This window comes from Sphingomonas sp. GW821-FHT04B01 (genome assembly GCF_059420425.1).
In genome coordinates, this window is sequence record NZ_JBWKTR010000002.1 from 394,900 (window position 1) to 452,570 (window position 57,671).

The 57,671-nt window shown below is 67.4% G+C and carries 48 protein-coding genes and 2 tRNA genes (2 of these 50 only partly in view); 29 read left to right on the top strand and 21 right to left on the bottom strand.

Going from position 1 to position 57,671, the window contains the following annotated elements; all coding sequences use genetic code 11:
* The 4 genes from ligA to AC07UH_RS08085 form a co-directional block, all read left to right on the top strand.
* Positions 1-1,327: the 3' portion of an NAD-dependent DNA ligase LigA gene (gene ligA, locus AC07UH_RS08070; RefSeq protein ID WP_495180202.1), read on the top strand. It extends 824 nt beyond the left edge of the window; 1,327 of the gene's 2,151 nt are visible here — the last part of the coding sequence; its start codon lies off the left edge, out of view; its stop codon occupies positions 1,325-1,327.
* A 169-nt stretch (positions 1,328-1,496) separates the two neighbouring features.
* Positions 1,497-4,796: a TonB-dependent receptor gene (locus AC07UH_RS08075; protein WP_495180201.1), complete on the top strand. Its 3,300-nt coding sequence runs from the start codon at positions 1,497-1,499 to the stop codon at positions 4,794-4,796.
* A gap of 104 nt (positions 4,797-4,900) precedes the next feature.
* Entirely contained in the window at positions 4,901-6,013 is a 1,113-nt protein-coding gene (locus tag AC07UH_RS08080; protein ID WP_038659440.1) for a sensor histidine kinase, read from the top strand.
* Positions 6,010-6,810, top strand: coding sequence for a LytR/AlgR family response regulator transcription factor (locus tag AC07UH_RS08085; RefSeq protein WP_038659443.1), 801 nt, complete (start codon positions 6,010-6,012; stop codon positions 6,808-6,810). Before AC07UH_RS08080 ends, AC07UH_RS08085 begins: the two co-directional genes overlap by 4 nt.
* Positions 6,811-6,854: 44 nt before the next feature.
* Here the strand turns inward: AC07UH_RS08085 and AC07UH_RS08090 are convergent, their stop codons facing one another.
* The 4 genes from AC07UH_RS08090 to AC07UH_RS08105 all read right to left on the bottom strand — a co-directional run bounded on the left by AC07UH_RS08090 (position 6,855) and on the right by AC07UH_RS08105 (position 10,160).
* Positions 6,855-7,001, bottom strand: coding sequence for a lmo0937 family membrane protein (locus AC07UH_RS08090; protein ID WP_137897336.1), 147 nt, complete (start codon positions 6,999-7,001; stop codon positions 6,855-6,857).
* Positions 7,002-7,111: 110 nt separating this feature from the next.
* Positions 7,112-7,900, bottom strand: a complete 789-nt coding sequence (locus AC07UH_RS08095; protein ID WP_495180200.1) for a 3'(2'),5'-bisphosphate nucleotidase CysQ — start codon at positions 7,898-7,900, stop codon at positions 7,112-7,114.
* On the bottom strand, positions 7,893-9,242 hold the full coding sequence (locus AC07UH_RS08100) for a TldD/PmbA family protein (protein WP_495180199.1): 1,350 nt from the start codon (positions 9,240-9,242) through the stop codon (positions 7,893-7,895). Before AC07UH_RS08100 ends, AC07UH_RS08095 begins: the two co-directional genes overlap by 8 nt.
* 198 nt (positions 9,243-9,440) lie before the next feature.
* Positions 9,441-10,160 (bottom strand): FMN-dependent NADH-azoreductase, encoded by a 720-nt coding sequence (locus AC07UH_RS08105; protein WP_495189833.1) that lies wholly within the window; start codon positions 10,158-10,160, stop codon positions 9,441-9,443.
* An 80-nt stretch (positions 10,161-10,240) separates the two neighbouring features.
* On the opposite strand from AC07UH_RS08105, the gene AC07UH_RS08110 reads away from it, so the two are divergent.
* The gene (locus AC07UH_RS08110; protein ID WP_495180197.1) at positions 10,241-11,149 is read left to right on the top strand and encodes a LysR substrate-binding domain-containing protein; all 909 of its coding nucleotides are present in this window, start codon (positions 10,241-10,243) and stop codon (positions 11,147-11,149) included.
* 18 nt (positions 11,150-11,167) lie between these two features.
* Here the strand turns inward: AC07UH_RS08110 and ubiA are convergent, their stop codons facing one another.
* A complete protein-coding gene (ubiA, locus tag AC07UH_RS08115) occupies positions 11,168-12,082 on the bottom strand; it encodes a 4-hydroxybenzoate octaprenyltransferase (protein ID WP_495180196.1) in 915 nt (304 codons plus the stop codon).
* A gap of 92 nt (positions 12,083-12,174) precedes the next feature.
* Between ubiA and AC07UH_RS08120 the strand changes: the two genes are divergently transcribed.
* Genes AC07UH_RS08120 through AC07UH_RS08130 form a run of 3 tightly spaced genes read left to right on the top strand, consistent with a single transcriptional unit; the run spans position 12,175 to position 14,505 of the window.
* Positions 12,175-12,348, top strand: coding sequence for a hypothetical protein (locus AC07UH_RS08120; protein WP_495189832.1), 174 nt, complete (start codon positions 12,175-12,177; stop codon positions 12,346-12,348).
* Positions 12,345-13,094, top strand: a complete 750-nt coding sequence (locus AC07UH_RS08125) for a 16S rRNA (uracil(1498)-N(3))-methyltransferase (RefSeq protein ID WP_495180194.1) — start codon at positions 12,345-12,347, stop codon at positions 13,092-13,094. The genes AC07UH_RS08120 and AC07UH_RS08125 overlap by 4 nt, the downstream gene beginning before the upstream one ends.
* A gap of 37 nt (positions 13,095-13,131) precedes the next feature.
* Entirely contained in the window at positions 13,132-14,505 is a 1,374-nt protein-coding gene (locus AC07UH_RS08130) for a glutamate--cysteine ligase (RefSeq protein ID WP_495180193.1), read from the top strand.
* 3 nt (positions 14,506-14,508) lie between these two features.
* Here the strand turns inward: AC07UH_RS08130 and AC07UH_RS08135 are convergent, their stop codons facing one another.
* From AC07UH_RS08135 to AC07UH_RS08155, 5 genes are all read right to left on the bottom strand, one after another.
* Complete coding sequence (locus AC07UH_RS08135) at positions 14,509-15,291, bottom strand: polyphosphate kinase 2 family protein (RefSeq protein WP_495180192.1); 783 nt, start codon at positions 15,289-15,291, stop codon at positions 14,509-14,511.
* Between the two features lie 73 nt (positions 15,292-15,364).
* A complete protein-coding gene (locus tag AC07UH_RS08140; RefSeq protein ID WP_249340490.1) occupies positions 15,365-16,435 on the bottom strand; it encodes a DUF2332 domain-containing protein in 1,071 nt (356 codons plus the stop codon).
* The gene (locus AC07UH_RS08145) at positions 16,432-18,249 is read right to left on the bottom strand and encodes a HAMP domain-containing methyl-accepting chemotaxis protein (RefSeq protein WP_137897343.1); all 1,818 of its coding nucleotides are present in this window, start codon (positions 18,247-18,249) and stop codon (positions 16,432-16,434) included. The genes AC07UH_RS08140 and AC07UH_RS08145 overlap by 4 nt, the downstream gene beginning before the upstream one ends.
* Positions 18,250-18,482: 233 nt before the next feature.
* Positions 18,483-21,206, bottom strand: a complete 2,724-nt coding sequence (locus tag AC07UH_RS08150) for a TonB-dependent receptor (RefSeq protein ID WP_495180191.1) — start codon at positions 21,204-21,206, stop codon at positions 18,483-18,485.
* Positions 21,207-21,421: 215 nt separating this feature from the next.
* Positions 21,422-21,700 (bottom strand): metal/formaldehyde-sensitive transcriptional repressor, encoded by a 279-nt coding sequence (locus AC07UH_RS08155; protein ID WP_038659480.1) that lies wholly within the window; start codon positions 21,698-21,700, stop codon positions 21,422-21,424.
* A 281-nt stretch (positions 21,701-21,981) separates the two neighbouring features.
* On the opposite strand from AC07UH_RS08155, the gene AC07UH_RS08160 reads away from it, so the two are divergent.
* Genes AC07UH_RS08160 through AC07UH_RS08170 form a run of 3 tightly spaced genes read left to right on the top strand, consistent with a single transcriptional unit; the run spans position 21,982 to position 25,173 of the window.
* Entirely contained in the window at positions 21,982-22,119 is a 138-nt protein-coding gene (locus AC07UH_RS08160; protein ID WP_156143766.1) for a hypothetical protein, read from the top strand.
* 55 nt (positions 22,120-22,174) lie between these two features.
* Positions 22,175-23,812, top strand: a complete 1,638-nt coding sequence (locus AC07UH_RS08165; protein ID WP_495180190.1) for an NRAMP family divalent metal transporter — start codon at positions 22,175-22,177, stop codon at positions 23,810-23,812.
* Between the two features lie 23 nt (positions 23,813-23,835).
* Positions 23,836-25,173: a carbohydrate porin gene (locus AC07UH_RS08170; protein WP_495180189.1), complete on the top strand. Its 1,338-nt coding sequence runs from the start codon at positions 23,836-23,838 to the stop codon at positions 25,171-25,173.
* Between the two features lie 47 nt (positions 25,174-25,220).
* Here AC07UH_RS08170 and aspS read toward each other — a convergent pair whose 3' ends face one another.
* Positions 25,221-27,053 (bottom strand): aspartate--tRNA ligase, encoded by a 1,833-nt coding sequence (gene aspS / locus AC07UH_RS08175; protein ID WP_495180188.1) that lies wholly within the window; start codon positions 27,051-27,053, stop codon positions 25,221-25,223.
* 100 nt (positions 27,054-27,153) lie between these two features.
* On the opposite strand from aspS, the gene rnd reads away from it, so the two are divergent.
* Complete coding sequence (rnd, locus tag AC07UH_RS08180; protein WP_038659490.1) at positions 27,154-28,329, top strand: ribonuclease D; 1,176 nt, start codon at positions 27,154-27,156, stop codon at positions 28,327-28,329.
* Between the two features lie 47 nt (positions 28,330-28,376).
* Positions 28,377-28,610, top strand: a complete 234-nt coding sequence (locus AC07UH_RS08185; RefSeq protein WP_495189831.1) for an I78 family peptidase inhibitor — start codon at positions 28,377-28,379, stop codon at positions 28,608-28,610.
* On the opposite strand, the gene AC07UH_RS08190 is transcribed toward AC07UH_RS08185, so the two are convergent.
* The 4 genes from AC07UH_RS08190 to AC07UH_RS08205 form a co-directional block, all read right to left on the bottom strand.
* On the bottom strand, positions 28,611-30,074 hold the full coding sequence (locus AC07UH_RS08190) for a Ppx/GppA phosphatase family protein (protein ID WP_495180487.1): 1,464 nt from the start codon (positions 30,072-30,074) through the stop codon (positions 28,611-28,613).
* A gap of 133 nt (positions 30,075-30,207) precedes the next feature.
* Positions 30,208-32,373 (bottom strand): RNA degradosome polyphosphate kinase, encoded by a 2,166-nt coding sequence (locus tag AC07UH_RS08195; protein WP_038659499.1) that lies wholly within the window; start codon positions 32,371-32,373, stop codon positions 30,208-30,210.
* Entirely contained in the window at positions 32,370-33,008 is a 639-nt protein-coding gene (locus AC07UH_RS08200) for an HdaA/DnaA family protein (RefSeq protein WP_038659502.1), read from the bottom strand. The genes AC07UH_RS08195 and AC07UH_RS08200 overlap by 4 nt, the downstream gene beginning before the upstream one ends.
* A gap of 3 nt (positions 33,009-33,011) precedes the next feature.
* Positions 33,012-34,250: a heavy-metal-associated domain-containing protein gene (locus tag AC07UH_RS08205; RefSeq protein WP_495180186.1), complete on the bottom strand. Its 1,239-nt coding sequence runs from the start codon at positions 34,248-34,250 to the stop codon at positions 33,012-33,014.
* A gap of 134 nt (positions 34,251-34,384) precedes the next feature.
* Between AC07UH_RS08205 and purM the strand changes: the two genes are divergently transcribed.
* Genes purM through AC07UH_RS08225 form a run of 4 tightly spaced genes read left to right on the top strand, consistent with a single transcriptional unit; the run spans position 34,385 to position 36,918 of the window.
* The gene (gene purM / locus AC07UH_RS08210) at positions 34,385-35,497 is read left to right on the top strand and encodes a phosphoribosylformylglycinamidine cyclo-ligase (protein ID WP_495180185.1); all 1,113 of its coding nucleotides are present in this window, start codon (positions 34,385-34,387) and stop codon (positions 35,495-35,497) included.
* Positions 35,490-36,044 (top strand): phosphoribosylglycinamide formyltransferase, encoded by a 555-nt coding sequence (gene purN / locus AC07UH_RS08215; RefSeq protein ID WP_495180184.1) that lies wholly within the window; start codon positions 35,490-35,492, stop codon positions 36,042-36,044. The genes purM and purN overlap by 8 nt, the downstream gene beginning before the upstream one ends.
* Positions 36,041-36,331, top strand: a complete 291-nt coding sequence (locus AC07UH_RS08220) for an MmcQ/YjbR family DNA-binding protein (RefSeq protein WP_495180183.1) — start codon at positions 36,041-36,043, stop codon at positions 36,329-36,331. The genes purN and AC07UH_RS08220 overlap by 4 nt, the downstream gene beginning before the upstream one ends.
* Positions 36,328-36,918 (top strand): hypothetical protein, encoded by a 591-nt coding sequence (locus AC07UH_RS08225; RefSeq protein ID WP_495180182.1) that lies wholly within the window; start codon positions 36,328-36,330, stop codon positions 36,916-36,918. The genes AC07UH_RS08220 and AC07UH_RS08225 overlap by 4 nt, the downstream gene beginning before the upstream one ends.
* Here AC07UH_RS08225 and AC07UH_RS08230 read toward each other — a convergent pair.
* Positions 36,915-38,186, bottom strand: a complete 1,272-nt coding sequence (locus AC07UH_RS08230) for a methyltransferase family protein (RefSeq protein ID WP_495180181.1) — start codon at positions 38,184-38,186, stop codon at positions 36,915-36,917. The two genes, AC07UH_RS08225 and AC07UH_RS08230, sit on opposite strands and share 4 nt — an antisense overlap.
* Positions 38,187-38,315: 129 nt before the next feature.
* Here AC07UH_RS08230 and AC07UH_RS08235 point away from each other — a divergent pair.
* Positions 38,316-38,389 (top strand) — tRNA-Gly (locus AC07UH_RS08235).
* A gap of 53 nt (positions 38,390-38,442) precedes the next feature.
* On the opposite strand, the gene AC07UH_RS08240 is transcribed toward AC07UH_RS08235, so the two are convergent.
* The 4 genes from AC07UH_RS08240 to AC07UH_RS08255 form a co-directional block, all read right to left on the bottom strand.
* On the bottom strand, positions 38,443-39,228 hold the full coding sequence (locus AC07UH_RS08240; protein ID WP_495180180.1) for an SDR family NAD(P)-dependent oxidoreductase: 786 nt from the start codon (positions 39,226-39,228) through the stop codon (positions 38,443-38,445).
* 28 nt (positions 39,229-39,256) lie between these two features.
* Positions 39,257-40,438, bottom strand: coding sequence for a zinc-dependent alcohol dehydrogenase (locus AC07UH_RS08245; RefSeq protein WP_495180179.1), 1,182 nt, complete (start codon positions 40,436-40,438; stop codon positions 39,257-39,259).
* Positions 40,435-41,010 (bottom strand): SRPBCC family protein, encoded by a 576-nt coding sequence (locus AC07UH_RS08250; protein ID WP_137897357.1) that lies wholly within the window; start codon positions 41,008-41,010, stop codon positions 40,435-40,437. Before AC07UH_RS08250 ends, AC07UH_RS08245 begins: the two co-directional genes overlap by 4 nt.
* A 165-nt stretch (positions 41,011-41,175) precedes the next feature.
* Positions 41,176-41,261, bottom strand: a tRNA-Tyr gene (locus tag AC07UH_RS08255).
* Positions 41,262-41,413: 152 nt separating this feature from the next.
* On the opposite strand from AC07UH_RS08255, the gene AC07UH_RS08260 reads away from it, so the two are divergent.
* Together AC07UH_RS08260 and rlmB are read left to right on the top strand one after the other, a co-directional pair.
* On the top strand, positions 41,414-43,009 hold the full coding sequence (locus AC07UH_RS08260) for a M20/M25/M40 family metallo-hydrolase (protein WP_495180178.1): 1,596 nt from the start codon (positions 41,414-41,416) through the stop codon (positions 43,007-43,009).
* 33 nt (positions 43,010-43,042) lie between these two features.
* Entirely contained in the window at positions 43,043-43,786 is a 744-nt protein-coding gene (gene rlmB / locus AC07UH_RS08265; RefSeq protein ID WP_038659530.1) for a 23S rRNA (guanosine(2251)-2'-O)-methyltransferase RlmB, read from the top strand.
* Positions 43,787-43,932: 146 nt separating this feature from the next.
* Here the strand turns inward: rlmB and AC07UH_RS08270 are convergent, their stop codons facing one another.
* Complete coding sequence (locus AC07UH_RS08270) at positions 43,933-44,250, bottom strand: 2Fe-2S iron-sulfur cluster-binding protein (protein WP_495180177.1); 318 nt, start codon at positions 44,248-44,250, stop codon at positions 43,933-43,935.
* A gap of 57 nt (positions 44,251-44,307) precedes the next feature.
* Between AC07UH_RS08270 and AC07UH_RS08275 the strand changes: the two genes are divergently transcribed.
* The 9 genes from AC07UH_RS08275 to treA form a co-directional block, all read left to right on the top strand.
* The gene (locus AC07UH_RS08275) at positions 44,308-44,943 is read left to right on the top strand and encodes a DNA-3-methyladenine glycosylase family protein (protein WP_495180176.1); all 636 of its coding nucleotides are present in this window, start codon (positions 44,308-44,310) and stop codon (positions 44,941-44,943) included.
* 466 nt (positions 44,944-45,409) lie between these two features.
* On the top strand, positions 45,410-46,717 hold the full coding sequence (locus AC07UH_RS08280; RefSeq protein ID WP_495180175.1) for an Nramp family divalent metal transporter: 1,308 nt from the start codon (positions 45,410-45,412) through the stop codon (positions 46,715-46,717).
* Positions 46,718-46,865: 148 nt separating this feature from the next.
* The gene (locus AC07UH_RS08285; RefSeq protein ID WP_495180486.1) at positions 46,866-49,241 is read left to right on the top strand and encodes a glycogen/starch/alpha-glucan phosphorylase; all 2,376 of its coding nucleotides are present in this window, start codon (positions 46,866-46,868) and stop codon (positions 49,239-49,241) included.
* The gene (gene glgB / locus AC07UH_RS08290) at positions 49,238-51,403 is read left to right on the top strand and encodes a 1,4-alpha-glucan branching protein GlgB (protein WP_495180174.1); all 2,166 of its coding nucleotides are present in this window, start codon (positions 49,238-49,240) and stop codon (positions 51,401-51,403) included. The genes AC07UH_RS08285 and glgB overlap by 4 nt, the downstream gene beginning before the upstream one ends.
* A gap of 44 nt (positions 51,404-51,447) precedes the next feature.
* Positions 51,448-52,710 (top strand): glucose-1-phosphate adenylyltransferase, encoded by a 1,263-nt coding sequence (gene glgC / locus AC07UH_RS08295; RefSeq protein WP_038659547.1) that lies wholly within the window; start codon positions 51,448-51,450, stop codon positions 52,708-52,710.
* The gene (gene glgA, locus AC07UH_RS08300; protein ID WP_495180173.1) at positions 52,707-54,122 is read left to right on the top strand and encodes a glycogen synthase GlgA; all 1,416 of its coding nucleotides are present in this window, start codon (positions 52,707-52,709) and stop codon (positions 54,120-54,122) included. The genes glgC and glgA overlap by 4 nt, the downstream gene beginning before the upstream one ends.
* Positions 54,119-55,738: an alpha-D-glucose phosphate-specific phosphoglucomutase gene (locus tag AC07UH_RS08305; RefSeq protein WP_495180172.1), complete on the top strand. Its 1,620-nt coding sequence runs from the start codon at positions 54,119-54,121 to the stop codon at positions 55,736-55,738. The genes glgA and AC07UH_RS08305 overlap by 4 nt, the downstream gene beginning before the upstream one ends.
* Positions 55,735-57,579 carry a glycogen debranching protein gene (locus AC07UH_RS08310; protein ID WP_495180171.1) on the top strand — a complete coding sequence of 615 codons (1,845 nt, stop codon included), beginning with the start codon at positions 55,735-55,737 and terminating at the stop codon, positions 57,577-57,579. Before AC07UH_RS08305 ends, AC07UH_RS08310 begins: the two co-directional genes overlap by 4 nt.
* Positions 57,576-57,671 carry the start of an alpha,alpha-trehalase TreA gene (gene treA, locus AC07UH_RS08315; protein WP_495180170.1) on the top strand. 1,443 nt of this gene lie beyond the right edge of the window, so 96 of the gene's 1,539 nt are visible here — the first part of the coding sequence; it begins with the start codon at positions 57,576-57,578; its stop codon lies off the right edge, out of view. Before AC07UH_RS08310 ends, treA begins: the two co-directional genes overlap by 4 nt.

Below are 57,671 nucleotides of genomic sequence, written 5' to 3' on the forward strand. Positions count from 1 at the left end.
CCCCAATATCGCCGTCGCAGGCGATGCGGCCGACGTCCTGCGCACCTATGCTGGGATCGAGGCGCAGCGCGCCGATCTGCCGTTCGACATCGACGGCGTCGTCTACAAGCTCGACCGGCTCGACTGGCAGGAGCGGCTCGGCGTCGTCGGCCGCGTCCCGCGCTGGGCGATCGCACACAAATTCCCCGCCGAACAGGCGCAGACGACGCTGGAACGGATCGACATCCAGGTCGGTCGCACCGGTGCGCTGACCCCCGTCGCGCGACTCGCACCGGTCACTGTCGGCGGTGTTGTCGTGACCAACGCCACGCTGCACAATGCCGACGAGATCGAGCGGCTCGGCGTGCGCGAGGGCGATCGCGTCGTCGTCCAGCGCGCCGGCGACGTCATCCCGCAGATCGTCCGCAACCTGACGCCGGAGGCGGACCGCCCCGCCTGGCCCTTCCCGCGCACCTGCCCCGATTGCGGATCGACCGTCGAGCGCGACGAGGGCGAGGTCGTCTATCGCTGCACCGGCGGGCTGATCTGCCCGGCGCAGCGGGTTGAGCGGCTGATCCACTTCGTTTCGCGCCACGCCTTCGACATCACCGGGCTCGGCGCGACGTTGATCGAGGCCTTCTTCACCGACGGCCTGATCCAGTCACCCGCCGACATCTTCCGTCTCACCGAGGACCAGCTCGCCGCGCGCAAGAAGGATGGGCGGACCTGGGCGGCCAATCTGGTCGCGGCGATCGCGGCGCGGCGCGAGATTGCGCTCGACCGTTTCCTGTTCGCGCTCGGCATCCGCCACGTCGGCGAGATCACCGCCCGCGACCTCGCCCGCCGCTATCGCTCGATCCGCGCGCTCGGCGCGATGCTGCGCCACGCGGTCTTCCTCCACCACCGGATCGAGCCGGTGATCGGCGAGACCGAACGCAAGTTCGTCCTGCGCCGCGACCGGTTGCTCGTCGCCGCGATCGAAACGCCGGGGATCGGCCCCGAAGTCGCGGGCGCGCTGATCGGCTTCTGCGCCGAGCGCCACAACCGCGATGTCGTCTTTGACCTGTTGCGCGAAGTGCGCCCGACCGAATTGGTGTGGGAAACGCGCGCGTCGCAGGTGAGCGGCAAGACCGTGGTGTTCACCGGCAAACTCGAGACCCTGTCGCGTGACGAGGCGAAGGCACAGGCCGAGGCGCTGGGCGCGCGCGTCTCGGGATCGGTGTCGGCCAAGACCGATCTGGTCGTCGCGGGCGCGGATGCGGGGTCCAAGCTCAAGAAGGCGAGCGACCTCGGCGTGACGGTGATCAGCGAGGCGCAATGGGCTGAAATCGTGGCCGAACCGGCATGATCTGATCGCCACCGGCGTGGCTTTTTTGCAACGCAAAATATCGAAGCATCGCAGCACCATCGTCAGGCTCGCGAATGTCACGAACTCGCAATATTAGGCACCCAAGGGCCGCGGCAACGGCAAACAGCCGACCGCGATTCCGAGCAGACGCTCAAAGGGGACTTATTCGATGCGAAACAACCTTCTTTTAGGTGTGGCAGCGGTTGCGCTGATCGCTCCCGCCGCCGCATCGGCGCAGGAGACGACAGCGGCGATCCGTGGTACGGTTACCGCCGCGGGCGTGCCGGTTGCTGGAGCGCGGGTGACGATCACCAATGTCCCGACCAATACAAGGACCAGCACACAGACAGGTCCGGATGGCACGTTCAATCAGACCGGGCTCCAGGCGGGCGGCCCTTATTCGGTTGAAGTCGTGAGCCCGCAAGGCAGCAAGACCGTTACCGACGTCTTCACCGTCGTCCAACAAGCGTACACGTTGCCGATCGAGCTGTCGGAAGTAGCGGCGAGCGACACCGGCGAGGACATCGTCGTGACGGCGTCGTCGATCCGCGGCGCGGGCGTGACCTCCGATGGTCCGCAGACCGTCTTGACACAGGCAGCGATCGGCAAGGTCGCGTCCGTGAACCGTGACATTCGCGACATCGAACGCCGCGATCCCTTCGCCACCCTCGACCTGTCAAACAGCGGAGACCGTGGTGGCGCGGTCAGCTTCGCGGGTGTCAATCCGCGTTACAATCGCTTCACGATCAACGGCGTCACCGTCGGTGATACGTTCGGCCTTAACCAGGATGCCAGCCCGACCAACCGCGGCCCCGTGCCGTTCGACGCGATCGGCCAGGTATCCGTCTCGATTGCCCCGTATGACTTCCGCCAGTCTGGCTTCCAGGGCGGCGCAATCGACACCGTGCTATTGTCGGGCACGAACGATTTTCACGGCACCGGCTTCTATTCTCAGAATACGGACGGCTTGACCGGGGATACCATCGGCAGCAACGTGCAGGTAACGCCCAAGTACAAGTCGGAGACATATGGAGCGACTTTGCGGGGGCCGCTGATCGCTGACAAATTGTTCTTCATGGTTTCGGCCGAGCGCAACACGGATCCGCGACCATTTTCGACGCTGCTGGGATCGTACACGAATCCGGCCCTCGTTCAGACTGCAGTCAATAACGTTACCAGTATCGCGCAAACGCGCGGTTTGACGGCAGACCAAATTGGTGGCGTTCTGACGATCAACCCACGTAAAGACGAAAAGATCGTCGGTCGTATTGACTGGAATATCATGGATGGCCAGCGCCTGTCCGTTTCCTACATCAATGCGTATGACTCTCTCGTCAGCCAGAACAACACGTCGCCGAATTCGACGACGTATGGCCTGAGTTCGAACGCTTATGCACTGACCGAATTGCTAAAGGCTGGCATCGTTCAGTTGAACTCGGACTGGACTGATCGGTTCTCCACCGAAGTTCGCGGCATCTACAAGTACAACGAGCGTGGTCAGGAGCCGCTGGCGGGGCGGTCGATTGGCCAGCTTCAGGTATGTAACGATGCGGTATCAACCGGCACCACCACCGGGTGCACCACGAATTCGCCGCAAATTTCGTTTGGGCCGGATATTTCGCGCCAAACCAATCAGCTCTTTTTCGACACTTGGGAAGGCTCGCTGCTTGGTCGCTATTCGGCAGGGCAGCATCAGATCAGCGCGCTGGTTGACGTTACTCAGAATCGTACCTTCAACAATTTCATCCAGAACAGCTTGGGTGCCTATTACTTCGACTCGTTGGCAGATTTCCGCGCGGGCAACGCCAACCAGCTCGTGTATACTGCCGCGCTTCCTGGGGTGAACGCCGCAGCTGATTTCCGCTACACCCAGTTCACCTTTGGCTTGCAGGACGAATGGCAGGTCACTCCGACGTTGGCGATCACCTATGGCGCACGGTATAGCCTTTATGCGATGAGCGAGCGCCCGATCGCAAACGCCTTCTTCAATCAACGTTACGGCTACCCAAACACGAAGACCTATAACGGTCTCGACCAATTCGAGCCGCGCTTTAGCTTCGATTGGAAGCCGGATAACTTCCTCGGAGGATTAAAGCTGCGTGGCGGCGCGGGTATTTTCGGTGGAGGCTCGCCCGATATTTATCTGTCGAACAGCTTCTCGAACACGGTAACCTCTAGCCGCGTGACTATCACGCGCAGTGCACAGGGTGCTAACACCTGCACCAATGGGGTTTCGAATGACATCTGCGCCGCAGCGCTGAATAATGTCACAGGTAACGTCCCCGCATCGATCGCGACGTATGCAGCGAACACGACTAATCCGACAACCCTACAGCGGACCAGCACCGGCGCAATTTCCCCCGACTTCCACCTGCCGCGATCGCTTAAAGCAACGCTTTCGGCAGATTACTCGGTGCTGGGGTTCAACGTCGGAGGTGATTATTACTATTCGAAGAACATTGATGGCGTGATTTTCACTGACGCACGCTCAGTTGTGATCGGCACGCTGCCCGATGGCCGCCCGCGCTATGGGGCAGCCACGGGAGCGTTCGCCGACGCCAATTACGACATCATCACCGGCAACAGCCACAAGGGACACAGCCACATTCTCGTAGCTCGCGCCGACAAGAGCTTTGACTGGGGTCTGACGATCGGCGGTAGCTATACGCGCCAGTGGGTGAAGGACGTCGGCAACGCGACATCGTCGACGATCAACTCGAATTATCAGAATCAATTCTACGCCGACCCCAACAACCCTGCGTATGGAACGTCGTCGGATCAGATCAAGTGGCAGTTCAAATATTCCGTCGGCTACGATCACGCGTTTTTTGGAGATTATCGTACGGCAATTCAGCTGTTCGGTGAAACCCGCGCTGGACGTCCTTTCAGCTATACGATGTCCGACAACCTTTCGACTCGTTCGCCGACCTTCGGTACCGTGCTGACCAGCTCGACCAGCACGCGCACCAATTTGCTATATGTGCCATCAAGCACTACCGACGCACTGGTGAGCTACGATACTACTTCAACCCGCGACAATCTGGATGCGTATATCAACGCACATCCCGATTTGGCGAAGTATCGCGGCCAGATCATCGCGAAAAACACCGCACGTAGTCGCGCCTTCACACGCATTGATCTCCATCTTGAGCAGGAAATCCCGACCTTCATCGGCAAATCACGGATCACGCTGTTCGCTGACATCAACAACGTACCGAATCTCCTCAATAAGAATTGGGGCGGCCTGCGTCAGTTTGGCTTCCCTTATGGTCTTGGCTTGGTCACGGTGCAGTGCCTGACCACCGCAGGCAATGGGATCAACGGAGGTCAGGTGGCGACGAGCACGTCGCAGGCATGTGCGCAGTATCGCTATTCCTCATTCAATACTCAGGCCGACGTTCAACAAAAGTCACTGAGCTTCACCCAGTCGCTGTATCAGATCCGCGTCGGCGCCCGCTTCTCCTTCTAAAGGACAGCGCCAGCCGCACGGCTCATCAGGCCGCCGCTCCCCTTCGGGAGCGGCGGCCCTTCTTTTTTGCACCGGCGGGATCACCCGTGTAGAGACGCCCCGACATGGCGACCCTTCCCGCCCCATCCCGCCCGGCGCTCAACGTGCGTCCGTTCTTCGAGAACAAAAGCCGCGCCTTCTGGACGTTGCAGGCGGTCGGCTGGACCGGCTACCTGCTGCTCCGCGGCGCCTCGACGCTGACCAATCTGTCGCTCGACGCGATCATCCCGGTGATCGTCGAGGCGATCGTCGGCTATTGCGTGACGCTGCTGCTCTCGACCTTCTACGGCTATTTCCGTGGACTGGCGCGCGCGCCGGGGCTGTTGCTGACCGTCCTCGCCTTCGCCGCGGCAACCTTGTTCTTCGCCTTTCTCGACGCTTTCACCTGGTCGCTGATCCAGAACGGCCAGCCCGGCGTGACGCTGCCGCGGCTGCTCGTCTCCTTCTACGTCGCCTTCACGGTGATGGCGGGATGGTCGGCGCTGTATTTCGGGATCAATTTCTACCTGATCGTCGAACAGCAGATCGACGAGATGCAGCATCTCGAAAATCAGGCGTCGTCGGCGCAGCTCGCGATGCTGCGCTACCAGCTCAACCCGCATTTCCTGTTCAACACGCTCAACTCGATCTCGACACTGGTGCTGCTCAAACAGACCGAGCGGGCGAATGCGATGCTGAGCCGGCTGTCGTCGTTCCTGCGCTATACGCTCGCCAACGAACCGACCGCGCACGTCACCGTCGCGCAGGAGGTGGAGACGCTGAAACTCTATCTCGAGATCGAGAAGATGCGGTTCGAGGAGCGGCTGCGGCCGGTGTTCGAGATCGATCAGGCCGCCGAACGCGCGCGGCTGCCGTCGCTGCTGCTCCAGCCGCTGGTCGAGAATGCGATCAAATATGCGGTCAGCACGCAGGAGGAAGGCGCCGAAATCTGCGTTCGCGTGCGGCTCGCCGGGGATCGCGTGCAGATCGGCGTATCCGACACCGGACCGGGTTTGCTCGACGGCCGTGTGATGCCAAGCCTTTCAACCGGCGTGGGTCTCCCCAATATTAGGGAGCGGCTGATCCAGGCCTATGGCCCGGACCACCGCTTCGAGACGCGTACCGCGCCGGCTGGAGGCTTTTCGGTGGAGATCGAAATTCCCTTCCAGCTCGACGATCTGAGTAGAGAGGCCGCATGACGATCAGAACCATCCTGGTGGACGACGAACCGCTCGCGATCCAGGGATTGGAGCTCCGGCTCCAGGCGCATGATGATATCGAGATCATCGAGAAATGCTCCAACGGCCGCGAGGCGATCCGCGCGATCAAGACGCACAAGCCCGACCTCGTCTTCCTCGATATCCAGATGCCGGGTTTCGACGGGTTTTCGGTGGTGCAGGGACTGATGGAGGTCGAGCCGCCGCTGTTCGTCTTCGTCACCGCTTATTCGGACCATGCGCTGCGCGCGTTCGAGGCGCAGGCGGTCGACTATCTGATGAAGCCGGTCGAGGAGGCGCGGCTCGCCGATACGATCGAGCGGGTGCGGCAGCGATTGTCCGAGAAGCGCGGCGTCGAGGAGGTCGAGAAACTCAAGGAGGTGCTCGCCGAGCATGCCCCCGAGGCGGCGGCCGATATGGTCGAGGGCGGCGATGCGGTCAGCGCCAATCGCTTCGAAAAGCTGATTAACATCAAGGATCGCGGTCAGATCTTCCGCGTCGACGTCGATACGATCGAGCGGATCGACGCGGCGGGCGACTACATGTGCATCTACACCGGCGACAACACGCTGATCCTACGCGAAACGATGAAGGATCTGGAGAAGCGGCTCGATCCGCGGCGCTTCCAGCGGGTGCACCGGTCGACGATCGTCAATCTCGATCTCGTCAAGCAGGTCAAGCCGCACACGAATGGCGAATGCTTCTTGGTGCTCAACTCGGGCGCCAGCGTGAAGGTCAGCCGCAGCTACCGCGACGTGGTCGCGCGCTTCGTGCATTGATACGGACGGCGACGGCCTCCACCCGGGAAGCCGTCGCCGGCGGGTCAGAGTGCCTTGCGGCCGGTGAAGAGCTGGATCAGGCCGACGATGATCGCGACGACCAGCAGGATGTGGATGAGACCACCGGCGATGTGGAGCGAGAAGCCCAGCAGCCAGAGGATCAGCAGGATTACGGCAATCGTCCACAACATCGTACGGCTTCCCTTCCAAGGCGAGCGGCCAACGGGCCGTCGTGCGGAATAAAACGTTACGCAGGCGTTGCATGTTCCGTTGGCCGATCAACCAATTGGAACGGCACGGCTCAGTGGCCGAATGCGGCGTGGGCGCGATCCGCCAGCCAGGCCAGGGCCTCGGCATGGATGCCCGGCGCGGCGACCATCACGCCGAATGCGGTGGGATCGGGCTTGTTGTAGCGGAGCGGCGCGCCCAGAGCGTCGCTGACCGTCGCGCCCGCCTCCGCGGCGATCAGCGCGGCGGCGGCGATGTCCCATTCGTTGCCCCAGCGCAGCGTGGTCAGCAGATCGGCCTCGTCGGCGGCGACCATCGCCATCCGCAGGGCGATCGAATTGGGCTTGTGGACCGCGGTGAGATGCCGGTCGATCTTGGGGAGCGCATCGGTCGGCACGCGTGCCCCCGCCAGCACGTTGCGGTCGCCGGCGTGGAGCGCCACGTCGTTGCGCCACGCCCCCTGCCCCCGCGTCGCATGCCAGCGCTCGTCGCGCGCCGGGGCGTCGAGCACGCCGAGCACCACCTCGCCGTCATCGACCAGCGCCACTGACACCGCCCAGCCCGGCCGGCCGCGGATATAGTCGCGGGTGCCGTCGATCGGATCGACCACCCAGACGCGCGACCGCCGGAGCCGGTCGGGACTGTCGACCGTCTCTTCCGACAGCCAGCCGGCATCGGGCAGCAGCCCGGCGAGCCGGGCGCGCAGCATCCGGTCGACATCGAGATCGACCTCGCACACCGGGCTGCCCGGCGTCTTCTCCCAGCGCGCGAAGTCGGTCTGCCAGCGGGCGAACGCCATCGCCGCCGCCTCGCGCGTCACTGCGACCGCCGCGGCGGTCAGGTCGGCGATCGCCTCAGCCACTCGCGACCGTCATGCCGTCGACCCGCACCGTCGGCACGTTGATGCCGTGACGGAATTCGAGATCGTTCGCGGGGGTGAGCGCAAGGAACATGTCCTTGAGATTGCCGGCGACGGTAAATTCCGCGACCGGGCCGGCGATCTGCCCGCCGACGATGCGGAAGCCCGCTGCGCCGCGGCTGTAATCGCCGGTGACGCCGTTGATGCCCTGCCCGATCAGCTCGGTGACGTAGACGCCATCGACGATGTCGGCGATCAGCGTCGCGACGGGCACGATGCCGGCGGCCATATAGAGGTTGCTCGGCGACACGCCGGGACCGCCGCCGACGCCGCGCGCGGCATGGCCGGTCGGCTCCAGCCCCAATTGCCGCGCCGAGCCGCTGTCGAGCAGCCAGGTCTCGAGCATGCCGGTCTCGACGATCGCGACCGGCGACACCGGCAGCCCCTCGCCGTCGAACGGCCGCGAGCGCAGCCCGTGCGGGCGATGGGGATCGTCGCAGATCGACACGCCGCTGGCGAACACCTGCGTGCCGAGCGCGTCGAGCAGGAAGCTGGTCTTGCGCGCGATCGCCTGTCCAGAGATCGCGCCGGTGAGATGGCTGAGCAGCGACGAGCCGACGCGCGGGTCGAACACCACCGGCATCGGCCCGCTCGCGACGCGGCCCGGGTTGCGGCGCGCGACGGCGCGTTCGCCGGCGCGGCGGCCGATCGCGTCGGGGCTGTCGAGATGCGCGCGCTTGCGGGCGGCGTGGTGCGCATAATCGCGTTCCATGCCGGTCGCGGCATCGCCGGCCAGGACGCTCGCGGACAGGCTGTAGGCGGTCGCGGCATAGGCGCCGGCGAAGCCGTGGCTGGTCGCCAATGCCCAGATCGAGCGCGACGCGCTCGCACCGCCGCCCTCGCTGTTGGTGACGCCGGGCACCGCGCGGGCGGCATCCTCCGCCGCCAGCGCCCATTCGCGCAATTCGGCCGGGGTCGGCTCGTCGCCGTCGGCAAGGTCGAGCAGCGGTGGCGCACCGTGCATCAGCCGGTCCTGCGGCGCGAGCCCGGCCCAGCGATCCTCGGGCGCCTCGCGTGCCATCGCGACGACGCGGTCGACCAGCGCATTGGTCGCGTCGGTCGACAGATCGGAGGTGGAGACGCTCGCCGACCGCTGGCCGACGAAGACGCGCAGGCCGAGTTCCTCGCTTTCCGAGCGGCCGACATCCTCCAGCGCGCCGAGGCGGACGGAGAGGTCGAGCGAGGCGTCGGCGGCGAAGACGGCATCGGCGGCGTCGGCTCCGGCACGGACGGCACGGGCGACGATATCGGCGGCGCGATCGCGCGCCTGATCGGGGGTCAGCATCGTTCCGACTTAGGGGGCCAGCCGGCGGGATGCTAGGCCCCGTAATTGTGGCGAATTAAGGCAACGTGGACAAGATGGACACCTTAACGGAAACGATCCGGCCCCATCGTTTCCGTTTTTGCAATGATGGGAAAGGAGCGGGTGCGACATGGCCGGCAGTATACGGTGACATCGCCCTGTAGGACATAGCGGGAACGATCAGTCGTCAGGGAGGGCCCAGCCTTCGGTCGCGCCGAGCGCATCGACCAGGTCGTCGACCGCCGTTTCCGCTGCGGCGATCGAGGCGGCGAGGCGTTCGTCTCCGAATTCGTCATATTCGATCGCGATGGTCCGGCTGTCGGTGAGGCCGATATAGCCGAGGGGTACGGTCAGCCCGGCCTCTACGAGATTCATGCCGGCGAGCCGTTCGCCGGGCCGATAGCCGTGATCGCCGCGCGCGGTGAGGATGATGAGCCGCTTGCCGGTGGGCAGCATCGGCCAATAGGGTTCGCCGTCGCGCGAGCGATCGAAGCCGAAGGTAAGGCCGACCCGCACGATGTTGTCGATCCACGCCTTCAGCTGCGACGGCACCCCGAAATTGTACATGGGGACGCCGACGACCAGCAGATCGGCACCGAGAAGCTCCTCAGTCAGCGCGTCACTTTCGCGCAGACGCGCGGCCTGTTCGATAGAGCGGCGCTCCACCGGCGTGAAGCTCGCGTCGATCCAGGCGGCGTCGACAGGTGTCGGCGGATGGGCAGCGATGTCGCGGCGGAGGACGATATCTGCAGGTCGCCGTGCCTGCCACCTTGTGACGAAGCGATGCGACAATCGTCGACTGTGTGAGCCGTGGGGTTGATCGTCCGAACGGCCGAACCGGGCGCTCGCATCGATGTGGAGCAGGCGGCGGGGCTTATCGGCATCGCTGTACATCGTCATATTGTCCTCATCCATGATGCCGCTAATTTATCGCTCCGCTTCGTCAGCGACGAACGCGAATTGCTCAGGGGGTAGCTGAGGTGCCTTCATCCATCGTCAGCCGCCGCGACCTCCCGCCACTGGCGACGCTGCGCGCGTTCGAAGCTGCCGCGCGACATCTCAGTTTCCGCATGGCGGCGGCGGAGCTCGGCGTGACGCCGACCGCGGTCAGTCATCAGGTGCGCCTGCTCGAAGAGACGCTGGGTCAGGCGATGTTCGTCCGCCATGTGCGGCGGGTATCGCTGACCCCGGCCGGGGCAATGCTCTATCCCGTCTTGCGCGACGGCTTCGACGCGTTCGCCCGCGGCGTGACGCAGCTCCGCCGCGCCCGTGCGCGGACGGCAGTGGTCGTGTCGGCAACCCGGCTGTTCACGGCGCGGCTGCTCGTCCCAGCGGTCGGCGGCTTCGCGGCGGCGCATCCGGCGATCGACCTGCATCTGCATGCCAGCGACCTATTGGTCGATCTTACCAGCGGAGGCGCGGACATCGCGATACGCTATGGCGATGGCCCGTTCGGCGACCTCGTCGCGACGCCGTTGCTGTCCGAGCGCGTCGGCGTGCTGTGCAGCCCGACGCTGGCCGTCGCAACGCCCGACGATCTGCGGCACGTGCCGCTGCTCCATTCGGAATGGACGAGCCCAATCGCCGGGCCGGATTGGGCGAGTTGGGCGCGGCTCGCCGGGATCGAAGGGCTGCCGGTCACCACCGGGCCGCGTTTCACCGACGACGGCCATGCGCTACAGGCGGCGATCGCCGGTCATGGCGCGGTCCTCAGCAGCCTGACGCTGGCGGCGCCCGATCTGGCGGCGGAGCTGCTGGTCCATCCTTTCGGCCCGGTGATCGACGGCGGTTCCTATCATGTCCTGACCACGCGCGCTGCGGCGGTGCGGCCGGAGATCGCTGCGGTCCGGGGATGGCTGGATGCCGTGACGCGGGTCGGCGCGGGATAGACAGCGGCAATCGCCCCCTCATCCCGCCGCCGATGTCCCTACGACGACGCAGGCGAGGAACATCAGCAGGCCGGCGAAGCGGTTGCTGCGGAAGCGGGCGAGCGCATTGCCGCCGTCGTCGGGGCGGAGCGTCGCGACCTGCCAGAGGAGATGCGCGGCGACCGGGAGCAGCGCGAGCAAGGCGACCGGGTCCGGCCGGACGCGCCAGATCGCCGCCGCCCAGCAGGCGAGCGCCAGCACGTAGAACAGTGCGGTGCCGCCCCTGACGTGCGCGCCCATGCGCAGCGCCGACGAGCGGACGCCGATCAGCGCGTCGTCCTCGCGGTCCTGCAGTGCGTAGATCGTGTCGTAGCCGATCGTCCAGGCGATGCAGCCGGCGTAGAGCAGCCACATCGGCAGCGACAGGTCGCCCGCGACCTCGCTCCAGCCAACCAGCGCCGCCCAGGAGAAGACGAGGCCGAGCCACGCCTGCGGCCACCAGGTGATCCGCTTCATGAAGGGATAAGCGGCGACCGGCGCGAGGCTGGCCAGCGCGACGCCGGCGGCGAGCGGGCGGAGCTGGACCAAGACGACGAGACCGATCAGGCAAAGGGCGAGCAGCCACGCCCAGGCGAGCTTGAGCGAGACGAGGCCGCTCGGGATGGGCCGCGCACGCGTGCGCGCGACCTGCGCGTCGAGGTCGCGGTCGACGATGTCGTTGTAGACGCACCCCGCCCCGCGCATCGCGATGCTGCCGGCGAGGATCCACAGGATCAGCGGCCAGCGCGTCAGCGTGCCGCCGGCGAGCGCCACCGCCCATGCCCCCGGCCAGAACAGCAGCCACCAGCCGATCGGCCGGTCGAGCCGGGCGAGCAGCGCGAGGCCGCGTGCGGTCGGCGGAAGGCGGCCGACGAGGCCGCGGTGTTCGCTGTCGGGGACGATCTCGGCTGACATGGCCCGCCTTTGCCGCGCAATCGCCGCCGCGGGCAAGGGCATGGGCGTGCTTTTGCCTCGCTATCGCGGCGGACTTGCGGCAATCGCGATGGATGATCGGGTTGTCGGTAGCGGTGGGACGGTTCGTGGAGGCGCTCTTCTGGGCGATCCTGCGCGTCGCCGGCGTGATTACCGTCGCGGTCGTCGCGGCGGCGGCGGCGGCGTTGCTGACCTGGATCGTCGCACGCAAATTATGGGCGCGGCAACGCCGCAAAAGAGGATCATGACCGCCACCCCTGCCTGGCCGCCGCAATCGACGCCGCGGCTGTTCGTCGAGACTGAGCTGGCGCCGGGGCCGCTGCGTATCGACGGGCCGGCGGCGCATTATCTCGTCGCGGTGATGCGGATGGCGCCGGGCGATCCGGTGAAAGTGTTCGACGATATCACCGGAGAATGGCTCGCCACCGCCGCGAGCATCGGCAAGCGAGAGCTGATTGTCGACGTGTCGACACGGCTGCGGCCGCGTGAGCCGGTGCCCGATCTGTGGCTGTGCGCGGCGCCGCTCAAGAAGGGGCGGATCGATTGGCTGGTCGAGAAAGCGTGCGAACTGGGCGTCGACCGGCTGGTGCCGGTGGTGACGCAGCGGACGATCGTCGACCGGCCCAAGCTCGACCGGCTGCGCAGCCACATGATCGAGGCGGCGGAGCAATGCGCGCGGACCGCTTTGCCCGTGCTCGCCGAGTCGGTGAAGCTGGCGGCGCTGCTGCGCGACTGGCCGGCGGAGCGGACGCTGTTCTTCGCCGACGAGACCGGCGGGCTGCCCGCCTTCGCGGCGATGCGGGCGCGGCGCGGGCCGGCGGCGATCCTGATCGGGCCGGAGGGCGGCTTCACCGAGGAGGAACGGGCCGCGATCCGTGCGTTGCCGCAGGCGGTGGCGATCGGCCTCGGCCCGCGCATCCTGCGTGCGGATACCGCGGCGGCGGCGGCGGTTTCGCTGTGGATGGCGGCTTGCGGGGACTGGCAGGAAGACTGACTGGCGCCGCCGTTCATCCCCGCGTAAGGGCGCGATCATGACGACCAAGACCGAGAGCGCCACGACCTCGCCCATCATCGAGTCGCGCGACCAGCTGATCGCGCATTTCGCGCGTGGCGAGAAGCCCGCCGACCGCTGGCGGATCGGCACCGAACATGAGAAATTCGTCTATCGCCAGAGCGATCATGCCGCGCCGAGCTGGGACGAGCCGGGCGGCATCCGCGACCTGCTCAACGAGCTCCAGCAATATGGCTGGCAGCCGGTCGAGGAAGGCGGCAAGATCATTGCGCTGAACGGCGCCGACGGCAGCGTCAGCCTCGAGCCGGCGGGGCAGTTCGAACTGTCGGGCGCGCCGCTCGACAACCTGCACCAGACCTGCGCCGAGACGGGGCGGCATCTTGAGCAGGTGAAGGCCGCGGGCGAGAAGCTCGGCATCGGCTTCCTCGGGCTCGGCATGTGGCCGGACAAGCGCCGCGACGAGCTGCCGATCATGCCCAAGGGCCGCTATGCGATCATGCTGCGCCATATGCCGCGGGTCGGCAGCATGGGGCTCGACATGATGCTGCGCACCTGCACGATCCAGGTCAACCTCGACTATGCGTCCGAGGCCGACATGGTGAAGAAGTTCCGCGTCGGGCTGGCGTTGCAGCCGATGGCGACCGCGCTGTTCGCCAATTCGCCGTTCACCGAGGGCAAGCCCAACGGCTTCCTGTCGTATCGCAGCCATATCTGGTCGGACACCGATCCGGCGCGCACCGGCATGCTGCCGTTCGTGTTCGAGGACGGCTTCGGCTACGAACGCTACGCCGACTATATGCTCGATGTGCCGATGTACTTCGTCTATCGCGACGGGCGCTATATCGACGCCGCCGGTTTGTCGTTCCGCGACTTTCTCAAGGGCGAACTCAGCGTCCTGCCCGGCGAGAAGCCGAGCATCGATGACTGGAACGATCACCTGTCGACCGCTTTCCCCGAGGTGCGGCTAAAGACCTTCCTCGAGATGCGCGGCGCCGATGGCGGGCCGTGGAACAAGATTTGCGCCCTCCCCGCCTTCTGGGTCGGATTGCTCTACGACCAGGGCGCGCTCGACGCGGCGTGGGACCTCGTCAAGGACTGGTCGATGGAGGATCGCGAGGCGCTGCGTTCGGCGGTGCCGAAGCTGGCACTCGACGCGCCGCTGCCGGGTGGCGGGCGGCTCGGCGATATCGCCGGGCAGGTGCTCGACATCGCCCACGCCGGTCTTGCCGCGCGGGGCCGTGGCAACGGCATGGGCGACAACGAGACCGGCTTCCTCGACCCGCTGCGCGAGGTGGTGCGATCGGGCAAGGTGCCCGCCCAGGTGCTGCTCGACCGCTATCACGGCGAATGGGCGGGCGACCTGTCGCGCGTCTATGACGAGGCGAGCTTCTAACCGTCAGTCGAGGCCCAGTGCCGCCCGTGCGACGCGCTCCACCTCCGGGTCGAGCGCCGGCGGGGTCATGTCGACGTTCGCCTCGAGATGGTCGGCGATCGCGGTGAGCGCGTGGATGCGCGCGGCCTTCTTGTCGTTGCCGTTGATCACCGTCCACGGCGCGCCGCCGGTGTCGGTGCGCGCGAACATGTCGTGCATCGCCGCCAGATAATCGGCGCGGCGGGCGCGGTTGCGATAGTCGTCGAGGCCGGTCTTCCAGCGCTTCCACGGGTCGTCGAGCCGGTCCTCGAGCCGGCGGTCCTGCTCGGCCTGAGAGACGTGGACGAACAGCTTGATCAGCGTGGTGCCGCCGGCGATCAGATCGGCCTCGAAGGCGTTGATCTCCTCATAGGCGCGATGCCACTCCGCCTCGCTGGCATAGCCCTCGACGCGCTCGACGAGGACGCGGCCGTACCAGCTGCGGTCGAAGATCGCGATGTCGCCGGGCGCGGGCAGCGCGCGGCCGAAACGCCACAGGAAGTCGTGCGCCTTTTCCTCGTCGGTCGGTGCGGCGATCGGGTGGACGGCGAAGTGACGCGGATCCCAGTCGGCGGTGAGACGCTGGATGATGCCGCCCTTCCCCGCCGCGTCCCAGCCCTCGAACATCACGACGGCGCGGCGGTCGTGGACGATATGCGCGACGAGAATGCGCTCCAGCCGGTCCTGCAACGCGGCGAGATCGCGCTTGTAATGGCCCTTATAGGCCTTGGTCTTTTCGAAATTGGCAAGATCGATCACGCGCGGCATCCTCCTTGGCATTGCTGCGTCGAACGCACCAGTCGCGCGTGCGGCACAGCGATGCGTCGAGAAATAGCGACGGTCAGTCGGTCGGGCCGTGCCAGTCGATCCAGGCGCCATAAGCGTGGCAGGTGGCGAGATGATGCGTGCCCCCGTCCGGCCAGACGGTCAGCGACAAATGGACGGCATCGCGCGGCGTGGTCCATTCGAAGCCAATGCGGGCGAGCGGGCGCGCCGCGGTGGCGCGCGCGCCCGCGTCGCGAAACGCCGCCTCGACGGTCTGGCGGCGGACCGGATCGAGATATTGCAGCGCCATCGAATGGACGATGATCCGGCAGCGCCCCTCCGGCTGCGGCCGGGCGAGCTGATCGGGCAGCCAGAGCGCGATGTCGCCCGCATCGACCTGCGGCGGCCGTTCGCGGGCGATCGCCAGCGCCGCGGCGAGCCGCGCGGCGCGATCGTGCTGGTCCGCCCAGATATAGGCCATCAACCGCGCGCGGGCGGCGGCGTCGCCGACGTCGACCGGGCGCAGGTCGACGCCGCGCGCAGAGACGATCTCGACCGGGCGGACCGGCGGCGGCGCGCCGCGCCACGCCGGCGCGACGCGCACCGGCGATCCCGCCAGGCCGACGGTGCGGCCGCCGAGGTCGTAGACATAGCGATCGAGATTGAGGTTGAGCCCGGCGCTGGCGCCGAGTTCGCGCAGGTCGCAGGGCATGTCGTGATGCGCGCGCGCGACCATCAGCGCCGCCATGATCGCCGCGGTGCGGCCGACCTCGTTGGTCTGCGGCGGGTCGCGCATCCATTCGACGATGACGTCGTCGGCCACCGCCAGCGCCTCGCCGATGACGCGATCAAAATCGCCCGTCTGATCGCGATACAGCGCGGCGAGCGCGGGCAGCGTTTCGCCGCGCGCGACCGCATGGAGCGCGGCGTTGAAGCGCATCGCCAGCGCATCGGCGGCGACGTCGCGCGGCCAGGCGGCGATCAGTGCGGCGGTGCGCGGCGCCTGATGCAATTGGCGCTCCGCCGCCTCCAGCACGGTGGCGACGAAGCTCGATCCCATCTCGCGCACCGCGGCGGCCTGCCGTCGCAGCGGCCCGCGGTCGGCGGCGTCGTCAGGCGTGGCGATCATCCCGGTCAGGACGGTCAAAACGTATCCCAATCGCCATTGGCGACGAGGCGCGGACGCGATGGCGCCTTGGTCAGGCGACCGACCTTGGGCTTCGACGGGGTTAGAACCCGCACCGGCGGCGGCGGCGGTGCCGCGAGCGCCGGTTCATGATCGATGACGAAGGCGCCGACCGACTGGTTGAGATGGTCCGCCTCCTCCGCCAGCCGCCGCGCCGCCGCCGAGGTCTCCTCGACCATCGCGGCATTCTCCTGCGTCATCGTGTCCATCTCGCTGATCGCGACGTTGATCTGGCCGAGGCTCTTGGCCTGCTGATCGGAGGAGGTCGCGATCGCGTCGATCGCGACGCTGACCGTGCCGACGCGCTCGATGATGCGCGCCAGCGCCTGGCCGGTCTGATCGACCAGATCGACGCCGGTGCGGATATGGACGGAGGCGGAGGTCACCTTGTTCTTCACCTCGGTGGCGGCATTGGCCGAGCGCTGGGCGAGCGCGCGCACCTCCTGCGCGACGACGGCGAAGCCGCGGCCCGCATCGCCCGCGCGCGCCGCCTCGACGCCTGCGTTGAGGGCGAGGAGATTGGTCTGGAAGGCGATGCCGTCGATCAGGCTGATGATCTCGGCGATCTCCTTGCTCGCCTTCTCGATGCCCTGCATCGCGCCGATCGCCTCCTTGACGACCGCGCCGCCGCGCTCCGCCTCGCCGCGCGTCTCGGTCATCGAGCCGCTCGCGCCGATCGCCGCGCCGGCGCCCTCGCGGATCGACTTGGTCACCTCGTCGAGCGCCGCCGCGGATTGCTCGATCGCTGCCGCCTGCTGTTCGGTGCGCTGCGACAGATCGAGCGTCGCGCGGCTGATCTCCTCGGAATTGTGCGTGATCGCCAGCACGCCGCCCCGCACCTCGCCGAGCACGCGCGACAGGCTCGAGGTGGCGCCGTTGAAGTCGCGCGACAGGCTCTGGAAGGCCTCGGGCACGTCGGTGATGCGGACGGTGAGATCGGCCTCCGCCAGACGATGCAGCGCCACGCCGATCGTCTCGCGTGCCGCATCGCGGTCGCGATCGTCGGCGAGCTTGGCCCTGGCGGCATCGCGGAAGACGGTCACCGCCCGCGCCATGTCGCCGAGTTCGTCGGTCCGGTCGGTCGCGGTGATCGCGATGTCGTGACGCCCCCTGGCGAGATCGGCCATCGCCTCGGTCAGCGCGGTGATCGGCCGGGCGAGCTGGCGGCTCAGCATCATCGCGAGCGTGATCGCAATCCCGATCAGCGCGATGCCACCGATCACCAGCGTGATCAGCGCGGTGCGGATCGCGCCATCCTGACTGGCGGCGTTCTGCTCCATTTCCTCGGTCTCGGCCTTGCGCAGGTCGCGCAGCGGCAGCGCGACCTTGCTGACCAGCACCTTGTCGCCGGCGGCCCGGACCGCGGCCTCCGCCTCCTCGCGACGGCCGGCCTTGACCCAGCCGATCAGCCGGTCGCCCCAGTCGCGCCGCCAGGCGAGCGCCTCGCGATTGGCGCTGCGCACCTGATTGAGCTTGACCGGGTCGGTGAGCAGCCGCTGGAGATCGACGGCGGTGTCGTCGAACTCCTTGCGCCCCTCTTCGTAGGATTTGAGGTAGCTGGGATCGCCGGTGACGAGGAAACCGCGGAACTGGCTGTTCTGCCGCAGCATCGACGTCTCCAGCGTCAGCGCCTTGGCGTAAATCGTCTGGCTGACGTTGTTCCGCTCGGTCGAGCGCTGGATCGACAGGATGTTGGCGAGGAACACCAGCATCACGACCGCGGCGGACGCGTTGATCGCCAGAAAGGACAGGCCGAGTTTGCGCGGTATCTTCATGGTCGTCGTTCCTTCGGGGCAGGATGAGAGCGATCTCACGTCGCGGATTGACGCCGGCGTACGGCGCCGTCGCTTCCACCATCCCCGTCGGTGCCCATGCTCTCGCCGATCGGTCCCAGCGACGGGTTGGTTTTCCTATTATAGCTGCTCGTCGGCCCCCGCTGGCACCTGCGACGCATTCGCCGCGCCGCTAAGATGTGGAGTATGCTCGATAGCCGGGTGGTACGGGCAGGTCAGAAGCGTGAGCGGAGCGTGACGCCGTAGGTGCGCGGCTCGGCGAGGAACGCGGTGGTCAGCGCATTGCCGACCGCATAGCGCGGCGCGCCGAATTGCTGGACCTGCGACTGGCTGCCGCTGCCTTGCAGGAAGGCGGCGGCGGCGATCTGCTGGTAGTTGGTGTCGAAGACGTTCTGGCCCCAGAATTCGAGCGCCCAGCGCTGATTGCGGCCACGGATGCCGATCCGCGCGTTGACCAGGACATAGCCGTCCTGGACCTTCTCGGCGAACAGGTCGGAGCCGGTATTATAGTCGCTGGTCATGCGGCTATCGACGTAGAACAGGCCGGTGAGGCCATTGCTGCCGATCGCCGGCGTCCAGGTCGCCGCACTGGTGATGACGTGACGCGGCGCGTTCGACATCTGGTGGCCGGGAAGCATGAACAGGGCGGCGGTGAGCGGCGCACCGGCGGCACTGCCGACCAGATCGTCGCGGTATTGCGTATGGGCGTAGGTATAGCCGAGGTTGAAGGTGACGTCTGGCGTCGGATAGGCGCCCGCCTCCAGTTCGAACCCCTGGGTGACGACGCCGGTACCGACCTTGCCGGTGCAGGCGCCCGACGCGGAACTGTCGTCGCGATCCGCACCGTTCAGCGACACGTCGCAGGCGCCGATGTTCTGGACGACGAAGGCGCTGCCGTTGAAGGTGTTCAGCTGGAAGTCGCGAAACGACGAGCGGAACCCGGCGAGGTTGGCGCTGAACTTCTCATTGCTGTATTTGACGCCCAGCTCGAACGCCTGCACCGTTTCCGGATCGAAGCGCAGGTCGCTGGCGCGCGTGCTGCCGAGGGCGAGGCCCGACCGGGCGAGATTGTAGCCGCCCGCCTTGTAGCCACGGGCGTAGGAGCCGTAGAGCAAGGTGCTCGGCGTCGCTTGCCATGACAGCACGGTGGTGCCGGTGAACTGGCCCTCGCCGATCGAATCCTTCAGCGGAACGCCGTTTAGCGCGGTGGTAGAATTGCCCGCGCAGACGATCGCGACGAGCCCCGCGGCGATGGTGCGGCGCGTCCGGTCGGCGTCCGTCTGCGCCGACGCGAGCGCCGCCTGCTGCGCCGGGCAGACGCTGTTGCTGCTGTTGAGCGAGGCGTTCAGCACCTTGTGCTCGTGCGTGTAGCGCAAGCCGGCGGTGAGGCTCAGCGTATCGGTGATGCGCAGGATGTCGTGCGTGAAGAAGGCGTAGTTGGTCCTGGTCTGATCGAACACGTCGCGCAGCGCGCCGACGTTGTTGGCGGTGCTCAGCCGATCGAGCCCGCCGACCACGGTTCCGCCCAGCGCGGCGGTGAGCGCGGTACGGCCCGCGATGCTGAGACAGCCAGAGCGGGCCGGATCGAGCAGCGCCGGATTGGCGCTCAGCCGCGCGACCAGACTGCATGAGGCGAAGGCGCCGAATTGCGAGCCGAACTTGAAATTGTCGGCGACCTCGAGCCCTTCGTGGGCGAAATAGCCACCGACCAGCCAGTCGAGCTTGTTGTCGAACAGGCCGCCGCTCAGCCGCGTCTCGTGCGTATAGGTGCGGAACCGGCGGTAGGCGTTGCCGTCGTCGGCGCGATAGCCGATATCGAGGCTGCTGTATTCCGGATCGGCGGCGTCGCCCGCCTGATATTCGCGATAGGCGCTGATCGAGATGAGCTGCACGCTGCCGATCGTCCAGCCGATGCGCGACGAAATGCCGTAATCCTTGGTGACGTTGGCATAGGCGCGTCCGGGCGAGGCGACCGTGCGGCGATTGTACGGATCGCCGGCGCTCGGCAGGATGGCGCCGAGGCTCTGCATGACCGAGACAATGCGGTTCTGCGGCGAGACGGCGAAATCACCCGCCACGCCCGGCGTCGGATCGTATTTCTCGCGCGTATCGACATAGACAGCGCCGCAGCATTTCTCGTTGCGATAGGTGTAGTCGCCGATCAGGCGCAGCGACAGGTCGGTGCTCGGCTTGAAGAACAACTGGCCGCGGACGAAATAGCGGTTGCGATCGTTATAGTCGGTCTTGTTGACGACGTCGGTGTAGAAGCCGTCGCGTCTGGCGACGACGCCGTCGACGCGGAAGGCGAGCGTATCCTTGAGCACCGGACCGGTGAGCGCACCGGCGAGGCGGACGGCATCGTAATTGCCGTAGCTGGCCTCGCCATAGCCGCCGAACTTGAACTCGGGATATTTGGTGTAGATGCTGATCGCGCCCGCCGAGGAATTGCGTCCCGACAGCGTACCCTGCGGCCCGCGCAGCACCTCGATCCGCTCGACCTCGCCGAGATCGTTGAGGCCCGAGCCGGTGCGGCTGCGATAGACGCCGTCGATGAACACCGCGACCGAGCTTTCGAGGCCGGGATTGTCGCCGACGGTGCCGATGCCGCGCAGGCGCGCGGTGGCATTGGCTTCCGAGCCGGTGGAGGTGACCAAGAGCGACGGCACGAGCTGCGCCATCTGACGGATATCCGTCGCACCGGAATGACGGAGCGCGGTGGTACCGTAGGCGCTCACGGCGATCGGCACGTTCGACATTCGCTGCGAACGCCGCGTCGCGGTGACGACGATGTCCGAGGTATTTTCCGCCACGGCCGGCTTGGCCTTGTCCTGTTCGCCTTGCTTGGTCGTCGGCGCCAGCCCCCGCAACCCCTGCGCCTCGGCATGGCCGATCGCTCCTGCGCAGCCAGCCGCTGCCAAAAGATATACCCATTTACGCATTCTACCGCCCCCGGTTCGAGTTAACCGGGGCGCGATTGCCGTAACAAACGATAACGAAAGGTTAAACCTGTATAGGAGCGAGGGCGGTTATTCTGGGATGTTGAAGAATATGCCTTGCAAGATCCTGCACGAGAACGATTTCCGATTTTGTTACAAAAACGAAAACCTTGAGCTGTGAATTGCGATCTGCAATCGTCGCTTGCTCAATCAGCCGCTCACGTCAGGTAGGCGTGGACGATGTCGATCAGTTCGTCGGCGGCGCGGCGGCGGGGACTGTCGTCGGCGGCGGCGGGGTCGACGAGATGTTCGCGGATATGATCCTCGATCACCTCGGCGATGAAGCCGTCGAGCGCGCCGCGGCACGCCGTCGCCTGTTGCAGCACCCGCGCACATTCGCGATCCTCGGTGACGGCGCGCTCGATCGCGGCGATCTGTCCGCGCAGCCGGGCCAGCCGGTTGAGCAGCTTCTTCTTCTCTTTTTCGACGTGGCTCATGCCTGCTCCATTTTGGACTTGAACCTATACTCCGGAGGGGTATGTGGCGTCCATCGGCATCGCGGTGGACGCGAGTCGACAGAGCGGATCACCCGCTCGCCTGACGAAGGACGATGATGAAACCCCGATCTACGCCCGTGTCCAGCGAAGGGGACAGTAGGAGCGCCGCTCCACTGATCCACGTCGCCGGACATGCCCCGGTCGGGGAGCGCACGCCCACCGCCTGATCGCGGCGGCGTCCCTCCCGGCCGGACCCCGTTATCCGGACCAAGGAGGTCGCCATGATCCTATCGATACGACGCGCCGATCCGCGCGCCGACGCCGGCCGTAGCGAGCCGCTCAACCGTCGCATCCGGCTGGCCGCATGCCGCCTGCAGCATGACCGCGACCTGCGCGAGCGGCGAACCGCGGCGGCCTGAGCGCCGCCCCTCCCCCCTCGCCGCCTTATCGAACGACGCACGCGGAGATCGTGCCATGACCAACCTCGCATTGAACGGGGCGCCGCCGCGCGCCACCGCCCATCTCGACGACGCCCATCTCGGCGACATCATCGGCGCCTTCGGCACGATCGCCCGGGACGATACCAGCACCCGCCCGAACTGGCGACGCAAGCTGATGACATTGGCCGCGATCATCGGTCCCGGCCTGATCGTAATGGTCGGCGACAACGACGCCGGTGCGTTCGGCACCTATACGCAGGCCGGGCAGAATTACGGCACCAGCCTGCTCTGGACGCTGCTGCTGCTGGTGCCGGTGCTCTACGTCAACCAGGAGATGGTGCTGCGGCTGGGCGCGGTGACCGGGGTCGGTCACGCCCGGCTGATCTTCCAGCGGTTCGGCCGCTTCTGGGGCGCGTTCAGCGTCATAGATCTCTTCCTGCTCAACGCGTTGACGATCGTTACCGAGTTCATCGGCATCACATTGGGGCTCGATCATCTCGGCGTGCCCAAGGTGGCGGGCGTCGCGGTGGCGGCGGTGCTGATCGTCGCGGCGGCGAGCACCGGCAGCTTCCGCCGGTTCGAGCGGTTCATAATGGTGCTAGTGTTCGGGTCGATGCTGCTGATCCCGGTCGCGCTGACGATCCATCCGCCGGCCGGGCAGATCGCCCACGACGTGCTGATCCCCGGCCTGCCCGCGCACGGCAGGCTGTCGGAGGTGATGCTGCTGATCATCGCGATCGTCGGCACGACGGTGGCGCCGTGGCAGCTGTTCTTCCAGCAGAGCTATCTGATCGACAAACGGATCGGGCCGCGGTTCATGGCCTATAGCCGCATCGATTTGTGGATCGGCATCGCCGTCGTCATCGTCGGCGGGGTCGCGATGATGGCGTTCACCGCCGCCGCCTTCGCCGGCACCGCCGGGGCCGGACATTTCACCGACGCCGGCGCGGTGGCGCGCGGCATCGCGGCGCACGGCGGGCGGCTGATGGGCGTGCTGTTCGCCGTGGCGCTGATCGACGCCTCGATCATCGGCGCGTCGGCGGTGTCGCTGAGCACCGCTTATGCGATCGGCGACACGTTCGGCATCCGCCATTCGCTGCACCGCTCGCCCCGCGATTCGATCGCCTTCTACCTCGTCTTCGCCGGGCTGATCGCGGTGGCGGCGGCGCTGGTGCTGATCCCGGGGACGCCGCTGGGGCTGCTGACCAATGCGGTGCAGTCGCTGGCGGGCGTGCTGCTGCCGAGCGCGACGGTGTTCCTGCTGCTGCTGTGCAACGACAAGGCGGTGCTGGGGCCATGGCGCAACGGCCGCTGGCTCAACCTGTTCACCGGGGCGGTGATCGCGGTGCTGGTGCTGCTGTCGGTGATCCTGACCGCATCGGTGCTGGTGCCCGACCTCGGCGCGGGCGCGATGCTGTGGATCCTCGGCGGTGGGCTGGGAATCGCGTTACTCGGATGGGGCGCGCAGCAATTAATCGCGCCGGTACGTGCCGCGCCGATCGATCGCACCGGCCGCGACGACTGGCGGATGCCGCCGCTCGACACGCTGGCCCCGGCGACGCTGCGGCGGGGCGAGAAGGCGTGGCTGACGGTGCTGCGCCTCTACCTCGTCGTCGCCGGCGGGCTGGTGCTGATCCGTATCGGCCAGCTCGCGCTGACCCACCAATTGTAATCAAGCGCGCCTAGGGGGACCACATGACCCGTATTGCAACCCTGCTGGTGGGCGCCTGTGCGCTCGCCGGCCTGACCCTCCACGCCCCGGTACGGGCGCAGACGGTCTCCGAGCCCGCGGTGGCCGATCAAGATTGGGCAATTCACGGCCAAGCGACCGGTGTGCTGCAGGGTACGCCCGGCTTCGCCTCGCCCTATCAGGGGACGAACAGCCTGACGCCGCGGCAGATCAAGGAGACGGTCGACGTCACGCTCTATGCCGGGGTGCGGCCCTGGCGCGGCGGCAAACTCTGGATCAATCCGGAGATCGACCAGGGGTTCGGCCTGTCCAACACGCTGGGCGCTGCGGGCTTCCCGAGCGCGGAGGCGTATAAGGTCGGACGCAAGCGCCCGTATCTCCGGTTGCAGCGGCTGTTCTTCCGCCAGACGATCGGGCTGGGCGGCGGGCGCGAGGCGGTGGCCGGCGCGATGAACCAGCTCGCCGGCACGCGCGACAGCGACCGGCTGGTGCTGACCGCGGGCAAGTTCGGCGTCGGCGACGTGTTCGACACCAACAGCTATGCGCACGATCCGCGCAGCGACTTCCTCAACTGGTCGGCGGTGGATGCGGGCAGTTTCGATTATGCCGCGGATGCCTGGGGCTATACAACCGGGATCACGGGTGAATTGTATCACGGCGACTGGACGCTGCGGCTCGGCCTGTTCAACCTGTCGCAGGTGCCCAATGGCGAGACGCTGGAGACGCGCTTTCAGCAATATCAGGTCGATGGCGAGATCGAGCACCGCCACCGCATCGGCGGCCACGACGGCGCCCTGCGGCTGACGCTGTTCCGCAACCGCGGGCAGTTCGGCCGGTTCGACGATGCGCTGGCGCTGGCGGCGGCGACCGGCGGCGATGCCGACACCGCGCTCGTGCGGGCGCGGCGGACGCGGCTCGGCGCGAGCCTCAACGGCGAGCAGGCGGTCACCGATACGCTCGGGCTGTTCGCGCGCGCCGGGGTCGCCGATGGCGCGATCGAGCCCTACGATTTCACCGATATCGATCGGACGGCGCAGCTCGGTCTGTCGCTGAAAGGTGCGGGCTGGCACCGCGCCGTCGACACGGTGGGGGCGGCGGTGATCGTCAACGGGATCAGCGCGGCGCATCAACGCTATCTCGATGCGGGCGGACTGGGTGTGCTGGTCGGCGACGGCCGGCTGCCGCATCCGGGGGATGAATATATCGGCGAGGCCTTCTACAAGCTCGCCGCGACCCGTCGATTCGAGCTGACGCTCGATTATCAGCGGATCGGCAATCCCGGCTACAATCGCGACCGCGGCCCTGCCAACGTGATCGGGGCGCGGGTGCACGGCGCGTTCTGAGCCGGTTCGGCCGACGGGCGCCGCGAGGTCACCCGTCGGCCGATCGGTCAGCCGGCCTTGGGCGCGACCGCCTTGTCGACGTCGGTGGCAGTGGCACCCGCCTGCGGCGCGACGCGCAGGTTGAGTTCCTTGAGCTGCTTGGGCGTCGCGAAATTGGGCGCGCCCATCATCAGATCCTCCGCCTTCTGCGTCATCGGGAAGACGATGACCTCGCGGATGTTGGGCTCGTCGGCGAGCAGCATGACGATCCGGTCGATGCCCGGCGCCGAACCGCCGTGCGGCGGGGCGCCGAACTTGAACGCGTTGATCATGCCGGCGAAATTGGCGTCGACCTCGGCCTGCGAATAACCGGCGATCTCGAATGCCTTGTACATGATCTCGGGACGGTGGTTCCGGATCGCGCCCGACGACAGCTCCACGCCGTTGCAGACGATGTCATACTGATAGGCGAGGATGTCGAGCGGGTCCTTGGTCTCCAGCGCCTCCATCTCGCCCTGCGGCATCGAGAAGGGGTTGTGGCTGAAGTCGACCTTCTTGTTGTCCTCGTCATACTCGAACATCGGGAAATCGACGATCCAGCAGAATTCGAAGCGGCTCTGGTCGATCAGGCCGAGGCTCTCGGCGACGCGGGTGCGGGCGAGGCCGGCGAGCTTGGCAGCCTGGCCTTCCTTGCCGGCGGCGAAGAACAGGCCGTCGTCCGGACCGAGGCCGAGCGCGTCGGCCATCGCGGTCATCTTGTCCTCGCCATGGTTCTTGGCGATCGGGCCGCCCCATTCGCCGCCCTTGCGGGTGGCATAGCCGAGGCCGGCGAAGCCCTCGCCTTGCGCCCAGGCGTTCATGTCGTCGAAGAACTTGCGGCTCTTGTCGGCGGTGCCGGGCGCGGGGATCGCGCGGACGACGTCGCCGGCCTCGACGATCGAGGCGAAGCGGCCGAAGCCCGAGCCGACGAACTGGTCGGAGACGTCGCTGATCAGGATCGGGTTGCGCAGGTCGGGCTTGTCGTTGCCGTATTTCAGCATCGATTCGCGGTACGGGATGCGCTTGAACGGCAGCGCGCTGACGGTGCGGCCCTTGCCCTGCCAGTCGGCGAATTCCTCGAACACGCCGTGGAGGACGGGCTCGATCGCCTGGAAGACGTCTTCCTGCGTGACGTAGCTCATCTCGAAATCGAGCTGGTAGAATTCGCCGGGGCTACGGTCGGCACGGGCGTCCTCGTCGCGGAAACAGGGCGCGATCTGGAAATAGCGGTCGAAGCCGGCGACCATCAGGAGCTGCTTGAACATCTGCGGCGCCTGCGGCAGCGCGTAGAACTTGCCCGGATGGACGCGGCTGGGGACGAGATAGTCGCGCGCGCCCTCGGGCGACGAGGCGGTGAGGATCGGCGTCTGGAATTCGGTGAAGCCCTGCCCGATCATCCGCTGGCGGATCGACGAGATCACCTTCGAGCGCAGCATGATGTTCTGGTGGAGCCGCTCGCGGCGCAGATCGAGGAACCGATAGCGCAGGCGGATATCCTCGGGATATTCGGCGTCGCCCGCCACCGGCATCGGCAGCTCCTGCGCGTGGCTCTGCACGGTCGCGGCCTGCGCGAACACCTCGATCGCGCCGGTGGCGAGATTGGGGTTCTGTGTCGCCTCGGAGCGCGCCTTCACGACGCCGTCGATCGTGACGACCGACTCGACGCGCAGCGATTCGAGCGTCGGCAGCGCCGGCGAATCGCTGTCGGCGACGATCTGGGTGATGCCGTAATGGTCGCGCAGGTCGACGAACAGCACGCCGCCGTGGTCGCGCTTGCGATGGACCCAGCCCGACAGGCGGACGGTCTCACCGACGTTGCCTGCGGTGAGCGCGGCGCAGGTGTGGGAGCGATAGGCGTGCATGATCGTTTCTTCCGGCCGGATAATGGCGTTGTGCGAGGGGTCGCGCTTCCCCGTCTCACTTGGCTTTGTCAACCCGGCCGCGTGTGGCTATGGCAATGCCATGCATATCCACCCGTTGATTACAGACAGCGCCAGCCTCGCCAATCTGTGTGCCCGCCTCGCCAATGCCGACTTCGTGACCGTCGACACCGAATTCATGCGCGAGAGCACCTATTATCCCGAATTGTGCCTGATCCAGATCGCCGACGTGAACGAGGCGGCGGCGATCGATCCGATGGCGCCGGGGCTCGACATGACGCCGCTGCTCGAATTGCTCACCGAGAATCAGGACGTGCTCAAGGTGGTCCATGCCGGCGGGCAGGATATCGAGATCATCTACAATCTTACCGGCAAGACGCCGCATCCGCTGTTCGATACGCAGGTCGCGGCGATGGCGCTGGGGCAAGGCGAGCAGATCGGCTATTCCAACCTAGTCGACAGCTGGCTCGGCATCGTCGTCGACAAGGGCGCGCGCTTCACCGACTGGGCGCGGCGGCCGCTCGATGCGCGGCAGATCGAATATGCGATCGGCGACGTGACGCATCTCGCGGTGATCTTCCCCAAGATGCTGGAACGGCTGCGCAAGACCGGGCGCGGCGTGTGGCTCGACCAGGAGATGGAGCGGCTCGCCGACCCGGCCAATTACGCCAACGATCCCGATCAGGCGTGGAAGCGCGTCCGCATCTCCGGGCGCAAGCCCGACGTGCTCGGGCGGCTCAAGGCGCTGGCGCGCTGGCGCGAGCTGGAGGCGCAGTCGAAGGACCTGCCGCGCGGGCGGATCGTCAAGGACGAGACGCTGGGCGACATCGCCGGCCATCCGCCGCGCAAACAGGCCGATCTCGCCAAGGTGCGCGGCCTGTCGGCGACCTGGGCGTCAAACGATATCGGCGGGCGGCTGATGGCGGCGATCGAATCGGCGGCACCGCTTGGCGCCGACGAGCTGCCGCCGCGCGACGACCGCAAGCCAGGGCTGGGCAAGGAGGGCGCGCTGGTCGCCGATCTGCTCAAGCTGCTGCTCAAGATCCGCTCGCGCGATATCGACGTCGCGTCGCGGCTGCTGGCGCGGTCGGAAGAGCTGGAAGCGCTCGCCGCCGGGGTGCGCACCGGATTGCCGATGCTGGAGGGCTGGCGCTTCGACCAGTTCGGGCGCGATGCGCTCGATCTGGTCGAGGGGCGGCTGGGCTTTGCGGTGCGCGGCGGCAAGCTCAAGATGACGCGAACGGAGGAAGCAGCATGATGCGGTTGGCCTTTCTACTGCCGGTGCTTGCGGCAGGATGTGCGACGATGCCCGCGCCCGAGCCCGAACGGGGTCCGTGCGTGATCAACGAGGCGGTCAAAATCCGCTTCGCGGGCGTCAAATTCCGTGAGCGGATGCGGCCCGAGATCGAGCATATGACGCATTCGGCGATCTCGCGGGTGATCCATCCCGACGACGTCACGACGCAGGATTTCCGCGTCGACCGGCTGAACATCCTGCTCGACGACGGCGGGCTGATCAGCGGACTGAAGTGCGGCTGATCACCTGATCGCGAGGCGCGGCTTGCGCTTGAGCGCCGTGGCCAGCGCGGCGTGGCGGCGCTCGACCGTCTCGGCATAGAGCGGCCGGTCCGCCTCGGTCAGCGACAAGGCGACGTGGCCGGGGACCAGCGCCAGCGACGCGCGCTGCAGCGGCCCGGCGAGACCGGCGCTGAACCGCTGGCCTAAGCGGATCGCCAGCCCCCAGTCGATCGCCAGCGCGATCTGGCCGGTGCTGGCGAGGCCGGCGAGCAGGGGATGCGGCGTCGTGCTGCCGCCGAGGCTGGTGTGCAGCGCCTGCGCGAGCATCGCGCGTTCGGGCGCGTCTATCGCCACCCAATTGCCGTGCAGCGCGACCTCGAAGCCGCGCTCGTCGCGGAATTCGGGATTGGCGCGCCAGCCGGTATCGGCGAGCAGGCAGGCGGCGTGGCGGATCCGCGCCAGCTCCGGCGTATCGTCGGGGAAGAGCGGTGCGATCCAGGCGGCGAGCAGGTCGCCGTGCTCGGCGAAGCGGCCGAGCAATTTGCCCTCCTCGCGCGCGGCGACGATCAACGGGTCGAGCGCCCGCGTTTTCGGATCAAGCGTCGCATAGAGCAACCCCTCGCGGAGGCCGAAGGTCGAGGCCATCGCGCTTGCCGAGCCGAGTTCGCGCATCACCACCGACAGCAGCGCGGTGGCGTCGCCGAGCTGCGCGGCGCGAACCGACGACATGCCGGGCACGCTGCGCAGCCGCGGGCGCGAGAGGTGCGCGATGCTGCGGCCGAGGCGACCGACGGTTTCGGGCGCGAGGCTGTAGCCATGAATGATCGGCAGCGGATAATGCGTCAGGCTCATGTCGAGCCGTGCCAGCGCGCGCCACGATCCGCCGACCATGTAGAGCGGAAGGCCCCTGCCCCGCCCGGTCCAGCCCGCCTCGGCGATCAGCCGGGTGACGTGGCGGTCGAACGCCGGGCCACGGCTGGAGCGCAGCGCGGCGATACGCAGCACGCCGAGCGGGAAGGAAATGCGATCGGTGACGGTGCCGGCGACGACGCGGACGAGTTCGAGGCTGCCGCCACCGAGATCGCCGACGATGCCGTCCGCATCGGGGATCGCCGACAGCACCCCCATGCCCGCGGCGGTCGCCTCCTGCTCGCCGGAAAGGAGCTCGACGGTGAGGCCGAGGTCCTTCGCGGCGGCGATGAAGGCGGCACCATTGCTCGCGTCGCGCACCGCGGCGGTGGCGACGGTGCGGACGGGGGCGTCCATTTCGCGGGCGACCATCGCGAAACGGCGCAGCGCGCCGATCGCGAGCGCCATGCTGTCCGCGTCGATCGCGCCGGTCGCGGCGAGGCTGCGGCCGAGCCCGGCCATCACCTTTTCGTTGAACAGCGTCGCGGGGATGCGCGGATGGCCCTGATACACAACCAGCCGCACCGAATTGGAGCCGATGTCGATGATGCCGGTGCGGGGATAGGGGTCGGTCATTGCCGGTTCAACAGCCGGCGCGGGCTGGTGTTCAGATGCGGGTTTGTCGCGCAGCGTCGTGATGAACGGCAAACGGACCATCAGCGGGCGTCCGCGGCGGGCCGCACACCCCGGACCCCGCCCCGATCCGCCGTCATCGCCGCCGCCGCAGCGCCAGCGTCGGCACCGCGTTGCTTTCCGCCAGCGCCGCGCCGCGGCCGGAGAGCGACGGGTTGGTCATGAAATAGCGGTGGAGGTTGAACGGCTTGTCGCCCGGCGTCTCGCGGACGTAGCGACCGTCCGATTCCAGCTCCCAGCTTTGTTCGGTGTCGATGAGGTTGGCGACCATCACCTGGTCGAGCACCTGGTCGTGCACCGTCGGATTCTCGATCGGCAGCATATATTCGACGCGCCGGTCGAAATTGCGCGGCATCCAGTCGGCCGACGAGATGAACACCTTCGCGCCATCGTTGGGCAGCGCGGCGCCGTTGCCGAAGCAGAAGATGCGGCTGTGTTCGAGGAAGCGGCCGATGATCGACTTGACGCGGATATGTTCGGACATGCCCGGTACGCCGGGGCGCAGGCAGCAGATGCCGCGGATGATCAGGTCGATCTCGACCCCCGCGCCGCTCGCCTCGTACAATTTGTCGATGATCGCGGGATCGACGAGGCTGTTCATCTTCGCCCATACCGCCCCGGTCTTGCCGGCCCGCGCATTGGCGATCTCGACGTCGATGAGGTCGAGCAGCTTCTGGCGCAGGTCGCGGGGCGAGAGGCTGAGTTTGGTGATGTCGGTCGGTTCGACATAACCGGTGACGTAGTTGAACATCTGCGCCGCATCGCGCCCCATCCGCGGATCGGCCGTGAAGAAGCTGAGATCGGTATAGATGCGCGCCGTGACCGGGTGATAATTGCCGGTGCCGAAGTGGCAATAGGTGCGGAACCGGCCATCCTCGCGGCGCACCACCATGGAGACCTTGGCGTGCGTCTTCCATTCGAGGAAGCCGTAGACGACCTGTACGCCGGCGCGTTCGAGCGCGCTCGCCCACAGGATGTTCTGCTCCTCGTCGAAGCGAGCGCGCAGTTCGACCACCGCGGTGACCGACTTGCCCGCCTCGGCGGCGGCGATCAGCGCGTTGATCACCGCGGGCTGCTTGCCCGCGCGATACAGTGTCTGCTTGATCGCGATGACGTCGGGGTCGAGCGCCGCCTGTTTGAGGAAGGCGAGGACGACGTCGAACGTCTCATAGGGGTGATGGACGATGATGTCCTTCGCGCGGATCGCCGCGAAGCAATCGCCGCCGAATTCGCGGATGCGCTCGGGGAAGCGGGGCACGAAGGGCAGGAACTTGAGGTCGGGGCGATCCTCGTCGATCACCGCGTCGAGATCGCCGATGCTGAGCAGATTGCCGCTCTCGGTGATCGTCGCATCGGCGCCGCCCAGTTCGTGGCGCAGCACCTTGGCGAGCGCGTCGGGCATCCCCGTCTCGAGTTCGAGCCGGATGACGCGGCCGCGGCGACGACGCTTGATCGCATTGGCGAAGTAACGGACGAGATCCTCCGCCTCCTCGTCGATCTCGATGTCGCTGTCGCGCAGTACACGGAAGGCGGCGGCACCCACCAGCGTATAGCCGGGGAAGAGTACCGGGGCGAAGCGCTTGAGCAGCGCCTCGATCGACACGTAACGCGCGGGCTCGCCGGGCAGGCGGACGAAGCGCGGCGCACTTGCCGGGATCATCACCAGCTCGCGTACCGGCTCGCCGTCCGAATCGCGGACGACGTCGAACATCACCGACAGCCCCTTGTTCGGGATGAACGGGAAAGGATGCGCGGGATCGAGCGCCTGCGGCGTGAGGATCGGGAAAATCTGTTCGCGGAAATGCGCCTCGAGCCATTCGGCGTCTTCCGCGTCGACCTCGTCGCGGCGCAGGACGTGAAGGCCGGCCTCGTCGAGCAGGGTGCGCAGGTCGCCCCACACCGCCTGCTGGCTCGCCATAAGCGCATCCGCCTCGCGGGTGATCGCGGCAAGCTGTTGCCCCGGCGTCAGACCGTCCGACGAGCGGCGGTCGACGTCCTTGAGCTGCTGCCCCTTCAGGCCGGCGACGCGGACCATGAAGAATTCGTCGAGGTTGTTGCCCGAGATCGACAGGAAGCGGAGCCGCTCGAGCAGTGGATGCGCCGGATTGCACGCTTCCTCGAGCACGCGCCGGTTGAAGGCGAGCCACGACAGCTCGCGATTGAAATAGCGATCGTTCACTTCAGGAACAAACGGATCGTCATCGGGAGCGGCGAGATGCGAGAGGTGGATTGGACGTGTCATACTTCGGTCATAGGTAGCAACGGTTGCGGTTGCGTGACGATCCCCGCCGCGGTCAAAACAGTGCGCGCCAGCGGGATCGACAGGCGACGGCGGCTTTCCAGCACCTCCTGATCGAGCGCGTCGACGACGCGTTGGACGATGACGTGGCTGCGTTCGATCCGCGTGCTGAGCCAGCTCACCAGATCGGGCCGTGCGTCGAGCCCGCGACGGTTGAAGAGATGCGCCAGCAATGCGGCGATCAGTTCGTCGTCGGGCGCGCCGATCGCGGCATGCGGGCTGGCGGCGAGGCGCGAGCGCAGATCGGGCAGTTTGACCGCCCAGCTCGGCGGCAGCGCGTCGGCGACGATGACCAGCGGCCGCCCCTCCGCCTGCGCCTGGTTCCAGGCGTGGAAGATCTGCGCCTCGGGCACCGCCTCGGCATCGTCGATGATCCGGCCCTGGCTCTTGGCGGCGAAGATGCGCGCGAGCAGGCTGCGGCCGGATTTCCGCGGGCCGGTCAGCACCGCCGCCATCACCGGCCAGCTCGCCCATTGCTCCAGCACCTGCGCGGCGCGGATGTTGGACGGGGTGACGAGAAAGGCGTCGTCCTTTGGGTCGGCCGGCCACCCGAGCGGCAGCGCCAATTGGTTGCTCATGCGTCAGCCGGTCGGACTGGCGGAGGCGGCGGGTGCCGGTGCCGCGCGGCGGATGCGCAGCGTCTGGCCCGACCCGCTGACCTGATAACCGCGCACCTCCAGCGCCGCCCGCAACGCATCGGGATCACCGTCATAAGTGACGCGCATCAGCGACAGACCGCCGAGCGCGAGGCTGGTGGTGCTCGCCGCACGGACGCCGGGGATGCTGCGCACCAGCCCTTCGGTATTCGCCACCGCGCTCGCGCCCGGCGTCTCGAACTGGATGGTGAGCGCAATGCCGGCATTGGCAGCGCCGGTGTCGCCGACGATCTCGGCGAGCGTCTCGCCGCTCGCCGCGTCGTCGATCGCATCGGGGTCGACCACCGGCTCGGGCGGCGGCGGCGGCGACAGCGACGGGTCGACGCCGAGCGCGCCGCCGCGCAGCGCCTGCTGGAACAGCGCGTCCATGCGGGTGACGCCGGTGTCGAGCAGTCGCGGCAGGCCGGCGGCGCTGCCGACGCGCAGCGTAAAGCTGCCGATCAATTCGTTGTCGGGGCCGTGACGCGCCTGGAACACGCCGATCACCGGCCCGCCGGGATAGCTGCGATAGAGGCGGACGACGGGGATGAGGATGTCGGCGGCGCCATATTGGTCGATCACCGTCCGCCACCAGCCGCGCCCCGGTCGCGCGATCTGGCCGGCGTTGAGCAGCAGCGAACCGGCGCCGTTGCCCGACGGGCGGACATAGTCGATCGCGCTGTTGCCGGTGCGGAAGCGCGCCCACGCCTCCTGCCAGTCGGTGCGTTGTTCGAACACCGTCTCGACCCCGCCCGACACCTGCAGCGGCAGGAGCAGCATCGGCCGCGACCGGTCCGAATAGGCGCTGATCCCGAGCACCGATGCGGCGCGGCTGCGATTGAACAGCACGCCGAGCTTGGCGATGTAGCGGGTCGGGCCGATCTGTTCGTTCTCGACGACGATGCCGGAGACGAGCTGGTCGAGCGTGCCGTCCGAGACGAGGCCACCGTCGCCACCGAGCCGCTTCGCAAGCTGCACCCAGGCCTTGCGCTGCGCCAGCCGCCAGCCGCCGAGCCGCGCCGCCTGCGCCGTCCTGCCGGCGACGTCGACATCGACGCCGCTGACTTCGAAATCGCCCGAACTGTCGACCGGTGCGACGCCGCGCCCGCCCTCGATCTGCGCATAGGCGCCGGCGGCGAGCAGCAGGGCCGCACCGGCGAGCGAGGGAAACAAAGGGATGCGCATGTCGCGGGCCTTTTGGCGAAGCCGGCGGGTGATGCCAAGCGGGATGTGCGGCGACCGTCATTCCTCCGCCGGGCGGGAGCGGTATTCGGTTCGGCATTGCCAGCAACCATCGCAAATCGTAGCAGGCTGGCCGGATGAGCAACCCGCCCTCCCCGTCCGACCAGTCCTACACCTATGCCGATGCCGGCGTGTCGATCGCCGCGGGGAACGCGCTGGTCCGCGCGATCGGGCCGCTCGCCAAGGCGACGCGCCGGCCCGGCGCCGATGCCGAGCTGGGCGGCTTCGGCGGCATGTTCGACCTCAGGGCGGCGGGGTTCAATGACCCGCTGCTCGTCGCCGCCAATGACGGCGTCGGCACCAAGCTCAAGCTCGCGATCGAATGGGACCGGCACGAGGGCGTCGGCGTCGATCTCGTCGCGATGTGCGCCAACGACCTGATCGTCCAGGGCGCCGAACCGTTGTTCTTCCTCGATTATTACGCGACCGCCAAGCTCGACAACGGCATCGCCGAGCGCGTCGTCGCGTCGATCGCAGAGGGCTGCCGGCAGGCGGGCTGTGCGCTGATCGGGGGCGAGACCGCCGAGATGCCCGGCATGTACGCGCCGGGCGATTACGACCTCGCCGGCTTCTGCGTCGGCGCGGTCGAGCGCGACCGCGTGCTGACCGGGCGCGAAATCGCCGCGGGCGACGTGATCCTCGGCCTCGCCTCGTCGGGCGTCCATTCGAACGGCTTCTCGCTCGTCCGCCGGCTGGCGGCGGACCGCGGCTGGAAGCTCGACCGTCCCGCGCTGTTCGATGCCGACCGGCTGTTGATCGACATCCTGATGGCGCCGACGCGTATCTACGTCGCCAGCCTGCTGCCGCTGCTGCGCGAGGGCGCGATCAAGGGGCTGGCGCATATCACCGGCGGCGGTCTGCTCGAGAACATCCCGCGCGTGCTGCCCGAGGGAACGCATGCCGTGGTCGATGCCGATGCGTGGGAGCAGTCGCGGCTGATGGCTTTCCTCCAGGCGCAGGGCGCGATCGAGCCCGAGGAGATGGCGCGCACCTTCAACTGCGGGATCGGCATGGCGGTGGTCGTCGCGGCGGAGCGCGCCGAGGCGGTCGCGGCGGCGCTGACCTCGGCCGGCGAGACGGTGCACCGGATCGGCATGGTCGAGGCGGGGACGCGCGGCTGCACCGTGCGCGGATCGACGGAGACGTGGAGCGCGCGCAGCGACTGGACGGCTACGCACCACCATGGCTGATGCGAAGACGGTCGGCATCCTGATCTCGGGACGCGGCTCGAACATGATGGCGCTGGTCGAGGCGGGGATCCCCGTCGCGCTGGTCGCCTCCGACAAGCCAGACGCGGCCGGTCTTGGCTGGGCGCGGGGGCGCGGCATCGCGACCTTCGCCCTGTCGCCCAAGGGGATCGGCAAGGCTGCTTATGAGGCGCAGCTCGACGCGGCACTGCGCGAGGCGGGGTGCGAGGTGATCGCGCTGGCCGGCTATATGCGGCTGCTGTCGGACGCATTCGTCGCACGATGGCGCGATCGGATCGTCAACATTCATCCTTCGCTGCTGCCCAAATACAAGGGGCTCGACACCCATGCGCGGGCGATCGCCGCCGGCGATGCGGTCGCCGGCTGTTCGGTGCATATCGTCACCGAGGAGCTGGACGGCGGCGCGCTGCTCGGCCAGGCCGAGGTGCCGGTGCTGGCCGGCGACACCCCCGATACGCTCGCCGCGCGAGTGCTCGCCGCCGAACACCGTCTGTATCCCCAGATCCTCAAGGAATTCGTGACGCGATGACCGACGTTTCTCCTGTCCTGGCGCGGGTACGCGCCGTCGCCCTGCTGCTGCCCGACGTCGAGGAGCGTACGCAGGACGGCCACAGCTTCGTCGTCGGCGACGCCGCCTTCGTGCGGGTGCGCGATGGGGAGAATGGTGCGGCCGTGGTGCAGGTGCTCGACGACGTCGACCATTGGGCCGATGTCGCGATCGGCGAGGATAGCGACTGGACGCTGGTCGAGGACCGGATCGCGCACAGCTGGGAGCTTGCCGCGCCGCGCGACCTGCTCGAAGCGGGCGGGCGATGAGCGAGACGCGCGATCAGGCGCAAACCCGCCGGCGCTGGATCACGCTGGCCGAGGTGGTCGCGGTCGCCGGCGTCGTGATCGCCGCGCTGACGCTCTACAGCAACTGGCAGGACCGGCGGCAGGCCGCCGCCGACAAGGCGATCGAACTGGCGAGCGCGACGCGCGACAAGACGCGCTTCGTGCTGCGCGGCGCGCCCGACAAGGACAAGCGGATGATCGTGCTGGCGCGCGAGGAGGCGCATCCGCTCGGCGACATCCGCGTCAGCTTCCCCACCGCGCTCGGCGTGTCGCAGCAGGATTCGGTGACGCAGACGATCCCGGCGGACTGGTTCGACAAGGCGCTGCGCCAGGCGACCGACGGTGGCGCGGACGACCTGACCGGGCGGTTGCCGGTACTGATCCGCTACACCTATTTCACCGACGACCAGCCGACGACGCGGCAGGCGATCTACGACATCGTCTGGCATACCCGGCCGCAGCGCTTCCAGGGCCGCAAGGTCGAGCTGCTCGACCTCCGGCTGCGCGAGACCGGCGGCAACCAGAAGCGCGTCGACGCGCTGTGGGCGAAGGACCAGCCGAAGGTCTAGCGACCGACCAGCCAGCGGCCGAAGCGCGGCACCGCGCCGTGTCGCGTCATCCAGTCGCTATAGGCACGATAGACCGGGTCGAGGCCGAGGTGGCGTTCCTCGGTGCGCGCGCGCCAGTAATAGATGCCGCTGACCACGCCCATCAGCGCGGTCGCGCGCACCGCGTCGACCAGGCTGCCCGTCGTCAGGATCGGCACGGTCGACAGCCACCAGAACAGGTTCTTCGACAGATAGGCCGGGTGACGCGACCAGGCATAGGGACCGTGCGTCAGGATGCCGCGGTGGGTGAGGTTGGAGAAGCGCAGCCCGAATGCGACCGTCGCCCACGCATAGACCGCGGTCAGCAGCACGAGGATCGCGCCCCATGACGCCAGGACGGTCGGGTGGCCGGCGAACCATGACGTCCAGTCCTGCGTCCCCGGATGATAGTCGAGCGGGCCGCCCGCCTCCATCAGGATGAACGGCGGATAGCACATCAGCGCGGCGGTCCAGGCGGCGGCATAGGGGTTGGCGCTGCGGATGTGCGCGTCGAGCGGGCGCAGCGTCAGGATATAGCCGACGGTGGCGAAGCTGACGTCGATGACGAACATCAGCCCGATCAGCCATTGCGCGAGCGCGACGGGATCGCGGAGGCTCGCCCGATCGGTGTGGATGAAGCCCGCCCAATTGCCCGGCAGCACCGCGAGCATGAAGGCGAGGAAGAACGCCTTGACCGCCCAGGCGCGCAGATGGCCGTAGATCGCCTCGGGCATGACGCCGGGCTGGCCGGTCAGCCACGCGCCGAGGTGCCAGGCGCCGTCGCGCGGTTCGACCAGATAGCGGTCGATCCAGAGCACATAGGGCATTGCGAGCACCGCGACGATCGGCATGGCCCAGCCGAAGCACCACATGGCGAACGCAAAATTACCGTCCCAATAGAAGCGGCCGACGCCGTAGAGAAAGGCGATACCGCCCCAGGTGAGATACAGGCCGGCGAGCTTGGTCAGGCTGACGTCGCGGCGTTCGACCAGCGGACGTGGGTTATGCCAGTCGATGCCGGTGCTGGCGCGGCGATGCACCTTGTCGACCAGCAGCGACCAGCCGATCATCGGCAGCGCGCAGGCGACGAGCGCGACCAGCGCCGCATAGGGGCCGTCCATGCCGATCGCGAGCGCCGCCACCAGCCAGCCGAACAGCCCGGCGATGCCGGCAAGTCCGACGCCTTGGCCGACCGCCGATGCGGGTCGTTTTTCGGCCGGTCCGGCTGCCTGCTCGGTGTCATGCTCCATGCCGGTGGCTTAGCGCGGCAACGGTAAGCAAGCCATGAACCACGGCATGCCACGATCTTGGGCCTTGACCCCGCATGCCGGGCGACGATAAGCCGCGGCTCGATCGACGCCTACGGGCCGTCAGGTCGTGCGGGTATAGTACAATGGTAGTACAGCAGCCTTCCAAGCTGAATACACGGGTTCGATTCCCGTTACCCGCTCCACCCTTCTGAGCGCGGACGGCTGCGGGCGACGACCGGCCACAGCCGCTACACGATCAATGGTCGGCGGTACCAGGTTCCGCCATCTTGCGATGCTGTTCGGCAAGCACCGCATTGGGGGTGACGTTTGCCACTGCCGACTGGATCTTGTTCTTCCAGCCGGAGACGATCGCGGCCTTGCCCTCCATCAGCGCATCCCAGCCGTCGGCGGCGACCTTGGCGGGATCGTCCTTCTTGGGATCGCTGCCGACGTCGGTGTCGAGCATGTCGCCGCGCGCGAAGAACTCGGTGTCGGTCGGCCCCGGCATCAGATTGGTGAGCGTGACGCCGTCGGCATCCTTGATCTCGTTCTGCAGGGCGGCGACGAAGCTGTCGAGGAACGCCTTGCTGCCGTTGTAGACCGCCTGGAACGCGCCCGGAATGTAGCCGGCGATCGAGCCGGTCACGAGCACCTTGCCGTCGTTGCGCGCGACCATGTCGCGGAGCACCTTCTGCAGCAGATAGGCGGTACCGGTGATGTTGGTGTCGACCACCGCGCGCCAATCCTCGACCTTCTGGTCGAGGAAGGCGTGGCCGAGACCGCGGCCGGCATTGGCGCAGAGCAGGTCGATGCGTCGCCCGCCCGCAGCGTCGAGCAGACGGTCGACGCCTTCGGGCGTCGACAGATCGGCCTCGAGCGCCTGCACGTCATGCTCATATTGGCGGAAGTCGGCCGCGGCCGATTCGATCAGCGATTCGTCGGCGACGACGAGGATGTCGTAGCCGTTGCGCGCCGCGAGCGAGGCGAGTTCGAAGCCGATGCCGGTCGATGCGCCGGTGATGATCGCGAATTTGTCAGCCATGTTCGATTATCCTTGCAAGGCGTTGAGGTCAGCCGACCATGTCCGGCTTCAGCACGATCTTGGTCGTCTCGTTCTGGTGGTTCTTGAACAAATCGTAGCCTTTGGGCGCGTCGGTCAGCGGCATGCGGTGCGAGATCAGGAACTCGGTATCGATCTTGTCTTCCAGGATCGCATTGAGCAGCGCCGGCATATAATGCTGGACGTGGGTCTGGCCGGTCTTGAGCGTCAGCCCCTTTTCCATGAACGCGCCGAGCGGGAATTTGTCGACGAAGCCGCCATAGACCGCCGGCATCGAGACGCGCCCGCCCTTGCGGCAGGCGATGATCGCCTGACGGATCGAATGGGGGCGATCGGTGCCGAGGAAGATCGACGCCTTGATCTGGTCGATGATATTGTCGACGAACATGCCGTGCGCTTCGAGCCCGACCGCGTCGATCACCGCATCGGGGCCGATGCCCCCGGTCATTTCCATCAACGCCTCGTAGGTGGCGCTTTCCTCGAAGTTGATCGTCTCGGCGCCGAAGCGCTTGGCGAGTTCGAGGCGATGCGGGAAATGGTCGATCGCGATGACGCGTTCGGCGCCCATCAGGAACGCCGATTGCACCGCGAACAGCCCGACCGGGCCGCAGCCCCAGACCGCGACCGTATCGCCCGGCTCGATCTGCGCATATTCAGCCGCCTGCCAGCCGGTCGGCAGGATGTCCGACAGGAACAGCACCTTGTCGTCGGACACGCCGTCGGGGATGACGATCGGGCCGACGTCGCTGAACGGCACACGGACATATTCCGCCTGGCCGCCGGCATAGCCGCCGGTCATATGGCTGTAGCCGAACAGGCCCGACATCTCGTGGCCGTACAGCTCCTGCGCGATATCCTGATTGTCGGCGGGCAGGCCGTTGGGACACGCCGAATATTGATGCTTGCCGCAATGGTAGCAGCTGCCGCAGGCGATGGTGAACGGCACCACGACGCGCTGGCCCTTCTTGAGCGTCGACTTGGCGCCGACCTCGACCACTTCGCCCATGAACTCGTGGCCGAGGATGTCGCCCGCCTGCATCGTCGGGATGTAGCCATCGTAGAGGTGGAGATCGGAACCGCAGATCGCGGTCGAGGTGACCTTGATGATGCAGTCGCGGTCGTTGACGATCTCGGGATCGTCGACGGTGTCGATGCGGACGTCGTGCTTACCGTGCCATGCGAGCGCTTTCACAGGCCCATCTCCTCGAACTGCTTGGGGTTCATCGCGGGCGTGGCGATCTCGCCCGTTTCCATGAGCTGCTTGAAGCGGCGCAGGTCGCGGCGGGCCTGAATGGCGGGCTCGCGCTGGAACATCTTGGCGATCAGCTTGCCGACGACGCCACCGGGCGGGTCGTAGGCGATCGTCGCGGTCACCACCGTGCCGCGTGGACCGGCGTCGCGGAACTCGATGCGGCCGGAGTTGGCGACGTCGGCACCGGGTTCGGAGGTCCAGGCGATCAGCCGGTCCTGCTCCTCCTGCGTGATCCGCGCGTCCCATGCGACGGTCGCGCCGGCGGGGGCCTTGACCACCCAATGCGACAGCTTGGCGTCGACGACGTCGATCGAGACCACATTCTCCATGAAGTGCGGCAGGTTCGTGAAGTCTCGGAAAAAGTCATAAAGTTCACGCACAGGCCGGTTGATCGTCACCGATCGGCCGGCGACCGCACTGCCCTGCCCCTCGATCAGCGAGGCGGTGGTGGCGTCGGCGGCGTCGCCGTGCTTGTAGGTCGTGGGGGGCGCGTCATCGCGTCGGTCGGTCATGCTGGTCTCCCTGCGCAAGACCGCTCCAACCCGTCTGGAGTCGCACCCGTTCCTATCGTTACGCGTGTGGATTCAAATAGATAAAGCTGATTTTACCATGCGGCGCGGGGCGGTTCCGATCGGCGGCGGCGCTGGGTGCAGGCCCTCCCCGCCGAAGCGGGGAGGTGGTGGACAGGGCTGGATTCGAACCAGCGTACGCTTGCACGGGCAGATTTACAGTCTGCTGCCTTTAACCACTCGGCCACCTGTCCAGATGGGCCGCTTCGCTGAAGCGAGGCGGCCTATTGGCGAAGCGAAACGCGGCTGTCAACGCGCCCGCGGCGGTTTTTCGCATCGCCCTCGCCGGCTTGCGCGAACCGCGACCGCCGCCTAGCACCGGCCGCAACGTTCGCCGGGGACCTTCATGCGCCACTTCCTGCTCGCCACCGCCGCCCTTTGCCTCGCCCTGCCCGCCGCGGCGCAGGATCGCGCCGCGCTGGCGACGATCATCGATCAGGGCACCAACCACAGCCAGGTGGTGCAGACCGCGCAATATCTCACCGACGTGATCGGCCCGCGCCTCGCCAATTCGCCGGGTGCGCGCGCCGCGGAGGCATGGACGCAGGGCAAGTTCCGCGAATGGGGACTGCGCAACGTCCGCAAGGAGGGGTTCGCCTTCGGCCGCGGCTGGGCGATCGAGCGCGCGAGCGTGCGGATGGTGACGCCGCGCGCGGTCCAGCTCACCGCGATTCCCGTCGCCTGGACGCCGGGGACCAACGGCACGATCACCGCGCCCGTCGTCGTCGCGCCGATCGCGCGCGAACGCGATTTCGCCAAATATCGCGGCCAGTTGCGCGGCAAGATCGTGATGGTCACGCTGCCCCGCGCCGCCAAGGACCCGACCGATCCCGATTTCCGCCGGCTGACCGGCGACGATATCGCGAAGCTCGACCAGGCCCAGCAGCCCGAATACGACCCCGCCAGCATCAACCGCCGCGCCAAGCGGCTCGATTACACCAAGAAGCTCGATGCCTTCCTGAAGGCCGAGGGCGCCGTCGCGATGGCGACGATGTCGTATCGCGACGGCAAGCTCGTCCATGGCGAAGGCTATCTGTTCGGTGTCGGCGACACCGCCACGCTGCCCGCGGTACAGATCGCGCAGGAGGATTATCTGCGCCTCGCCCGGCTCGCCAAGATGGGCCCGGCGCCGACGCTGGAGATCATTAGCGACGTCCGTTTCGACGATGGCGACGTTAACGCCTATAACGTCATCGCCGAGATCCCCGGCACCGACCCCAAGGCCGGCTATGTCATGGCGGGCGCGCATCTCGACAGCTGGGTGGCCGGCGACGGCGCGGCGGACAATGGCGCGGGCTCGGCCGAGGTGATGGAAGCGGCGCGCATCCTCGCCGCGAGCGGCGTGCGGCCGAAGCGGACGATCCGCTTCGTGCTATGGGGCGCGGAAGAGGAAGGGCTGCTCGGCAGCCTCGCTTATACCAAGGCGCATCTCGCCCGCCGCGGTGCGCCGTCGGAACAGCCGGCCGGCGCCGATTATGGCTTCTCGGATCGCTGGCCGATCGTGCCGCTGCCCGGCCATGGCGAACTCGCCGCCTATTTCAACATCGACAACGGCTCGGGCAAGCTGCGCGGCCTGTATGCCGAGAACAATCCCGCGGTGGTGCCGATCTTCCGCGAATGGCTCGCGCCGCTCGCGTCGATGGGCGCGGCCAACGTCGTCGCGCGGCAGACCGGCGGCACCGATCACGTGCTGCTCCAGCAGGTCGGCATCCCCGGCTTCCAGTTCGTCCAGGACCCGCTCGATTACGGCAGCCGCGTCCATCATTCGTCGGTCGACACGTTCGACCATCTCAAACCCGAGGATCTGCGGCAGGGATCGATCGTCCTCGCCTCGGTCCTGCTCTCCGCCGCCAACGCCGACAAGGCGCTGCCCCGTCCGCCGCTGCCGACGCAGCCGGTGGTCACCGACCCCTTTGCCTATAGCGATGCCAATGATGACTGACACCATGACCCCGATCCCCGCGAGCGCCCGCTGATGGCGCGCCGTGGCCACCGCCCGTCGACGGGCACCGCCAACCGCCCCAAATTCTGGGGCCGCCATCCGGTGACGGCGGCGCTCGCCAACCCCAACCGGGTCGTGCGCAAATTGTGGGGGACGCGCGAGGCGCTGTCTTCGCTCGACATTCCGGCGTCGATGCCCGTCGTCTATGCCGATGTCGCCGATCTCGGCCGGCTGGTGCCGTCCGACGCGCCGCATCAGGGCCTCGTCGCCGAGGTCGAGCCGCTCGAGGATAGCTGGCTCGCCGATCTGCTGATCGAGGGCAAGGACGACCAAAGACCGCTGGTGGTGCTCGATCAGGTCACCGATCCGCACAACGTCGGCGCGATACTGCGCTCGGCGGCGGCATTCGACGCGCTCGGCATCGTCACGCAGGACCGCCATGCGCCGCCGGAGAGCGGCACGGTGGCGCGCGCCGCCTCGGGCGCGCTCGAGACGGTGCCGTGGGTGCGGGTCGTCAACCTCGCGCGCGCGCTGGAGGAGATCGCGGAGGCGGGCTTCTGGCGGATCGGCCTCACCGGCCATGCCGAGCAGACGCTGGCGCAGGCGATGGGGACGCAGCGGATCTGCATCGTGCTCGGCGCAGAGGGCGAGGGCATGCGCCAGAATACCGAAGCGCATTGCGACGAACTCGCCAAGCTACCGATCAGCGAAAAGGTGGAGAGCCTGAACGTCTCGAACGCCGCGGCGATCGCGCTGTATGCGGTGGCGGCGCGGTAGACGCATTCGCCTTGATCGTCATCCCCGCGAAGGCGGGGATCCATATACGCTGACGCCGCGGCTCAAGCCGGGTCAGAGGGTATGGATCCCCGCCTTCGCGGGGATGACGGTAGGGGATTAAATCACGATCATAGGCGAGATACCGCTCAATCCTCCCCCGCGATCGTCACCTTCAGGCCGTCGAGGGCCGGGGTCATCTGGATCTGGCACGACAGGCGCGAGGTCGCGGTGCGTTCGTCGCTCGAATCGAGCAGGTCGTCCTCGTCCGGACCCATCGCCGGCAACCGGTCCGCGAAGGCCGGATCGACATGGACGTGGCAGGTGGCGCAGCTGCAGCAGCCGCCGCACAGCGCGAGCAATTCGTCGATCCCCGCGTCGCGGATCACTTCCATCACCGACAGGCCGGCTTCGCCGTTGATTTCGCGTTCTTCCCCCTCGCGCGTGACGACGATAAGCTTGGGCATGACAGTCTCCGATAAAGGTGTCGCCGGCCATGCCGCGCGACGGGTCAAGGATCAAGCATGGGCCTGAGCGCCGAACAGATTCGCACGGCGATGGACGCACTTGCGCTGACCGAACCCGCCTTCGCCGCCGGCCTCGCCCGCGTCGGCTATCCGCCGCCGCGCATCCGCGAGCGCGGCTATGCGACCTTGCTGCGCACGATCCTCGGCCAGCAGGTCAGCGTCGCCTCCGCCGCGGCGGTCTATCGCAAGCTCGAGACGCTGGTCGGCGATCCCGGCGATCCGCATACCATCCTCGCGGCGAGCGACGAGACGCTGCGCGCCGCCGGCCTGTCGCGGCAGAAGGCGAGCTATGCGCGCAGCCTCGCCGAGGAGGTGACCAGCAAGCGGCTCGATCTCGACAATCTCCCCGCTGACGACGAGGAGGCGATCGCGCAGCTCGTCCGGGTGAAGGGGATCGGCCGCTGGTCGGCGGAAATCTATCTGCTGTTCGCCGAGGGGCGCGAGGACGTCTGGCCGGCGGGCGACCTCGCGGTGCAGATCGAGGTCGGGCGGCTGCTCGGCCATGACGAGCGGCCGTCGGAGAAAGTGACGCGCGCGCTGGCCGAGGCGTGGCGGCCGCATCGCGGCGCGTTGGCGATCTTCACATGGCACCATTATGGCGCAGGTCCCGACGTGGATGCGGCGCCGGTCTAGGCGGGGTCGATTTTCGATATTCGCTGTCTCCGTCGCCCTTTCGTGACCCCGGGGTCGGCTAGCACCCCTGCGGAAGCCTCCATCATCGGTTAGATCAGCGCAGTGCTCCTGCGGACGCAGGAGCCCAGAGCCAAGTGCTACACCGTCTGATGGCGTGCGTGACTCCTTGGCTCCTGCTTTCGCAGGAGCATTGGGCTCTCGCAGATGTCTGGGCTCGGGGGTGCCGCTTCTTCGCGATCGGTCCTCGACGAACATAGCGGGACCCCGGATCAAGTCCGGGGTGACGAAGCTGGGATGGCGAGGCCGCGTGCGAGTGAACGTCGATCCGACAGCCCGCGTGGTGGGTGTGGGCGGGCGCAAGTCTCTGATCCGTCGCCTCTCCCTCGTCCGATCGTTGCAGCCGATTGATCCGGCCGACGCTCTCGCACCTTGCCCGCGCGCGCGGCTTCCGCCACACACCGGCGCCATGACGCCACCCGCTTCTGCCCCAGCCGTTTCCCTCAGTGGCAGTCATCGCAGCATCGCATTGCCCGTCGGCGGCGCCGGCTGGCGGCGGCTCGCGGCATTCATGGGGCCGGGCTTCCTCGTCGCGGTCGGCTATATGGACCCCGGCAATTGGGCGACCGACATCGCCGGCGGTTCGGCGTTCGGCTATACCCTGCTGTCGGTCATCCTGCTGTCCAACCTGATGGCGATCGTGTTGCAGGCGCTGTCGGTGCGGCTCGGCGTCGCCGCGGGACTCGACCTCGCGCAGGCGTGCCGGGCCTATTATTCCAAGCCGGTCTCGCTCGTCCTCTGGCTGCTCGCCGAAGTGGCGATCATCGCCTGCGATCTCGCCGAGGTGCTCGGCACCGCGATCGCGCTGCAATTGCTGTTCGGGATTCCGCTGGTCTGGGGGGTGATCGTCACCGCGCTCGACGTGTTCCTGATTCTCGCGCTGCAACGCTACGGCTTCCGCAAGATCGAGGCGTTCATCCTCGCGCTGCTCGTCATCATCGCCGGCTGCTTCGCCTTCGAGCTGTTCTACGCCAAGCCCGACATAAGCGCGGTGCTCGCCGGGCTGGTGCCGACGCCGGGGATCGTCACCGATCCCGCCAAACTCTATCTCGCGATCGGCATCCTCGGCGCGACGGTGATGCCGCACAATCTCTACCTCCATTCGTCGATCGTCCAGACCCGCGCCTTCGCGCCGACCGACGAGGGCAAGGCGGAGGCCGCCAAGCTGGCGACGATCGACAGCACGATCGCGCTCGGCCTCGCCTTCTTCATCAACGCCGCGATCCTGATCGTCGCCGCCGCGGTGTTCCACACCGCCGGCCGCACCGAGATCGCCGAGATCGACGAAGCCTATCGCCTGCTCGCGCCGATGATGGGCGTCGGCGCCGCCAGCGTCGTGTTCGGCGTCGCTCTGCTCGCGTCGGGGCAGAATTCGACCGTCACCGGCACGCTCGCCGGACAGATCGTGATGGAGGGGTTCCTCAATCTGCGGCTGCCGGTGTGGCTGCGGCGGATGGTGACGCGGCTGCTCGCGATCATTCCGGCGGTGTTCGTCGTCGGCCTGTCGGGCGATGGCGGTGCGACCAGATTGCTGGTGCTCAGCCAGGTGGTGCTCAGCCTGCAACTGCCGTTCGCGGTGGTGCCGCTGGTGCTGTTCACCGGCCAGACGCGGGTGATGGGGCGGTTCGTCAGCCCTTTATGGTTGCGCGTCGTCGCCTGGTCGATCGCCGCGATCATCATCGGGCTTAACCTGACGTTGCTGATCGGCATGCTCTAAGTCCGGGTCGGCGGCATTCGCGGACGATCGCCCCGCCCTCTTCGCCCCGCCCTCTCCTTCGCCTTCCTCTTGCATCGGATATGCCGTGACAGACAGCCAAGCCGCCGCACCGACCGCACTCGACCCCCGCCCCGCCCTCGCCTCGGCGATCGTCGACACGCTCGTCCACCGCATCGGCAAGGACGCGCAGGCGGCGCGGCCGCACGACTGGCTCGCCGCGACGATCCTGACGCTGCGCAACGAGATCATCGAACGCTGGATGGAATCGACCAAGGCGGCGCATGCCGCCGGGGCGAAGCGCGTCTATTATCTCAGCCTCGAATTCCTGATCGGCCGGCTGCTGCGCGATGCGCTGTCCAACCTGCGCCATAACGACGAGGTGGCGGCGGCGCTGGCCAGTCTCGGCGTCGACCTCGCCGCGATCGAGGAGATCGAGCCCGATGCGGCGCTGGGCAATGGCGGGCTCGGGCGGCTTGCGGCCTGTTTCATGGAGAGCCTCGCCAGCCTCGACCTGCCTGCTTACGGTTATGGCATCCGCTATGTGAACGGCATGTTCCGCCAGCGGCTCGACGACGGCTGGCAGGTCGAGCTGCCGGAGAACTGGCTCGCGCACGGCAATCCGTGGGAGTTCGAGCGGCGGGAGAGCGCCTATTTCGTCGGCTTCGGCGGCGAGGTGACGGCGACGACGTCGGGCCAGGTCCACTGGTCGCCGATCGAAGCGGTCGAGGCGGTCGCGGTCGATACGCCGATGGTCGGCTGGCGCGGCAAACGCGTCAACACGCTGCGGCTGTGGAACGCCCGCGCCTTCGACCCGATCAAGCTCGACCGGTTCAACGCCGGCGATTTCGAGGGCGCGCTCGCCGGACAGATGCGCGCCGAGACGCTGACCCGCGTGCTCTATCCCAACGACAGCACGCCGGCGGGGCAGGAATTGCGGCTGCGGCAGGAATATTTCTTCTCCTCCGCCTCGATCCAGGACATCGTCCGCCGGCACCTGCAATATTTCGGCGACATCCGCACGCTGCCCGACAAGGCGGCGATCCAGCTCAACGACACCCATCCCGCGGTGGCGGTCGCCGAGCTGATGCGGTTGCTCACCGATTTCCACGAACTGTCGTTCGACGAGGCGTGGGACATCACCCGCGCGACCTTCGGCTATACCAACCATACGTTGCTGCCCGAGGCGCTGGAGAGCTGGCCGCTGCCGCTGTTCGAGCGGCTGCTGCCGCGGCACATGCAGATCGTCTATGCGATCAACGCCAGGCTGCTGCGCGAGGCGGGCAAGGTCGACGGCATCGACGGCAACGCCATCGCCGCGATCAGCCTGATCGACGAGGGCGGCGAGCGGCGCGTCAGGATGGCGAACCTCGCCTTCGCCGGCAGCCACAGCGTCAACGGCGTCGCGGCGCTGCACACCGAATTGATGAAGAAGACGGTCTTCGCCGATCTGCATCGGCTGTATCCCGACCGCATCAACAACAAGACCAACGGCATCACGCCGCGCCGCTGGCTGCAGCAATGCAATCCCGGCCTGACCGGCCTGCTGGTCGAGGCGATCGGCGAGGATTTCAAGGACGACGCCGCCCGCCTGACCGCGCTCGCGCCCTTCGCGAATGATTCATCGTTCCGGGAGCGTTTCGCTATGGTTAAGCGTTCCAACAAGGTGACGCTCTCGACCTACATCAAGGACAGCATGGGTCTGACGTTGGACCCCGATGCGATCTTCGATGTGCAGATCAAGCGGATCCACGAATACAAACGCCAGTTGCTCGGCATCGTCGAGGCGGTCGCGCTGTACGACCAGATCCGCAGCCATCCCGAGCGTAACTGGACGCCGCGCGTCAAGCTGTTCGCCGGCAAGGCGGCGTCGAGCTATCATACCGCCAAGCTCGTCATCAAGCTGGCCAATGACGTCGCCAAGCGGATCAACGCCGACCCCGCGGTCGGCGACCTGCTCAAGGTGGCGTTCGTCCCCAATTACAACGTCAGCCTCGCCGAGAAGATCATCCCCGCCGCCGATTTGTCCGAACAGATCTCGACCGCGGGCATGGAGGCGTCGGGCACCGGCAATATGAAGTTCGCGCTCAACGGCGCGCTGACCATCGGCACGCTCGACGGCGCCAATATCGAGATCAAGGATCATGTCGGCGACGACAACATCTTCATCTTCGGCCTCACCGCCGACGAGGTCGCCGAGAAGCGCGCAAGCGGCTATCGCGGCCGGCAGGTGATCGAGGGATCGCGCGAGCTGGCGCAGGCGGTCAATGCGATCGCCTCGGGCGTGTTCTCGCCCGACGATCCCGATCGTTACAAGGGATTGATGGACGGGCTGTACGAGCATGACTGGTTCATGCTCGCCGCCGATTTCGACGCCTATGCCGCCGCGCAGCGCGAGGTCGACGCAAAGTTCGGCGACACGGCGGCATGGGGCCGTTCGGCGGTGCTCAACGTCGCCAATATGGGCTGGTTCTCGTCGGACCGGACGATCGGCGAATATGCGAAACAAATCTGGGGGGTGATGTGAAACCACCGCGTGGCGCCATCGCCGCATTGCTGGAAGGGCGCCACGACGATCCGTTTTCGTTGCTCGGCACGTTCGCCGGGCCACAGGGGACGTTCGCGCGCGCCTGGATCCCCGGTGCCGAAACCGCCGAGGCGCATGATCTGGCCGGCAGGCCGCTCGGCGTGCTGACGCGGATCGAGGATGCCGGCCTGTTCGAGGGGCCGATCGCCGGCGATCCGCAGCCGGTGAAATACAAGGCGCAGGGGTTCGGCGCCGAATGGTGGGTCACCGATCCCTACAGCTTCGGCCCGGTGCTCGGCCCGACCGACGATTATCTGATCGCCGAAGGCTCGCATTTCCGCCTCTACGACAAGATGGGCGCGCATCTGATCGCGCATGAGGGCGCGAGCGGCATGCATTTCGCGGTCTGGGCGCCGAACGCGCGGCGCGTCTCGGTGGTCGGCGACTTCAACGACTGGAACGACACGCGCCACGTCATGCGCCGCCGCAGCGATATCGGCGTGTGGGAGATCTTCCTGCCCGATGTCGGCGCGGGACGCAGCTACAAGTTCGCGATCGTCGGCCCCGACGGCACGCTGCAACCGCTGAAGGCCGATCCCTTCGCCTTCGCCGCCGAGCTGCGGCCGAAGACCGCGTCGATCACCACCGCCCCGCCCGCGCACGTCTGGGGCGACGATGCGCATCGCGCGACCTGGGCGAAGGTCGATCCGCGGCGCGTGCCGGTCAGCATCTACGAGGTCCATGCGGGCAGCTGGGACAAGGACGAGAACGGCTGGTATCTGTCGTGGGACGCGCTCGCCGACCGGCTGATCCCCTATGTCGTCGATCTCGGCTTCACGCATATCGAGTTCATGCCGATCAGCGAGCATCCCTATGATCCGTCATGGGGCTATCAGACGACCGGCCTCTACGCGCCGTCTGCACGGTTCGGCGATCCCGACGGTTTCGCCCGCTTCGTCGACGGCGCGCACCGTGCCGGCATCGGCGTGCTGCTCGACTGGGTGCCCGCGCATTTTCCGGTCGACCCGCACGGCCTGACCCGCTTCGACGGCACCGCTTTGTACGAGCATGAGGATCCGCGGCTCGGCTTCCATCCCGACTGGAACACCGCGATCTACAATTTCGGGCGCCGCGAAGTGCGCTCGTTCCTCATCAACAACGCGCTGTTCTGGCCGGAACGCTATCATGTCGACGGCTTGCGCGTCGATGCGGTCGCCTCGATGCTCTACCGCGATTACAGCCGCGAGGCGGGCGAATGGATCCCCAACGAGGACGGTGGCCGCGAGAATTGGGAGGCGGTCAGCTTCCTGCGCGAGATGAACCGCGCGGTCTATGGCAAGGAAGACGGCGTCTTCACCGTCGCCGAGGAATCGACGAGCTGGCCGGGCGTGTCGATGCCCGCCTTCGAGGAGGGGCCGCGCGAGGCGCTCGGCTTCGGCTTCAAGTGGAACATGGGCTGGATGCACGACACGCTCCAGTATTTCGCGCGCGAGCCGGTGCATCGCCGGCATCATCACGGCGAGATCACCTTCGGCTTCGTCTATGCCTTCGACGAGAATTTCGTGCTGCCGCTCAGCCACGACGAGGTGGTTCACGGCAAGGGATCGCTGCTGACCAAGATGGCGGGCGACGACTGGCAACAATTCGCCAATCTGCGCGCTTATTATGCCTTCATGTGGGGCTATCCGGGCAAGAAGCTGCTGTTCATGGGCCAGGAGTTCGCACAGCGGCAGGAATGGAGCGAGGAGCGGGCGCTCGACTGGCATCTCGGCCATTCGGCGGCGCATGGCGGCGTGCGCAAGCTCGTCCGCGATCTCAATCGGCTCTATCGCGACACCCCGGCCTTGCATGCGCGCGACTGCGAGCCCGAGGGGTTCGAATGGCTGATCGGAGACGACGCCGCCAATTCGGTGTTCGCCTGGCTGCGCAAGGCGCCGGGTGAGCAGCCGGTCGCGGTGATCGCCAATCTGACGCCGGTGGCGCGCGCGCCCTATCGCATCCCGCTGCCGCAGGACGGACGCTGGCGCGAGATCATCAATTCCGATGCGCATGACTATTGGGGTTCCGGCCTCGGCAATCTCGGCGGGGTCGAGGCCAAGGACGGTGCGGCGTGGGTGACGCTGCCGCCGCTGGCGACGGTCATGTTGCAATTCGACGGCTGATCGCGCCCCGCGCGCACCGATAACGACGATAATGGAGGGAGCCGATGGTAGACAGACGAGGACAGCCGCTTTCGCGCGACGCGATGGCGTACGTGCTGGCGGGCGGGCGCGGCAGCCGCTTGATGGAATTGACCGATACCCGCGCCAAGCCGGCGGTCTATTTCGGCGGCAAGAGCCGGATCATCGACTTCGCGCTGTCGAACGCGATCAATTCGGGCATCCGACGGATCGGCGTCGCGACGCAATACAAGGCGCATTCGCTGATCCGCCATCTCCAGCGTGGCTGGAACTTCCTGCGTCCGGAGCGCAACGAGAGCTTCGACATTCTGCCCGCCTCGCAGCGCGTGTCGGAATTCCAATGGTATGAGGGCACCGCCGACGCGGTGTTCCAGAACATCGACATCATCGAGACGTATAACGTCGAGTATATGGTGATCCTCGCCGGCGATCACATCTACAAGATGGATTACGAGATCATGCTCCAGCAGCATTGCGACAGCGGTGCGGACGTGACCGTCGCCTGTATGGAGGTGCCGCGGATGGAGGCGGTGGCGTTCGGTGTGATGCACGTCGACGAGACCGACCGGATCATCGACTTCGTCGAGAAGCCCGCCGATCCCCCCGCGATCCCCGGGCAGCCCGACATCGCGCTCGCCAGCCTAGGCATCTATGTCTTCCGCACCAAATTCCTGATCGAGCAGCTCCGGCGCGATGCCGCGACCGAGGGTTCGGCGCGCGACTTCGGCAAGGACATCATCCCCTATCTCGTCGAGCACGGCGTGGCGCAGGCGCATCGCTTCTCGAAGAGCTGCGTGCGGACCAGCGAAGAGCCGGCGGCCTATTGGCGCGACGTCGGAACGGTCGATGCCTATTGGGAGGCGAACATCGACCTGACCGACATCATCCCGCAGCTCGACGTCTACGATCACGAATGGCCGTTGTGGACCTATTCGGAGATCACCCCGCCGGCCAAGTTCGTCCACGACGAGGACGGGCGGCGCGGCTCGGCGGTGTCGAGCCTCGTCTCGGGCAATTGCATCGTGTCGGGCTCGGCGATCCACCGCAGCCTGTTGTCGACCGGCGTGCGGGCGCACAGTTTCTCGTCGCTCGATGAGGCGGTGGTGCTCCCTTATTGCCATATCGGCCGCAACGCGCGGTTGAGCCGCGTCGTGATCGACCGCGGCGTCGTCATTCCCGACGGGCTGGTCGTCGGCGAGGACCCCGAGCTGGATACGCGCCGGTTCCGGCGGACCGACAAGGGCATCTGCCTGATCACCCAGCCGATGATCGACCGCCTCGGGCTGTGACGCTCTCCGTCCTCTCGGTCGCCTCGGAGGCGTTTCCGCTGGTCAAGACCGGTGGGCTCGCCGACGTGGTGGGGGCGTTGCCCGATGCGCTGGCGCCGCATGGCGTCGCGACGACGACGCTGATCCCGGGCTATCCGGCGGTCGGCAAGGCGGTGAAGGGCGCCAAGGTGGTGCGGCGCTGGCGCGATCTGCTCGGCGTCGAGGCGCGGTTGCTCGGCGCGCGGCTGGGCGAGCATCCGCTGCTGGTGCTCGATGCGCCGGCGTTGTTCGCGCGGGCGGGTGGGCTCTACGACCAGACCGACGACTGGCACAGGTTCGCGGCCCTGTCGCGCGCCGCCGCCGACGTCGCGGAAGGGTTCGACGTGCTTCACGCGCACGACTGGCAGGCCGCGCTGGCACCGGCCTATCTGCGCTATCGCGGGACGGCGCAGCGTCGGACCGCCAGCGTGATGACGGTCCACAACATCGCCTTCCAGGGTCAGTTCGGTGCCGAGATATTTGCCGGGCTCGACTTGCCGGACGAGGCCTATGCGATCGACGGCGTCGAATATTATGGCGGTGTCGGTTTTCTGAAGGCGGGGCTGGAGGCGGCCGATGCGATCACCACGGTCAGCCCGACCTATGCCGCGGAGATCCGCGAGCCGCGGTTCGGCATGGGGCTGGAAGGGCTGATCGACACCCGACGCGACCGCGTGCACGGCATCGTCAACGGCATCGATCCCGCCGTGTGGAATCCCGAAACGGACGCCGCCTTGCCGAGCCGCTTCACCGCGCGTGCGCTCGGCCGGCGCAAGGCCAACAAGCGCGCGGTCGAGAAGATGTTCGGGCTCGATCGCGACGACGGTCCGCTGTTCACCGTCATCAGCCGGCTGACGTGGCAGAAGGGCATGGACGTGCTCGTCACCTGCCTCGACGAGCTGGTCGCGGGCGGGGCGCGGCTGGCGCTGCTCGGCTCGGGCGATGCGCATCTGGAAGCGGCGCTGCTAGCCGCGGCGGCGCGCTATCCGGGGCGGATCGCGGTACGGATCGGCTATGACGAACCCCTGTCGCATCTGTTGCAGGGCGGTGCCGACGCGATCCTGATCCCGTCGCGGTTCGAACCGTGCGGGCTGACCCAGCTTTACGGCCTCGCTTATGGCTGCGTGCCGGTCGTCGCGCGCACCGGCGGGCTCGCCGATACGGTGATCGACGCCAATGAGGCGGCGCTCGCCGCCGGGGTCGCGACCGGCTTCCAGCATGGCGAGGCGAGCCATCATTCGCTTAGCCACGCGATCCGTCGCGCCATTGCCGCCTACGCGCGCCCCGATCTATGGTGCGCCATCCAGCGCAACGGGATGCGCGGCGATTTCTCCTGGTCGGAAAGCGGTCGCCGCTATGCCGACCTCTACAAGAGCCTGACAGGAACCGCATGATCCGTACCGTCGCCAGCCACGCCTATTCCGACCAGAAGCCCGGCACCTCCGGCCTGCGCAAGAAGGTCACCGTCTTCCAGCAGCCTAATTATGCCGAGAATTTCGTCCAGGCGGTGTTCGATGTCATCGACGGCAAGGACGGCGCGACCTTGGTGATCGGCGGCGACGGCCGGTTCCTCAACCGCGAGGTGATCCAGAAGGCGATCCGCATCGCCGCGGCGAACGGCTTCGGCCGCGTCGTCGTCGGCCGCGGCGGGCTGCTGTCAACGCCGGCGGCGAGCAACATGATCCGCATCCGCAAGGCGCTGGGCGGGCTGGTGCTGTCGGCGAGCCACAATCCCGGCGGCCCGACCGAAGATTTCGGCATCAAATACAATATCGCCAATGGCGGCCCCGCGCCGGAGCAGGTGACCGAGGCGTTGTACGAACGGACGAAGACGATCGACCGCTGGCTGACGGTCGATGCCGACGACGTCGATCTCGACACGCTCGGCGAGGTGACGGTCGGCGGGATGACGGTCGAGGTGGTCGATCCGGTCGCCGATTACGCCGCGCTGATGGAGCGGCTGTTCGACTTCGACGCGATCCGCGCCGCGAAGCTGACGATGGCGTTCGACGCTATGAGCGCGGTGACCGGGCCTTATGCGACCGAGATCCTCGAGACGCGGCTCGGCTTCGCCGCCGGCACCGTCCGCAACGGCGAGCCGCTGGAGGATTTCGGCGGACATCACCCCGATCCCAATCTCGTCCACGCGCACGAACTCTACGAGACGATGATGGCGGCGGATGCGCCCGACTTCGGCGCGGCGTCGGACGGCGATGGCGACCGCAATCTCATCATCGGGCGGGCGCGGTTCGTGACGCCGTCCGACAGTCTCGCGATGCTGGCGGCGAACGCGCATCTCGCGCCGGGCTACAAGGACGGGCTCAAGGGGATCGCGCGGTCGATGCCGACCAGTGCGGCGGCGGATCGCGTCGCAGAGAAGCTCGGCCTGCCGATCTTCGAGACGCCGACCGGGTGGAAGTTCTTCGGCAATCTGCTCGACGCCGGCATGGCGACGATCTGCGGCGAGGAAAGCGCCGGCACCGGATCGGATCACGTTCGCGAGAAGGACGGGCTGTGGGCGGTGCTGCTGTGGCTCAACATCCTCGCCGTGCGCGGCGAGTCGGTCGATGCGATCGTGCGCGATCACTGGGCAACCTATGGCCGCAACTATTACGCCCGCCACGATTATGAGGGCGTCGAGAGCGCGCGCGCCGATGCGCTGATGGCCGAGCTGCGCGGCAAGCTGGATACGCTGGCGGGGACGCAGGTCGGCGGGCTGAGGATCGCGGCGGCGGACGATTTCGCCTACACCGATCCGACCGACGGCTCGGTGAGCCGAAACCAGGGCGTGCGCGTTCTGTTCGAGGGCGGCAGCCGGGTGGTGTTCCGCCTGTCGGGCACCGGCACCAGCGGCGCGACGCTGCGGGTGTATCTGGAGCGCTACGAGCCGGCGGGCGGCGATCTCGATCGCGATACCGGCGAGATGCTGGCGGATATCGTCGCGGCGGCGGATGCGATCGCCGGCATCGTGCGGCACACCGGGCGGACCGAACCGGACGTCATCACGTGAGCGACGCGCCCGCGCTGGGCGCGATCTCGTACGATGGCGGAGTCCGGTTCGCGGTGCGCTCGGCGACGGCGGTGACGCTGTGCCTGTGGGACGGCGTAGCCGAGCGGCGTGTGGCGATGACCGGTGCCGACGGTATCTGGTCGGTGGATGTGCCGGGGATCGGGGCGGGCCAGCGCTACGGCTTCCGGGCGGCGGCCGATCCGGCGAAGCTGCTGGTCGATCCCTATGCCGTCGAGCTGGATCGGGCGTTCATTTTTGACCCGCGACTGGGTCAGCCGGGAGTCGAGACGGGTGGGTTGGTGCCGTGGGGTGTAGTCGTTGCAACACCCTTCCTCCATCGTCATCCCCGCGAAGGCGGCGATGACGGCAAAGGGGTTGCCGACAAGGGGGAGGACGCGAGCCTCGTCTCCCCACCGCTCTTCACGCCCGGCGGGTTGATCTACGAACTCAACGTCCGCGGGTTCACGATGCTGCATCACGACGTGCCGGCGGCGCAGCGCGGGACGATCGCGGCGCTGGCGCATCCCGCGGTCATCGCGCATCTGCAACGGCTGCGGGTCAGCGCGATCGAGCTGATGCCGATCGTCGCGTGGATCGACGAGCGGCATCTGCCGCCGCTCGGCCTGCGCAACGCCTGGGGCTATAATCCGGTGGTGCCGATGGCGATCGATCCGCGGTTGGCGCCGGGCGGGATCGCCGAGCTGCGCGAGACCGTCGCGGCGCTGCGGGCGGCGGGGATCGGCGTGATCCTCGACCTCGTCTTCAATCACACCGGCGAGAGCGACGTGCACGGGCCGACGCTGTCGTTGCGCGGGTTGGACAAGCGGCTCTATTATGCGCAGGCCGAGGACGGCACGCTGATCAACGACACCGGCACCGGCAACACGCTGGACTGTTCGCGACCCGAGGTCCGTGCACTGATCCTCGCCAGCCTGCGCCATTTCGCGCGGCTAGGCGTGGACGGCTTCCGGTTCGATCTGGCGCCGGTGCTGGCGCGCGGGCCGGGGTTCGATCCGCATGCGCCGATCTTCGCCGAGATCGCCGCCGATCCCCTGCTGTCCAGCCGCATCATGATCGCCGAGCCGTGGGACATCGGCCCGGACGGCTATCAGCTCGGGCGGTTTCCGGCGCACTGGCTCGAATGGAACGACCGCTATCGCGACGACGTACGGCGCTTCTGGAACGGCAACGGCAGCGCGGGCGCTTTGGCGACGCGGCTCGCCGGCTCGGACGACGTCTTCGGTGGCGGCGACACGCGCAGCGTCAATTTCATTGCGGCGCACGACGGCTTCACGCTCGCCGACACCGTCGCTTTCGCCGAACGCCACAATCACGCCAATGGCGAGGACAATCGTGACGGCCATGGCGACAATCACAGCTGGAACAACGGCGTCGAGGGACCGAGCGACGATCCTGTCGTCACGGCACGGCGCGATGCCGACCGGCGCGCGTTGCTGGCGACGCTGTTCGCGTCGCGCGGTACGATCCTGCTGACCGCTGGGGATGAATTCGGGCGGACGCAGCGGGGCAACAACAACGCTTATGCGCAGGACAATGCGATCGGCTGGGTCGATTGGCACGGGCGTGATCGGGCGCTGGAGGATTTCGCCTGCGATCTGGCGGCGTTCCGGGCAGCGGCCGGGCTCGATCGCGTCGCGCCGTATGAAGCGCCCGACTGGCGGCGGCTCGACGACGCGCCGATGCGGCCGGACGATTGGGCCGGCGCCGACGGCTTCGCGCTGCGCTTGCCCGACGGCGAGCGGTGCGTCACATTGCGGTTCGATCGCCGCGCGCGGCGCGTGACGCTGACGCAGGGCACGCTGTTGGAGAGTCGCGCATGATCCGTCCCTTGATGCTGGCGCTCGCCGGCCTGCTCGTCGCGGCGGCGCCGCCATCGCCGGCGCAGCGGTTCGGCACACTGTTCCGCGACGTG

Coding starts and splice junctions, on each gene's coding strand:
- AC07UH_RS08220 (WP_495180183.1), top strand. CDS start 36,041: ATGACCGACGTTTCTCCTGTCCTGGCGCGGGTACGCGCCGTCGCCCTG.
- rnd (WP_038659490.1), top strand. CDS start 27,154: ATGCATATCCACCCGTTGATTACAGACAGCGCCAGCCTCGCCAATCTG.
- AC07UH_RS08145 (WP_137897343.1), bottom strand. CDS start 18,249: ATGAAGATACCGCGCAAACTCGGCCTGTCCTTTCTGGCGATCAACGCG.
- AC07UH_RS08185 (WP_495189831.1), top strand. CDS start 28,377: ATGCCCGCGCCCGAGCCCGAACGGGGTCCGTGCGTGATCAACGAGGCG.
- AC07UH_RS08135 (WP_495180192.1), bottom strand. CDS start 15,291: ATGCCGCGCGTGATCGATCTTGCCAATTTCGAAAAGACCAAGGCCTAT.
- AC07UH_RS08120 (WP_495189832.1), top strand. CDS start 12,175: ATGATCGGGTTGTCGGTAGCGGTGGGACGGTTCGTGGAGGCGCTCTTC.
- AC07UH_RS08270 (WP_495180177.1), bottom strand. CDS start 44,250: ATGCCCAAGCTTATCGTCGTCACGCGCGAGGGGGAAGAACGCGAAATC.
- AC07UH_RS08240 (WP_495180180.1), bottom strand. CDS start 39,228: ATGGCTGACAAATTCGCGATCATCACCGGCGCATCGACCGGCATCGGC.
- AC07UH_RS08205 (WP_495180186.1), bottom strand. CDS start 34,250: ATGCGCATCCCTTTGTTTCCCTCGCTCGCCGGTGCGGCCCTGCTGCTC.
- AC07UH_RS08200 (WP_038659502.1), bottom strand. CDS start 33,008: ATGAGCAACCAATTGGCGCTGCCGCTCGGGTGGCCGGCCGACCCAAAG.
- AC07UH_RS08250 (WP_137897357.1), bottom strand. CDS start 41,010: ATGACCGACCGACGCGATGACGCGCCCCCCACGACCTACAAGCACGGC.
- AC07UH_RS08305 (WP_495180172.1), top strand. CDS start 54,119: ATGATCCGTACCGTCGCCAGCCACGCCTATTCCGACCAGAAGCCCGGC.
- AC07UH_RS08170 (WP_495180189.1), top strand. CDS start 23,836: ATGACCCGTATTGCAACCCTGCTGGTGGGCGCCTGTGCGCTCGCCGGC.
- AC07UH_RS08100 (WP_495180199.1), bottom strand. CDS start 9,242: ATGCTGACCCCCGATCAGGCGCGCGATCGCGCCGCCGATATCGTCGCC.
- rlmB (WP_038659530.1), top strand. CDS start 43,043: ATGGCGCGCCGTGGCCACCGCCCGTCGACGGGCACCGCCAACCGCCCC.
- AC07UH_RS08130 (WP_495180193.1), top strand. CDS start 13,132: ATGACGACCAAGACCGAGAGCGCCACGACCTCGCCCATCATCGAGTCG.
- AC07UH_RS08085 (WP_038659443.1), top strand. CDS start 6,010: ATGACGATCAGAACCATCCTGGTGGACGACGAACCGCTCGCGATCCAG.
- AC07UH_RS08165 (WP_495180190.1), top strand. CDS start 22,175: ATGACCAACCTCGCATTGAACGGGGCGCCGCCGCGCGCCACCGCCCAT.
- ubiA (WP_495180196.1), bottom strand. CDS start 12,082: ATGTCAGCCGAGATCGTCCCCGACAGCGAACACCGCGGCCTCGTCGGC.
- AC07UH_RS08260 (WP_495180178.1), top strand. CDS start 41,414: ATGCGCCACTTCCTGCTCGCCACCGCCGCCCTTTGCCTCGCCCTGCCC.
- AC07UH_RS08155 (WP_038659480.1), bottom strand. CDS start 21,700: ATGAGCCACGTCGAAAAAGAGAAGAAGAAGCTGCTCAACCGGCTGGCC.
- AC07UH_RS08105 (WP_495189833.1), bottom strand. CDS start 10,160: ATGACGATGTACAGCGATGCCGATAAGCCCCGCCGCCTGCTCCACATC.
- AC07UH_RS08230 (WP_495180181.1), bottom strand. CDS start 38,186: ATGGAGCATGACACCGAGCAGGCAGCCGGACCGGCCGAAAAACGACCC.
- purM (WP_495180185.1), top strand. CDS start 34,385: ATGAGCAACCCGCCCTCCCCGTCCGACCAGTCCTACACCTATGCCGAT.
- AC07UH_RS08275 (WP_495180176.1), top strand. CDS start 44,308: ATGGGCCTGAGCGCCGAACAGATTCGCACGGCGATGGACGCACTTGCG.
- AC07UH_RS08190 (WP_495180487.1), bottom strand. CDS start 30,074: ATGACCGACCCCTATCCCCGCACCGGCATCATCGACATCGGCTCCAAT.
- AC07UH_RS08280 (WP_495180175.1), top strand. CDS start 45,410: ATGACGCCACCCGCTTCTGCCCCAGCCGTTTCCCTCAGTGGCAGTCAT.
- AC07UH_RS08160 (WP_156143766.1), top strand. CDS start 21,982: ATGATCCTATCGATACGACGCGCCGATCCGCGCGCCGACGCCGGCCGT.
- AC07UH_RS08195 (WP_038659499.1), bottom strand. CDS start 32,373: ATGACACGTCCAATCCACCTCTCGCATCTCGCCGCTCCCGATGACGAT.
- purN (WP_495180184.1), top strand. CDS start 35,490: ATGGCTGATGCGAAGACGGTCGGCATCCTGATCTCGGGACGCGGCTCG.
- aspS (WP_495180188.1), bottom strand. CDS start 27,053: ATGCACGCCTATCGCTCCCACACCTGCGCCGCGCTCACCGCAGGCAAC.
- AC07UH_RS08125 (WP_495180194.1), top strand. CDS start 12,345: ATGACCGCCACCCCTGCCTGGCCGCCGCAATCGACGCCGCGGCTGTTC.
- AC07UH_RS08090 (WP_137897336.1), bottom strand. CDS start 7,001: ATGTTGTGGACGATTGCCGTAATCCTGCTGATCCTCTGGCTGCTGGGC.
- AC07UH_RS08150 (WP_495180191.1), bottom strand. CDS start 21,206: ATGCGTAAATGGGTATATCTTTTGGCAGCGGCTGGCTGCGCAGGAGCG.
- AC07UH_RS08075 (WP_495180201.1), top strand. CDS start 1,497: ATGCGAAACAACCTTCTTTTAGGTGTGGCAGCGGTTGCGCTGATCGCT.
- AC07UH_RS08225 (WP_495180182.1), top strand. CDS start 36,328: ATGAGCGAGACGCGCGATCAGGCGCAAACCCGCCGGCGCTGGATCACG.
- glgC (WP_038659547.1), top strand. CDS start 51,448: ATGGTAGACAGACGAGGACAGCCGCTTTCGCGCGACGCGATGGCGTAC.
- AC07UH_RS08080 (WP_038659440.1), top strand. CDS start 4,901: ATGGCGACCCTTCCCGCCCCATCCCGCCCGGCGCTCAACGTGCGTCCG.